The following is a 57,671-nucleotide window of genomic DNA, read 5'->3' as shown; positions in this document are numbered from 1 at the left end:
AGATCCTCGGACATCACCCCGGTGCGATTGAACACGTCCAGGTCAGCCTGATGGAAATCGGTCAGCAGATGCTCCATGTACAAGGTCTTGACCTTTTGTTTGCGCAGCACACTCATGTTCTCGACCAGAAACTGTTTGCTGCCCACGCTGGAGTGACTTTCACCGATGACCAGGCTCTGTGACCGCTTGAAAAGCGTCTTGATGATGTCCTTGATCTTTGCATTCGCGATGAACGATGGAAGGGTCGGTCTGGGTCGCAGCGGCGGTTGCGAATAGAAGGTCACGGCGTCGTCGTGCAGCGTTCGGCGCAGTCTCTTGAAGGCTTCCAGCTCATTGTCCGGATTGTTGGGACTGGCAAAGCCGTCCTTCAAATCCCACTTCGGGGCCATACCCTTGGCCGCCTGTTTGAGGGCTGGCTTGATGTCCTGCGGAACATCGTATGCGGTCGCCGGGGCATCGAAGTCCGGGAGTGACGGCTCGGCCCTGGCAAATAGATCGGAAAACCTGCCACCTCCCGCCAGGCCGGGACGCGTGAGGGCCGTCCATTCGCCCTGTTCATTCAGGCGCACCGGTATGTTGCGGTAAAAGGAGTAGGGGTTGACCGGGTCGACGATTGTCCAGGCCCTCATGTCATTGCTGTAGCGCACCTGGTAGAAACTGTCACCGATGGCAATGTAATTACCGCCTGTCTCAGGCTGATAGATACCTTGAAACTTGCCTTCGGCGTTGGTCGGGGAATCGCCATCGAGAATTTCATTGGTTTCAAAAGGCGCCAATATGTCGGAATCGCTTGGGCGGGGGGCAATGGCTTCGACGGGGGGATTTACTGCTACGCCCGACTCTCCTGGATCTTCCCCGGTCGTGAGTACCTCCTCGGCTTCTGTTTCTGCTTGCGCTGCTTCTGCGAGTTCGGCCGCCCCTCGTAAAAATGGCAAATTGAACAGCACGTCCACGCTACCGAGAATGGCACCAGTGACGGCTGCCTTGCGTTCCGCAGGGGTAGTCGCGTTGATGGCTTGATCGATGTGTAGGCCGACATTGGCAATGCCCGCGCCAACGACAACCAGCGCTGCCGGCCATGCAAGGGCGGCCATCGGCCCGAAGGTGTGGTTGAAGGCATTGAGATAGCCTATCCACAGTTTTTTTCTGATCTCGCCGTTGGAGTGCAGCAGGTAATTGGCGTCGCTGAGCATGCGCTCATGAGTGGACCGGTTCAGATGGGTGAACGCATCACCGGCAATTTTCTCGCCACGGTAGTGGAGCAAATGAACGTTCGCGGCTTCATTGTCACTCGGTAGAACGTCATAGGCGTGGGTGAGGCCGACATTTTCATATTCCGTGTTCTGCAGGAAATGAACGATCAGACCAATGCCGGTGAAGTTGGCCAGTTTGTGCCCCAGCGAAGCAGGCTTTTCCTGAAGGATATCCCGCTCTGCCTGTTTGAAGTGCATGAGCATGCGTTCGCGGCCTTCAGCGTCCTTGACCTCATTGACCAGCCATTCGTGCAGCTCCTCGACCTTGTTAAAACAGTGAAACCCTCTGGGTTCGCCCGGAACGTAGAGAATGTTCAGGTCACTGTCGTCAGTGATGCTGAGGATGTCCGTCGACACGAAGTGGTCAATGCAAAACGTGCGAATCGATAAACCGCTGCCCGTTGGCGCCTCGTCCAGCAGCATTTGCCAGGTGAGCGGCCTGCTGACATTACCGACGACAGCCCTGAGCACGGTGGTGAAGTGTTCTCGGGTCAAGTGACCCTTCTCGTAGTCTTCAATGGCTTTGGCAATGAACGTGCACTTGGCCAGCGCACGGAAGTTGTCGCTGTGCTTTTCCCAGAACGTCGCGATGGCCGTTTTGTAACGGTCAGCGAAATTGACATCCCAGAAGGTTTTCAACACATCCCTGGCATGCAGGCGAATCTCGTTGGTTTCATCGTAGTTTCCGGCATTGCCGTCGGCACGGTAGAAACCGCTGTCAACGTCCAGCAGGTCCCCGTTGTCCTGGTCGTGGACACTGAAACGCTGCATGACCAGTTGCGGGAAGGTCATCGACTGCCTGGGTGTTTCAAACACATGCTGCCAGCCGGTAAAGGTCTTCGAGCTGCTTTGAGCGGCATTAAACCGATGCCAGTAGACTTTGTCGGGTTCGATATCCGTGATGTTGTGCTGGACGAGAATGTCTTTGGCGACCTGATACGCCATGGCGTGCAGGTCGGGGCAATCGGTTACCAGATCAGGGATCAGGGCCTGGAGGGCCAGCGCATCGGTAGCGTCGGGCAGGGTTGTGTCTTGAGTATCGTCCATGATGCTCGCCTTGAGAGGTTGCTGAGAGGGCGCTCACTATCTCAAAGGGCATCGATTCCATCTGTAAGGCACTGGCTAGCTGTCGGTGGTCAGTTGCTGACGCAAGACGTAGGAGTTGGCGAGTACCAGAATCAGGCTTAGCGCCGTGCAATGTCAGAAAAGTAAAACTTGTCCAGGGTGTGCCGCGATTCGGTGTACTCGAACTGCCGTCCGTCCTGCAAAAACGTCTGGTTGCTGACCACGATCACATGGCTCTGGCCGTCGAGGTCCAGGTGTTGCTGGTCGTCCTTGCTCCGGGGCACCGCTTCAATGGTGCGCTGGGCGTAGGCGATTTGCAGTTGCAAGGTCTGCTCGATGAAGGCGTAGATCGAGTGCTCGGCGATGTCGCGGGACAGGCCGGGAATCACGTCGCTGACAAAATGGTTGATGTCGAGGATCACGCGTTTGCCGTCGATCCGCCGCACTCGTTTGATCCGTGTGATCAGGCTGCCTTCTTCGGCCTTGATGTGTTCAAGCAAGGGGCCTTCAAGGGGGATTTGAGTGAACTCGACCACGTCGGTGCTGACGTCGTTGCCCAGGCGCGGGTAGGTCTCCTGGAAGCTGACGATGCCGCCCAACTGGAATTCGATCGGGTTGGTCGACAGCACGAACGTGCCTTTGCCGTGGACTTTCTGGGCGAAACCGCGCTCCTGCAGTTGCTCGATGGCCTTGCGCACGGTGCCGCGGCTGGCCTGATAGCTGTCCATCAGTTCCGTTTCGGAAGGCAACCGGGCGCCGCGTTCCAGACGTTCGGTCGTGATGCTGGCAAGCAGATCGCTGTAGATCTGGTTGTATTTACTCATGGGAATGGCTCTGTACCGCGCTGTGCTCAAGGTTTCGAACCTTAAGGGCAGGGTAGGGGTTTGTCCATGCGGCGTTAGGTTTCTTTGACTTTTGAGGTAGGAAAGATCGCCGCCTGTCGGGTTCAGGATAAACAAAATCAAACTCGTCTGTACGAGTTGTTGCTTTAACTCGTACAGACGAGTACTTTTCGTTTCGGTGTGCTGCCAATAACAAAAAACTACAGCGGAAGAACAAGCATGAGCCACGACTATCCGAATATCGCCAGCGAGCTGCTGCAAAGCCTCGGTGGCAACGACAACATCGAGCAGGCCGCGCACTGCGTCACACGCCTGCGCCTGGCCCTCAAGGACCCAAGCCTGGTCAACAGCGCCACGCTGAACCAAATCGATCTGGTCAAAGGTTCGTTCTTCACCGGTGGCCTGTTTCAGGTGGTTATCGGTCCCGGTGAAGTGGAAAAGGTCTACGCCGAACTGCGCCGTCAAACCGGTCTCGCGGCCTCGACCATCGCCGACGTTAAACAAAAAAGCGCCGACAAGATCAACGCCATGCAACGGCTGGTGCGGGTTTTTTCCGACGTGTTCATGCCTATCCTGCCGGCGCTGATCATTGCCGGCCTGCTGATGGGCATCAACAACCTGATCGGCGCCAAGGGCATGTTCATCGAGGGCCAGACCCTGCTGGACGCCTATCCGAAGCTTGACGGGCTCTGGAGCCTGATCAACCTCATGGCCAACACCTCGTTTGTGTTCCTGCCGGCGCTGGTGGGCTGGTCGGCGGCCAAGCGGTTTGGCGGCAGCGAAATCCTCGGCATCGTGCTTGGCCTGATGCTCGTTCACCCCGATCTGCTCAATGCCTGGAACTACGGCAAAGCGGTGGCCGGGCTGGACGGGCAGAGCCTGCCGTACTTCGACATCCTGGGGTTGTTCCGGATCGAGAAGGTCGGTTACCAAGGGCAGATCCTGCCGATCCTGATGGCGGCCTATGTGATGAGCGTCATCGAGAAATGGCTGCGGGCGCGGGTGCCAAACGCGGTGCAATTGCTGGTGGTGCCAATCACCACCATCGTCGTGACCGGCGTACTGGCGCTGGCGGTGATCGGCCCGGTGACCCGGCATCTGGGGATTCTGATCACCGAAGGCGTGGTCATGTTGTTTGACCTGGCGCCAATGGTCGGCGGGGCGATTTTCGGTTTGCTCTACGCGCCGCTGGTGATCACCGGCATGCACCACATGTTTCTCGCAGTCGACTTGCAGCTGATCTCCACCCAGGGCGGCACCTTTATCTGGCCGATGATCGTCATGTCCAACCTCGCCCAAGGCAGTGCGGCACTGGCGGTGTTCTACATGACCCGTAACGTGCGGGACAAAAGCATGGCTTCGACCTCGGCGATTTCCGCTTACTTCGGCATCACCGAACCGGCCATGTTCGGGGTCAACCTGCGCTACAAATTTCCGTTCTACGCAGCCCTGATCGGTTCGGCCCTGGGTTGCATTTTCCTGTCGCTGAACAAGGTCCAGGCCTCGGCGATCGGCGTCGGCGGCTTGCCCGGTTTTATCTCGATCATTCCGCAGTTCATTCCGATGTTCGTGATCGGGATGGTCATTGCCATGGTCGTGCCGTTTGTTCTGACCTGCGGGTTGAGCATGAAGATTGTTCGGCCCGGGTATCGGGTCGCCTGACAGATCGCTATCGCGAGCAAGCTCGCTCCCACAGTTGATCGCATTCCATTGTGGGAGTGAGCCTGCTCGCGATGAGGCCCTCAAGGCCTGTACAAAACTTACTGAAGGAATAGCGCCATGCAAGACTGGCAACGTTCGGTGATCTACCAGATCTACCCGAAGAGTTTTCACAGCCACGCCGGCAACCCCACGGGTGATTTGCTGGGCGTTGTGGCCAAGCTCGATTACCTGCGCTGGCTGGGTGTCGATTGCCTGTGGATCACGCCGTTCCTGCGTTCGCCCCAGCGCGACAACGGCTACGACATCAGTGATTACTACGCCATCGATCCGAGTTACGGGACCATGGCCGATTGCGAATTGTTGATCGCCGAGGCCGGCAAGCGCGGGATCAAGTTGATGCTCGATATCGTGGTCAACCACACCTCCATCGAGCACACCTGGTTCCAGCAAGCCCGCAGCAGCCTCGACAACCCGTACCGGGATTTCTACATCTGGCGCGACCAGCCGAACAACTGGGAATCCAAGTTCGGTGGTTCGGCCTGGGAGTACGAAGCCCAGACCGGTCAGTATTACCTGCACCTGTTCGATCACACTCAGGCCGACCTGAACTGGGATAACCCCAAGGTGCGCGGCGAAGTCTTCAAGATGATGCGTTTCTGGCGCGACAAGGGCGTAGGCGGGTTCCGTCTGGACGTGATCAACCTGATCTCCAAACCGGCGGATTTTCCCGAGGACAATACCGACGGTCGACGCTTCTACACCGACGGCCCGAACGTCCACGAATACTTGCAGCAGATGCACCGCGAAGTCTTCGAAGGCCATGACCTGATCAACGTCGGTGAGATGTCTTCCACCAGCCTCGAACATTGCATCCGCTACTCGCGACCGGACTCGAAAGAGCTGTCGATGACCTTCAACTTCCATCACCTGAAAGTCGATTACCCGAACCTGCAGAAGTGGGTCCGTGCCGATTTCGATTTCCTCGAACTCAAGCGCATTCTCTCCGATTGGCAAACCGGCATGCAGGCCGGCGGTGGCTGGAATGCGCTGTTCTGGTGTAACCATGACCAGCCACGGGTGGTCTCGCGTTTTGGTCATGACGGCGAATATCGGGTGCTCTCGGCGAAGATGCTCGGCACGGCGCTGCATTTCCTCCAGGGCACGCCGTTCGTGTACCAGGGCGAGGAACTGGGCATGACCAATCCGGGCTTCGATCACATCGATCAGTACCGCGATGTCGAGACGCTGAACATCTTCCGGCTCAAGCGCGAGGCGGGTGCGAGCGACGCCGACAACATGGCGGCGATCATGCAGAAGTCCCGGGATAACGGCCGTACGCCAATGCACTGGAATGCCGAGCCCAACGCGGGTTTCAGCGCTGTCGAACCGTGGATCGGGGTGCCGGCGAACGCCGGGCAGATCAACGTTGCCGCTCAGCTCGATGACCCGGATTCGGTGCTGCATCACTACCGTCAGTTGATCGCCTTGCGTCGCACTGAGGCGCTGATGTCCGAGGGTGTCTATCGGCAGTTGTTGCCAGAGCACAGGCAAATCTGGGCTTACGTGCGTGAAGGCAATGGCGAACGGTTGCTGGTGCTGAACAACTTCTACGGCACGCCATGCGAAGTCGAACTGCCAGATGAAGTGATCAGTGAAGCGATGGCCCAGCGTCTGGTCATCAGTAATTACCCGGACAGTCCGGTGCGAAATAGTCAGGTCCACTTACGGCCTTATGAGTCGTTCGTGCTGCATATGACCGACTGACCGACCGCAAAAAAACACCGACTCAAAAAAATACGCAGAACGCTGCGCGGGGGAGTTTTGCGCGCCGATTTTGCCGCTGCACACAATAAAAATAATGGGGTAGCTCTTGAAAACAACAATAAATCGCAGCCTTGTCGTGGCGGGCGTGTGCCTGGCTTTGCCTCTTTCGGCCCAGGCGCTGGAGTTCGCCGGTTACTTGCGCAGCGGCGTCGGGACCTCGGTCAACAGCGGTAAACAGCAGTGTTTCCAGCTGCCGGGTGCGCAGACCAAATACCGCCTGGGCAACGAATGCGAGCAGTACGCTGAACTGGAATTGCGCCAGGATTTGTACACGCTGGATGACGGTTCGGTGCTGAGCGTCGACGGCATGGCTTCGTTGTACAACCAGTACGACAAGGACCTGACCTTCAACGGTGACAACGGCTCGGTGCGCCTGCCGCAGGCGTACGCGCAATGGTCGAACATGCCAAGCCTCAACGGCGGTTCGCTGTGGGCCGGCCGGCGTTACTACAAACGGAACGACATCCACATTTCCGATTTCTACTACTGGAACCAGAGCGCCACCGGCGGTGGTATCGAGGACGTGCTGATCGGCGATCTGAAATACAGCTACGCCTTTTCGCGCAAGGACAACCTGTACCAGAAGGCCTACATCAACCGTCACGACTTCAACGTTGCCGGCTTCAACACCAACCCCGGCGGTGCGTTGGAGTTCGGGCTGAGCTACATCGACAAACCCGACAGCCGCGACGCTCACCGTGGCTGGGCGATCACCACCCAGCATGTGCAGAAAGGTTTTCTGGGTGGCAAGAACAAACTGGCCTTCCAGTACGGCGAAGGCCCCGGCACAGGGTTGGGCTATACCGGCAACGTGAAGCTGGACGACAGCAACAAAAGTTACCGAGTGGTGGAGTTCTTCGACTGGCAGGTGACGCCACGATTTGGCGGGCAGATCGAGGCGGTCTATCAGAAAGACATTCGCCAGGACGGCAGTGATCAGAACTGGATTTCCCTGGGCGTTCGCCCGACCTATGCGATCACCGAGCAGTTCAAACTGGTGACCGAACTGGGTCACGATCAGGTTGAAGCTACAGGTGGCACGCGCAAGCTGAGCAAGTTCACCTTCGCCCCGACCTGGTCACCCAAAGGCCCGGAATTCTGGGCGCGCCCCGAGGTGCGTCTGTATTACACCTATGCGAGCTGGAACGAGGCGGCCAAACGGGCGGCCAATGAACTGGCGGCGGGTTCGGCATTGTCCGACACCGGCACCTTTGGCACGGCGCGACACGGTTCGAACGTCGGATTGCAAGTCGAGTACTGGTGGAAATAGCGCCACACACTGTAGGAGCTGCCGCAGGCTGCGATCTTTTGATCTTTTGATCTTTAGCGCACTTGAAGTCGCCAAAAGATCGCAGCCTTCGGCAGCTCCTACGGGTACCGCAACATCCCAGCGTCCTATATACAGAACAAAACAGCAGGTGACGTCATGGCCACACCCCAACAATTGCAACTGCACGCGCCCCTGTCCGGCGTATTGATGCCACTGGAGCTTGTGCCCGATCCGGTGTTTTCCAGCCGCGTGATCGGCGATGGTGTGTGCATCGATCCGACTTCAACGACGTTGTGCGCGCCGTTGGCAGGGGTTGTCAGCAATGTGCAGGCCAGCGGGCATGCGATCAGCATCACCGGCGAAAATGGTGTGCAGGTGTTGATGCACATCGGCCTCGACACGGTGAACCTGGCGGGGAAGGGGTTCACGCGGTTGGTGGAGGAGGGCCAGCAGGTTGACGTTGGGCAGGCGTTGATCGAATTCGATGCCGATTTTATTGCTTTGAATGCCCGCAGCCTGCTGACGTTGATGCTGGTGGTCAGCGGTGAGCCGTTCACTTGGCTGACACCGGAAACCGGTTTGGTAGACAGTGGCCAGCCGCTACTGAGCTTGAATTCCACCGAGCGGACAACCGATGAGCCGGTGGCGGAAGAGGGCGAAGCACTGTTTTCCAAACCGGTGACACTCGCCAACCCGAACGGTTTGCACGCCCGACCGGCAGCGGTATTCGCTCAGGCGGCGAAAGGTTTTTCGGCGAGCATCTACCTGCATAAACAGCAAGAGAGTGCGAACGCGAAATCCCTGGTGGCGATCATGGCGTTGCAGACGGCTCACGGTGACGTTGTGCAAGTCAGCGCGGCCGGCCCGGATGCTGAAGCGGCGATCAAGACGCTGGCCGAACTGCTGACCGCCGGGTGTGGCGAGACGGTCGCCGCGATGGCAGAAGTTGAGACGGTTGAAGCTTCATCGCTAAAGGTTTTGCGCGGAGTCTGTGCCTCGGCGGGTTCGGCGTTTGGCCAAGTTGTGCAGATCGCCGAGCAAACACTTGAAGTGAGCGAGTTCGGCGTCGGTCCGCAGCTTGAGCGAGCGCATCTGTCTCGGGCCTTGGCCCTAGCGGTGCTGGCCTTGCAGCAGCTGCGTGACAACGCCACCGGGGATGCCCAGGCAGAGATTTTCAAGGCGCATCAGGAACTGCTTGAAGACCCGAGTCTGCTGGATCAGGCCGATGCGCTGATCATCGAAGGCAAAAGTGCCGGGTTCGCCTGGCGCGCGGCCACCGAGTCGGTGGCAACCCTGTTCAAAAGCCTGGGCAACGTCTTGCTGGCGGAACGGGCGGCGGACCTGGCCGATGTCGGCCAGCGAGTACTCAAGCTGATCCTCGGCGTACAGGATCAGGCGATGGCGCTGCCTGAAGGGGCGATCCTGATCGCCGAACAACTGACGCCATCACAGACCGCCGGGCTCGATACCCGCAAGGTACTGGGGTTCGCCACGGTCGGTGGCGGCGCTACCAGCCACGTCGCGATCCTCGCGCGGGCGTCCGGTTTACCGGCGATCTGCGGGTTGCCCGTTCAGGTGCTGGGGCTGGCCAACGGCACCCAAGTATTGCTCGATGCCGACAAGGGCGAGCTGCATCTGGCCCCGGATCTGGCGGCCATCGAGCAGCTGCAAGCCAATCGTCAGCGCCAGCAGAAGCGCCATCAACATGAGTTGGCGCACGCGGCGTTGGCGGCTTGTACCCGCGATGGTCACCATTTTGAAGTGACGGCCAATATCGCCTCGCTGGCTGAAGCGGAGCAGGCCGTGGCACTGGGAGGCGAGGGCGTCGGCTTGTTGCGTTCGGAGTTTCTTTATCTGGATCGCAATCATGCGCCGAGCCATGACGAGCAAACATCAACCTACAGCGCCATCGCCAAAGTACTCGGGCCGACGCGCAATCTGGTGGTGCGCACACTGGATGTCGGCGGCGACAAACCGTTGGCCTACGTGCCGATGGACAGCGAAACCAACCCTTTCCTCGGCATGCGCGGGATTCGTTTGTGCCTGGAGCGCCCGCAGCTGTTGCGCGATCAGTTCAAGGCGATCCTGAGCTGCGCCGGGCTGGCCCGTCTGCACATCATGTTGCCCATGGTCACGCAGCTGTCGGAGTTGCGACAGGCCCGGCAGCTGCTTGAGGAAGAGGCGCTGGCCTTGGGACTTACCGAGCTGCCGAAACTGGGGATCATGATCGAAGTGCCGGCAGCGGCCCTGATGGCCGACCTGTTTGCGCCTGAAGTGGATTTCTTCTCGATCGGCACCAACGACCTGACCCAATACACCCTGGCCATGGACCGCGATCATCCGCGCCTGGCCAGTCAGGCCGACAGTTTTCATCCGTCGGTGCTGCGTTTGATCGCCAGCACCGTGAAGGCCGCCCACGCCCATGGCAAATGGGTCGGTGTGTGTGGCGCCATGGCGTCGGAAACGCTGGCGGTGCCGTTGTTGCTGGGACTTGGGGTGGATGAACTGTCGGTGAGCGTGCCGTTGATTCCGGCGATCAAGGCGGCGGTTCGCGAAGTGGATCTGGCGGACTGCCAGGCCATCGCCCAGCAAGTGCTGGGCCTGGAAAGCGCCGAGCAAGTGCGCGAGGCGTTGCGGCTGTATCACGAGGCGACGGTCGATACTTCACTGGTACTGGAGAACTGAGCATGTTCGAGAAAATGCAGCGGGCGTTCTGGAAAGCGTTGACCCCGGATCTGGTGGTGGATGAGCCGAAGGTGGTTGCTCAGCCTGTTTCTGGTCTGGCGCCAGATATCGTCGCCGCACTGGGCGGAGTGGATAACCTGAAGTCGCAGCAGCCTGTGGCGCTGACCCGGGTGCGGGTGGAGTTGCGGGATGTGGCAAGAATGGATCGGCAGGCTTTAAATAGGGCCGGTTTGCCGGGAGTCATGACGCTGGACGAAGGCGTTGTGCATTTGTTGATGGGGTCGGTGGTTGCCGGACGCTAGTTGATTAGATTCAAGATCCACCCCTCACCCCAGCCCTCTCCCCAGAGGGGAGAGGGGGAAAGGGAGCAGATCTTCAAGCTTTTCAAACCTGAGTTCGACTCGATTTTTCAGGTCGATGTAGCTCTAAGAACACCTCGGTCAGTCCCCTCTACCCCCTGGGGAGAGGGTTAGGGTGAGGGGTGGCCTCTGCGGCCATCCGCCACCCCACCCTTACTGTTTCTCATCCGCAGGTGTATCGTATTCGCCTTTTGCAGGCCCCCGCGCCTGTCGCTGATACGAGAGGTAGTTGAGTTCATGTCCTTTACCCGTCGCCAAATCCTCGGTGGCCTGGCCGGTCTTGTTGTCGTTGGTGTCGGAGCGGGGGGCGCGTCGCGGTACTGGTTGGGCAAGATGGCCGACGCCGACGCGGGCCACGACTACGAGCTGATCGCCGCACCGCTGGACGTCGAGCTGGTGGCCGGGCACAAGACCGAAGCCTGGGCGTTCGGCCCGTCGGCGCCGGGCACCGAGTTGCGCGTGCGTCAGGGCGAATGGTTGCGGGTGCGTTTCATCAACCACCTGCCGGTCGCCACCACCATTCACTGGCACGGCATCCGCCTGCCGCTGGAAATGGACGGCGTGCCCTACGTCTCGCAGCTTCCAGTGCTGCCGGGCGAATACTTCGACTACAAATTCCGCGTGCCCGACGCCGGCAGCTACTGGTATCACCCGCATGTGAACAGCAGCGAAGAGCTCGGTCGCGGGCTGGTCGGCCCGTTGATCATCGAAGAGCGCGAGCCTACCGGTTTCAAGTACGAAAAGACCTTGAGCCTCAAGAGCTGGCACGTCGATGAAGAGGGCGCTTTTGTCGCGTTCAGCGTTCCTCGCGAAGCGGCCCGTGGTGGCACGGCGGGGCGCCTGTCGACGATCAATGGCGTCTCGCAAGCGGTGATCGACTTGCCCGCCGGGCAGATCACCCGGGTGCGCCTGCTCAATCTCGATAACACCCTGACCTACCGACTCAACATTCCTGGCGTCGAAGCGCAGATCTATGCGCTGGACGGCAACCCCATCGAACCGCGCCCGTTGGGCAAGGAATACTGGCTCGGTCCGGGCATGCGTATTTGCCTGGCGATCAAGGCACCGCCGGCCGGTGAAGAGCTGTCCCTGCGCAACGGCCCGGTACGACTGGGCACATTCCGTTCGGTGGCGAACACCGATGCACCAACCGAATGGCCGCCCGCGCTGCCCGCCAACCCGGTGGCCGAGCCGGACCTGGCCAATGCCGAGAAACTCAACTTCAATTTCGAATGGGTAGGCTCGGTGTCGGTGAATGTCGACAATGGCAAGCCGCCGAGCCTGTGGCAGATCAACGGCAAGGCCTGGGACATCACCGACAAAACCTGCGCCGACCGCCCGATTGCCAAGCTCGAGAAGGGCAAGAGCTACATTTTCGAATTGAAGAACATGACTCAGTATCAACACCCGATTCACCTGCATGGCATGAGTTTCAAGGTCATCGCCTCGAACCGGCACAAGGTCATCCCGTACTTCACTGACACCTACTTGCTGGGCAAAAACGAGCGCGCGCAAGTGGCGCTGGTGGCGGATAACCCGGGGATCTGGATGTTCCACTGTCATGTGATCGATCACATGGAAACCGGCCTGATGGCCGCCATCGAGGTGGCGTAATGCGTCAGATACGCCCGACAGCAATCATCGACCGCAGCCGTGACCGTGACTTCATGCGCGAGGCCCTGGCCCTGGCTGCCCAAGGCGCGGCGCTGGGTGAAGTGCCGGTGGGCGCGGTGCTGGTGCAGGACGGTGAAATCATTGGCCGGGGTTTCAATTGCCCGATCAGCGGCAATGACCCGAGTGCTCACGCCGAGATGGTCGCGATCCGCGCGGCGGCGTTGGCGGCCAGCAACTATCGCCTGCCCGGCAGCACGCTGTACGTGACGCTTGAGCCGTGCAGCATGTGCGCCGGGTTGATCGTGCATTCGCGGATTGCGCGGGTGGTGTATGGGGCGCTGGAGCCGAAGGCTGGAATTGTGCAGAGTCAGGGGCAGTTTTTTACCCAGGGCTTTTTGAATCACCGGGTGCTGTACGAAGGCGGGGTGTTGGCGGAGGAGTGCGGGGCGGTGTTGAGCGAGTTCTTCAAGGCCAGGCGCGCGAAACCCACTGAATAAACACAAAGCCCAATGTAGGAGTGAGCCTGCTCGCGATAGCGGTCTGACAGTCAATATTGATGTGACTGTCAGACCGCTATCGCGAGCAGGCTCACTCCTACAGGGTTATGCGGTGTTTGATAGATTTACTTACGGGCGACGATCACGGCGCGCATCGGCGCCGGCAGCCCTTCAACCGTCTTGCTGTGATCTTCCGGGTCAAGGAAATCGCTCAACGACTGATACTTCATCCACTCGGTCCCGCGCTGTTCCTCGACCGTCGTCACGCTCACGTCCACACAACGAACATCAGTGAACCCTGCCCGGCGCAGCCACAATTCCAGCGCCGGCACCGACGGCAGGAACCACACGTTTCGCATCTGCGCGTAACGGTCTTCCGGCACCAATACTTGCTGCTGATCGCCCTCGATCACCAGGGTCTCCAGCACCAGTTCGCCGCCCTTGACCAGGCAATCCTTCAGCGCCAGCAAATGTTCGATCGGTGAACGACGGTGATAAAACACGCCCATGGAAAACACCGTGTCAAAGCCTTCCAGGTTCGGCGGCAGGTCTTCGAAAGGGAACGGCAGGTGCCAGGCATTGGGCTCGGACAAGTAACGCTGCACTGCCTGGAACTGGCAGAAGAACAGCCAGTTAGGATCGACGCCGATCACGCTGTCGGCCCCCGCGCCGAGCATGCGCCACATGTAGTAGCCATTGCCGCAGCCGACATCGAGGATGCGCTTGCCCTTCAGATCCAGATGCGGTGCAACCCGCGACCACTTCCAGTCCGAGCGCCATTCAGTGTCGACATGCACACCAAACAGATCGAACGGTCCTTTGCGCCATGGCGACAAACCCATCAGCGCAGTGCGCATTTGCACGCGGGTTTCGTCATCGCAATCGGTGTCTAGCGTCAGACCATTGAGCAAGTCGACTTCGCTCGGCTGAATTTTCGGCAAGGCATCCAGCGCACTCTGCCAGCGCTCCAGGTCGCCATGACCCTTTTCCATTTTCTTGTCGAGCTGAGCTTGCAGAGTGTTGGCCCAATCGGCCAGCGGGGTGCCAGCCAGACGGCGGGCGAGGGGGGACAGATCAATCATGGCAAGGCAATCAACGAGGCAAAGTTAAGACACTGGAACCACGGCACGACTTTCGAGAACCCGGCGGCCAACAGGCGCTCGCGGTGTTCTTCGAGGCTGTCGGGCTTCATGACGTTTTCAATGGCGCTGCGCTTCTGGGCGATTTCCAGTTCGCTGTAGCCGTTGGCGCGTTTGAACGCGACGTGCAGGTCGGTGAGCAGCGCGTGTTCGTCCGGATCATTGAAGCGCAGCTTCTCCGACAGAATCAGCGCGCCACCGGGCAACAGCGATTGGCGGATGCGCGAGAGCAACGCCGTGCGCTGCTCCGGGGCGATGAATTGCAGGGTGAAGTTCAGCGCCACCACCGAGGCTGGCTGGAATTCGAGTGCAAGGATGTCGCCTTCGATCACTTCCACCGGCAGCAACTCCTGGAACATCGAGTCCTGACCGTTGAGGTACTCGCGGCAACGTTCAACCATCGCCGCGGAGTTATCCACAGCGATCACCCGGCAGCCGTCGGTGCGTACGTGACGGCGCAGGGCCTGAGTCACGGCGCCGAGAGACGAACCCAGGTCGTAAAGCACGCTGTTGGGCTGGGCGAACTGCGCGGCGAGCACGCCAAGGTTTTCAACGATGGTCGGATAACCCGGTACCGAGCGCTTGATCATGTCCGGGAATACCCGCACCACGTCCTCGTTAAAGGCGAAGTCAGGCACCTGGGCCAAAGGCTGGGCGAAAAGGCGATCGGGTTCTTTGCTCACGGCGGTTCCAGCGGCATAGGTGGAAAAGGCTGGCATTTTAGCCAAATTGACGGGGGGATGCGCGGGTTGTCTGATAAACCGCGCGGACAGTGACAATCCATTGTGGCGAGGGAGCTTGCTCCCGCTGGGCTGCGCAGCAGCCCCAAATCTGGCGAGCGCTGCGCACTGGTGCGCCAGCCCGGTCGGGCGGGAGCAAGCTCCCTCGCCACAGGGGTCAGCGTTGTTCTTGAGAAAAGGCCGACGCCGTAATCCCCCATTGCCCCAACCAATAGCTGAGGATTATCACGTAAGGCGCGGCATGAAACGGCGCAACGAATCGATCGATGCCAATCACGCTGTCCGAAAACACAAACGCCACCGCACCTGCCGCCGCCAGCAGCGCCGAGCGTTTGGGCACGTCAGTGCCGAGCCGGGCCAGCGCGCGCCAAAGCATGGCGCTGATGGCCAGACCGTAGACGATCACCGGGATGAGCAACGGGCCCAGCCCATTGGAAATCAAGATCCCCAACAACACCGCGCCGACGCCTGAAGCGATGATCAGCGGTAACAGCGCCACCCGCCGGCAATCGCTCAAATAGGCCTTCAGATACGCCAAGTGAGCAACCAAAAACGCCCCGAGACCGAACACAAACAAATCCCCCGGCCACGCCAGCAGCACATCGCCGAGCAGGGAGAAAATCAATCCAAGGCTGATCCAGCGGCGATATTCGCTGGGCGGTGCGTCGTGTAACCAGCCGAGCAGTGCCAATACTGGCAGCGGTTTGACCAGCAGGCAGAGCAACGCCGCATGCACACTGACGCCGTAGAGGAACGTCACCGCGCCCATCAGCGCCAGAATCAGCCAGCCCACGATCAGTTAACCGAGATCGCGCAGTCGAAGGTATCCACTGCCGGTACTTCCGGTGCCCATGGTTGTGAATAGGTCAGGCGCAAACGGCCCGTGCCAGCGGCAAAGGACTGGAAGCGCCAGGTGGAGAGGCCGGCGCTGCCGACGATCCCCACGTCTTCCGGATTGCTGTAGACCTCGGGGCTGAGCGCGCGCAATACGCCACCGGCGGAATCCTGGATCGCCCAGCGGTAACCTGTGGTCGGGTTGCTTGGCAGGGTCAGGATCAGGTTTTGCCCGCTGTGCAGTTTTACCGGGCATTCGCTTTGTTTTTCCACGGTCACGTTCTGTTTCGGTTGCGTGGCGCACGCGGCCAGCAAGGAGAGGGCGAGGGGGACAAACAGGCGGGTGGGGGACATAAGGTCAGTGGCTCCGGCATTCACGACGAACGGCGAGCATAACTGAAGATGAGACAAATTGTGACGGGAACGGGGAGTTGGCGATGCGAGTGCCGACGCCATCGTCGGAACGCCGCCCGGAGCAAGCTCGCTCCCACAGGTTTAGCGCAATCCTTGTGGGAGCGAGCTTGNNGCTCCGGGCGGCGTTCCGACGATGACGGTAGTGCAGGCGCTACATGACTATCAGAACAATATCTTCGCCACATCCGCAAAGCGCTTGGCAAAGTGCACGGTAATCCCTTCCTTCAGATAATCCGGCAGTTCTTCAAAGCTACCGCGGTTAGGCTCCGGCAGAATCAATTCAAAAATCTTCTGCCGCCGCGCCGCAATCACCTTTTCGCGCACTCCGCCAATCGGCAGTACATGCCCGGTCAGCGTCAGTTCGCCGGTCATGGCGATGCCTTTTTTCGGCGCCTGGTTTCGGGCGAGCGAGAGCAGGGCACTGGCCATGGTCACGCCGGCGCTCGGGCCATCTTTCGGGGTCGCGCCCTCCGGGACGTGAAGGTGAACGAAGGCTTCATCGAAGAACTTCGGATCACCGCCAAACGACTTCAGGTTGGAGCTGACATAGCTGTAGGCAATTTCCGCCGACTCTTTCATCACGTCACCCAATTGCCCGGTGAGTTTGAAACCACGGTTCAAGGTGTGAATGCGCGTGGCTTCGATCGGCAAGGTCGCGCCGCCCATGCTGGTCCAGGCCAGCCCGGTGATGACGCCGGTACCGGACAGCACTTGCTCGTTACGGAACACCGGATGACCAAGTGAGGCTTCGAGGTCTTTCGGGCCGAGTTTGATCACCGCTTTTGGCTCGTCGATCAGCTTCACAACGGCTTTGCGCACCAGTTTGCCCAGTTGTTTTTCCAACTGCCGCACGCCGGCTTCACGGGCGTATCCGTCGATCAACGCTTTGAGGGCGCTGTCGCTGATGCTCAGGCTGCCTTTGGACACGCCGGCCTTTTCCAGTTGCTTCGGCCACAGGTGACGCTTGGCGATGGCGATTTTTTCTTCGGTGATGTAACCCGACAGGCGAATCACTTCCATCCGGTCGAGCAACGGGCCGGGGATCGAGTCCAGGGTGTTGGCGGTGCAGATGAACAGCACTTTCGACAGGTCCAGACGCAAGTCCAGGTAGTGGTCGAGGAATTCGACGTTCTGTTCCGGGTCGAGGGTTTCCAGCAGCGCCGAGGCCGGGTCGCCCTGGTAGCTCTGACCCATCTTGTCGATCTCGTCGAGCATGATCACCGGGTTCATCACTTCGACGTCTTTCAACGCATGGACGAGTTTGCCCGGCTGCGCGCCGATGTAGGTGCGGCGATGGCCCTTGATCTCGGCTTCGTCGCGCATGCCACCGAGGCTGAAACGGTAGAACGGCCGACCGAGGGATTCGGCGATGGATTTGCCGACGCTGGTTTTACCCACACCCGGCGGGCCGACCAGCAGCACGATGGAGCCGCTGATCTCGCCTTTGTAGGCACCGACGGCGAGGAACTCAAGGATGCGGTCCTTGATGTCATCGAGGCCGGCATGGTGTTTGTCCAGTACCTTGCGCGCGTGCTTGAGGTCGAGTTTGTCCTCGCCGTACACGCCCCACGGCACCGAGGTCGCCCAGTCGAGGTAGTTGCGGGTGACCGCGTATTCCGGCGAACCGGTCTCGAGGATCGACAGCTTGTTCATTTCCTCTTCGACGCGTTTTTGCGCCTGTGCGGGCAGAACCTTGCCTTCCAGACGCTGCTCGAACTGCTCAATGTCGGCGCTGCGGTCGTCCTTGGTCAGCCCCAACTCTTGCTGGATGACCTTGAGTTGTTCCTTGAGGAAGAACTCGCGCTGATGCTCGCCGATCTTGCGGTTAACTTCGGCGGAAATTTCTTTTTGCAGGCGCGCGACTTCGACTTCCTTGCGCAGCATCGGCAGGACTTTTTCCATGCGCTTGAGCATGGGGACGCAGTCGAGCACTTCTTGCAGCTCGCTGCCGGTGGCCGAAGTCAGGGCGGCGGCGAAGTCGGTCAGCGGCGATGGGTCGTTGGGGCTGAAGCGGTTGAGGTAGTTCTTCAGCTCTTCGCTGTACAGCGGGTTGAGCGGCAGCAGTTCCTTGATCGCGTTGATCAGCGCCATGCCGTAGGCCTTGACCTCGTCGGTCGGCTCGGTGGGCTGGTGCGGGTATTCGACTTCTACCAGGTACGGCGGGCGATGGTGCTTGAGCCAGGTGCGGATGCGCACGCGAGTCAGGCCTTGAGCGACGAATTGCAGTTTGCCGTTTTCGCGACTGGCGTGGTGCACCTTGACCAGCGTGCCGTAGAGCGGCAGGGCGGAGGTGTCGAAGTGACGCGGATCTTCCTGGGGCGTGTCCATGTAGAACAGGGCCAGGGAGTGGTGATCGGATTTGCTCACCAGATCGAGGGTTTCGGCCCATGGTTCTTCGTTGACGATGACCGGCAGCACTTGGGCCGGGAAGAACGGGCGGTTGTGGATCGGGATGATGTAGACCTTGTCCGGCAGGTTCTGGCCTGGCAGGGCGAGACCTTTGCCGGTGGAGTGGTGTTCGGCGTTCTCTGGGTCGGCGTATTCGCTCGGGTCTTCGGGGAATTCTTGCTGGTCGCTCATGGGGCACCTGCGCAATTGGGTATGGGTGTTAGATGGGGCAGGTGGGGGGTGGTTTCAATGGCTCGGGATATTTCTGGGTGTGTGTTCAGGGTTTTGACAGCGTTGTGTCTCGAAGGCTGGACGCGATCCCCTTCGGCAGCGCCTACGCCGTGCTCTTAAGCTTTCGGATTCAGGGTCGATAACCTGTACAGAAGCTGACCTGCCGCATAAGTTTCAGCCGGACGAGCGGTCATCTGTCATCTATCATTCAATGATGGCACTTGGCCTTAACTCAGGCATCATCGCTACGTGTCTCGCATTACATCGCCAAGGCAGGCCATTTCGACTCCCTGACTTTTTGGAAGCCCCATGGCCCGGTTCAGTTTTTCTTTATTCTTCGCTGCAATCGCTTGCATCAGTGCGCTGGCCAGCGCCGCGCCGCTGAAAATCCAGATGCACGATCAAAATGGCCAGCCACTGGCGGACGCGGTTGTCACACTGCAAGGTCCGGTCGGTTTGCCGGCCGGTGCGCTCAAGGCCGACATGGATCAACGCACTCAGCAGTTCGCGCCCCACGTGCTCGCGGTGCACACCGGCACCCCGATCAAATTCCCCAACAGCGACAACATCCGCCATCAGGTGTATTCCTTTTCCCCGGCCAAGCGCTTCGAACTGCGACTGTATGAAGGCACGCCATCCGATCCGGTGTTGTTCGACAAACCTGGCGTGGTGGTGCTCGGCTGCAATATTCATGACTGGATGCTCGGCTACGTCTATGTCACCGATGATCCGCGTTTCGGCGTGACTGATACTCAGGGCCAACTGACCCTCGACGCGCCAGCCGGGGTCTATCACGCCACGCTGTGGCATCCACAAGCCCTGAACATGCAACCGGTCGACGGCGGTGAAGTAAAGATTGCTGCTGCGGGTCTCACGCAACCCTTTGCCCTGACCATCGAGGCCCAAGCCTCGCAAACGCCAACAGCACCTGCACCGAGTGCCTTTGGCGATGCCTTCAAGCGAGCCGCCCATGAAACTACGCAGTAGCTTTCAGGCGCGGGTCGCCTGTGTCCTGATTCTGTTGTTGCTGGTGGTGGTCGGCGCGCTGTACTTCAGCGTGAAGGCGGCGACCAATTCCGCCGTGCGCGGCCAGGCCAATGCGCAACTGGAAGTCGGTACACGGGTGTTCGAACGTTTACTGGAAGTGCGCGGTCGGCGTCTGGCCGATGGCGCGCAGTTGCTCGCGGCGGATTTCGGCTTTCGCGATGCGGTGGCCAGCGGCGATGCGGCGACCATGGCTTCGGTGCTGCTCAACCACGGCAAACGCATCAATGCCAGCGACATGTTTTTGCTGGGCATGGATGGCAAGGTTTTGGCCAGCACCCTTGACGACGTGGTCGAAGGCACGCCGTTTCGCTACGACCAGGCCCTGCGCGAAGCCCGGCGCACGCAACAGACCATGATCATCGTGCCGTTGCAGGGCAAACCGCATCTGCTGGTGGAAGCCACAGTGCTGGCGCCGCTGCCGATCGCCCGCGTGGTGATGGGCTTCAGCATGGACGTCAGCTGGGCGGCGGAATTGCAGTCGTTGACCAACCTTCAAGTATCGCTTCTCACGGTCGACCGCCAGCATGTCGGCGAGTTGGTCAGCACCCAGCCTGCGTCCATGAACGACAGCCTGATGCGCTTGATGCTCGGCAGTCGGCAAGGCAGTGAGGTGCAACTGAGCGAGCTTCAGGATCAGAATTTCCTCGGCCAGTCGTTGATGCTGGCCAGTGCCCCGGAAGGTCGCGACAACCAGGTCATCGCGCTGCTGCAAAGTCCGCTGGATGTGGCGATGCAAGCGTTCGCGCCACTGGATGAGAAAATTCTCGGGATTGCCTTGGTCGCTTTGCTCGGTTCGCTGGCCGGCGCACTGTTGCTGGCCCGTGGCGTATCGCAACCGGTGCGAGCGCTGGCCGCGGCCGCCGAGCGCATTGGCCAGGGCGATTACCAGACTCCGGTCAGCCTCAGGCGCAGCGATGAACTGGGGCTGCTCGCCACGGCGTTCAACTCCATGCAAAGCGGCATCGCCGAGCGCGAACTGCAATTGGCCCACAACGCCCTGCACGACCCGTGCACCGGCCTGCCAAATCGCGCGCTGGCGATGGAGCGCCTGGGCAGTGCGATTTCGGCGCAACGGCCGATGGCGCTGGTGTATCTGGGCATCGACAACTTGCGGGCGATTAATGAATCCGCCGGCCCTGAGTCGGTCGATCAATTGCTGCGCCAGACCGGCGAGCGCCTGCAAGTCGCGTTGCGTCCCGGGGATACCGTGGCGCATTTGATTGCCGATGAACTTCTGCTGTTGCTCGACGGTATGGACAGTGACGCAGCGGTGGCGGTGGGCGATCAACTGCAGCAACTGCTGCTCAAGCCCCAGCGCATCAACGGTCATGACCTGACGCTGGATTGTCGTATGGGCATCGCGGCGTATCCGGTGGATGGCCTGAGCGCGCAAACCTTGCTGGAGCGTGCCGCCATCGCCATGAAAGACGCGGCGCAGCTGCCCGGTCGCCTGCAAATCTACGAGCAGGGCCGCGACCTCGCGCACCGTCGCCAGATCACCCTGATCCGCGACTTGCGCCACGCTGCGAGCAACGGCGAACTCCTGCTGCATTACCAGCCCAAACTCGACATCCGCCAAGGCCATGTGCGCCAGGCCGAAGCTTTGTTGCGCTGGCAGCATCCGCAATTCGGCATGGTTTCGCCGGCCGAATTCATTCCGTTGGCCGAGCGTACCGGCAGCATCCAGACCCTGACCAATTGGGTGATCGGCGAGGGCATGCGCCAACTCTCTGAATGGAATCGCCGAGGCCTGCGTTTGCAGCTGTCGTTGAACATTTCTGCCGATGACTTGCTCGGTGATGACCTGTCCGAGCGGGTCTCGGCGCTGTTGCGGGTTTACCGCTTGCCCGCCGAGCAACTGATTTTCGAAATCACCGAAAGCGCGATCATGCGCGAGCCGGAGCGTGCGCTGAAGGTCCTGCATCGGTTGCGCGAGTGCGGCATCAGTCTATCGGTGGATGACTTCGGCACGGGTTACTCGTCGTTGGCGCACCTCAAGCGTTTGCCGGTGCAGGAGTTGAAGATCGACCAATCCTTCGTCCGCGACCTGGACGAAACCAGCGAGGACGCGGTGATCGTGCGTTCGACCATCGAAATGAGCCACAACCTGGGGCTCAAGGTAGTGGCCGAAGGCGTCGAATATGCCCACAGCCTGCGCCTGCTCGAACGTTGGCAGTGCGACACGGCGCAGGGTTATCTCATCAGCCGACCGCTGAGCGCGGCGGCTTTCGAAGCCTGGGTGGCGTTGCCCCTCAGTGCTCAAACTTCCATGGTTCATTGATTCATGACGTCACGTTTCTCCCTGTTGCTCGGCTGCCTCGTCGGCCTGACCCTGCAAACGGCCATGGCCGATAACGGTCGCCTGATCGCCACCGGTGGCGCCAGCAGCCTCGAAGGCGCTGCGGGCGGCGGCATCACGCCGTGGGCGGTGCTCGCCGGTTATGGCGAGAAGAATGAGTGGGGCGCCACCGCGTTCGCGACAACGGTCAACCTGCCAGACTATCGGCTGGATGTGGCGGGGTTGGCCGTGACCTATGACAATCGCGTCGAGTTGTCTTTCGCCCGGCAGCGCTTTGACCTCGGCTCGTTGGTGCACACGTTGAACCTGCCTGAGGACAGCCTTGGCCAGGACGTGCTCGGCGTTAAGGTGCGCTTGTTTGGTGATGTGATTTACGACGAGCTGCCGCAGGTTTCCCTGGGCCTGGAATACAAACATCAACGCAATTTCCTGATCCCGAGCCTGGTCGGCGCCAAACGTGACAGTGATACCGAAGGTTATCTGGCTGCCAGTCGTTTGTTTATGGGCGCGGCGTTTGGTTACAACCTGTTGGTCAATGGCAGCCTGCGTTACAGCCGGGCGAACGAGTTGGGTTTGCTGGGGTTTGGCGGTGATCGACGTGATAGGCGCAGCCTGTTGAAAGAAGGTTCGGTGGCGCTGCTGTTCAATCCGCGCTGGGCGGTGGGCGTTGAGTATCGGGAGAAACCGGACAACCTGTCGTTCGCCGGGGAAAGTGATTGGGCGGACCTGTTTATCGGCTACTTCCCGAACAAGCATGTGTCGGTGGTTTTGGCTTACGCACGACTCGGCGAGATCGCCACGCTGGATAACCAGAACGGCACGTACCTGTCCGTGCAGGGGAGTTTCTGATGCGGATGTTGCCGCTGATTCTGGTGCTGCTGTTGAGCGCGTGCGCACAGCAACCTCCGAGGGATGACAGCCTCTACCATGACCTCGGGGAGCGGCCGGGGATCACCCGGATTGTCGAGGGCATGCTGCTGAACATTGCCCGGGACGAGCGAATCGTCGAACGCTTTCGCCGGATCGATATCCAGCGCCTGCGGGACAAACTGGTCGAGCAATTCTGCGTGGAAGCGGGCGGCCCCTGCGTGTACAGCGGCGATAGCATGGCCGAAAGTCACAAGGGCCAGAATGTCAGCCGCAGCGACTTCAATGCGCTGGTCGAAGACCTGATCGCCGCGATGGATGAGCAGGGCATCAGCGTCCCCGTACAAAACCGTTTGATCGCCCGACTGGCACCCATGCGCCCGGACGTGATCGAGAAATAACACCGAGGGATTACTCGCATGCTATCCCTGCAGGAGCGAAGCTTGCTCGCTCCCGCAGTGGGTTGCTTTCACACCCGGCGGCCATAAAAAAGGCGACCCCCTCACAGGAGTCGCCTTTCCTTTAACCGCCGCTAAAGCTTACTCGGACAGTTTGTACGCAATCACATAGTCACCTTGCTTGGTGCCCAGCGACCCATGACCGCCGGCAACGACCAGCACGTATTGCTTGCCGTCCTTGCCGGTGTAGGTCATCGGCGTGGTTTGCGCACCGGCTGGCAGGCGGCCTTCCCACAGTTGCTTGCCGTTTTTCACGTCATAGGCGCGCAGGTACTGGTCGAGGGTACCGCTCAGGAAACCAACGCCGCCAGCCGTGACGAAGGTACCGCCCAGGCTAGGCACGCCCATGCTCAACGGGATCGGAACCGGCGAACTGTCGCGCACGGTGCCGTTTTTGTGTTTCCAGATGATTTTGCTGGTGGTCAGGTCGACCGCTGTCACGTAACCCCAGGCCGGTGCCTGGCACGGCAGGCCCAGTGGCGAGAGCAGGGGTTCGAGGATGACGCCATATGGCGCGCCTTTGTTCGGCTGCACGCCTTCGGTTTCGCTTTTACGCGGGCCTTGGGCGGCGATTTCGGCGGCCGGGATCATTTTCGATTTGAACGCCATGTAGTCCGGGTTCATGAAAGCAAGCTGACGCACCGGGTCAACCGAGATGCCGCCCCAGTCGAACACGCCGAAGTTGCCTGGATAAACGATCGAACCTTGCAGCGATGGCGGCGTGAACGGGCCGTCGTAGCGCATGGATTTGAAGTCGATCCGGCAGATCAGTTGGTCGAACGGGGTGACGCCCCACATGTCGCGTTCTTTCAGCGGCGGCGGCATCAGGTTCAGGTCGGACTTCGGCTGGGTTGGCGAGGTGTGATCACCTTCGACAGCGCCTTGTGGCACGGGCACTTCGTTGATCGGTACGATCGCTTTACCGGTGCTGCGGTCCAGCACGTAGATGCTGCCTTGCTTGGTGGACGCGAGTACCGCTGGCTTCACGCCGTCAGCCGTTTTCAGGTCCATCAGGGTTGGCTGGCCGCCGACGTCCATGTCCCACAGGTCATGGTGGGTGAACTGGAAGTGCCAGCGCACTTTGCCGGTGGCGATGTCGAGGGCGGTCAGGCCGGCGGCGTGCAATTCCGATTCAGGGGTGCGTGCGCCACCGAACTGGTCCGGGGTCTGGTTGCCCATCGGCAGGTAAAGCATGCCGAGTTTTTCGTCGACGGCGAACATGGACCACATGTTCGGCGAGTTGCGGGTGTAGACCCTGCCTTCGGCAATCGGCGTGGTGTCGTCCGGGTTGCCGCTGTCCCAATTCCACACCAGTTTGCCGGTGTGCACGTCGAACGCACGGATCACGCCGCTTGGCTCGTCGGTGGAAACGTTGTCGGTGACGTGGCCGCCAATCACCACCAGGTCTTTAGTGACCGCTGGAGGTGAGGTGGAGTAGTAACCGCCCGCCGTGAAGCCGCCAATGTTGGCGCGCAGATCAACCTGGCCCTTGTCGCCAAAGTCTTCGCACATCTTGCCGGTGTCGGCGTCGAGGGCGATCAGACGGGTGTCGGCAGTCGGCAGGAAGATCCGGCGTGGGCAGACGTTGTTGACCGGCGCAGGGCTGGCGGTGCCCGTCGGGCTTTGCTCGGAGGCGTAGGCGGCGTCGTCGTGATACGTCACACCACGGCAGGTCATGTGCGCCCAACCCTTGAAGTTCGCCGCGTTTTGCGTGGAGAGCTTCGGATCGAAACGCCAGATTTCCTTGCCGGTGTCCGGGTCCAGCGCGATCACCTGGCTGTGCGGCGTGCAGACGTAGAGCATGCCGTTGACTTTCAGCGGGGTGTTTTCGGCAGTGGTTTCGCCCGGGTCGTTCGGCCCTGGCAGGTCGCCGGTGCGGAAGGTCCAGGCCGGAACGAGCTTGTTCGCGTTCTGCGGGGTGATCTGCGCCAGTGGCGAGTAACGATCGCCGTGAGCGCTGCGGCCGTAGGAATTCCAGTCACCGTCGGGCATGGCCGGGGCGGTGTTCGTCATGCCCGGCACGCTGTCGCGGTCCAGTTGGCCTTTGATTTCACCGGGGTTGGTGAACTGGCTGGCCAGCGCAGCAACGCCCGCCAGCACCACGGCCACGCTCAATGCGCCGGTGCCCATCGGCGCAGGGCCAGTGAGCAACAGCGGACGGCGGAACCACGGCAGCAACATGACGATGCCCAGCGCAAACAACATGGCCAGACGCGGCACCAGTTGCCACCAATCGAGGCCGACTTCCCACAGGGCCCATACGGTGCTGGCGAACAGCACCAGCGCGTAGAGGCCTAGTGCAGCGCGGCGAGCGGCAATCAGCAGCACGCCGGTCAGCACCAGGCCGATACCGGCCAGCAGGTAATACAGCGAGCCGCCGAGCATGCTCAGCTTGATCCCCCCGGCCAGCATGGCCAGGCCCATTAGCAGAAGCAGGATACCGAGCAGGCTCGGCAGCAGACGGCTTCGACTCAAAGCACCATCAGTGCTCATAGTGTGGTTCTCCGTGACGTTTTAAGTAGTCCCGCGCAAGTTCACTGTAGATGACGATCTGGCGCGGGCAGGGTTCATATAAAAATGGTTGGGTTGATGCGATCCCTGTAGGAGTGAGCCTGCTCGCGATAGCGGTGGGTCAGACAACATCAATATTGGCTGTGCTGGCCTTATCGCGAGCAGGCTCGCTCCTACAGGGTTTTCGGTGTTGGTTAGAACGAGGACTGGATCTTGATCCCCCCAATCAGCGCGTCATCGACCTGGTCCACGCCACCGGGGTGGCGGATGTATTGCAGGTTCGGGCGCACGGTCAGCCAGTTCGTGACGTGCACGCCGTAATAGAGTTCGGCGCTGTATTCGGTGTCCTGCGGCGGCAGGAAGGACGGGTCGTTGTAGTCGAAGACCGCGCGGGCCTGATTGGTCGCCTCGGCGTTCTTGCGAAAGGCCGGGTTGACGTGGACGCGGGCCAGGGCGAAACCGATGTCGTCCTTGGCGCGTGCATCGAACAAGCCTTTGTAGACGACACCTGCCTGGACATAGTTGTCGATGGCGTTGGTCTTCTTGTCGTGCATCGTGCCGTTGGCGAACACGTTCAGGCCGCGGGAGTTATCGCTGGCGCGGCTGGTCAATTGCTGCTGCACACCCAGCCATACACCGTGTTTGCTCGACGCGCTGCGGTAAGCCTCGCCGCTTAGGGCCGCCGGCTGACCGTTGCTGTCCTTGTAAACGTCGGTGGCGTTGGCACTGCTGTAGTAATAGCCGGCGCGGTATTCACCTGGCAGGCCGTTGAGCTTCGGCGACCACACCAGTTCCACCGGCAGGATCGCACCCTGGGTGCCACTGCCGCTGAGCTTGAAGCCATTGTCGCGATCGAGGTTCGACGGGTTCTGCTCATACGCTCCGATCTGCGCATACAGCTCTGGCGTCAGGTGATATTTGACCCGCATCGCCCACTGGCTGACCGGCCAGTTGTACCAGATGCCGCCGACCCAGTTGCCGACCTGAGAGCCGCAGAACGCCAGGTTCTGGAAGTCGCAAGGGAAGCTGTTGAAGTCTTCGCCTTCGCCAAAACGGCCGACCTTGATGTCGAGCTTTTGATCGAAGAATTTCTGCTGATACCACATCTGCGTCAGGCGCCAGGTCTGCCCGCGACCCCAGACTTCCTGAGCCGAGGTGAACCCGCCCACGCGCGGATCGTTGATGCGGTCGTTGCTGATGTTGTTGCCATTGCGCTCGGTGATGGTCAGCTGAAATTCGGCGTCGTCCCAGCCCAGAATCTTCTGCAAGTCCATGTGGGTGCCGAGGCCAAACTGGTCGCTGTAGCGAGCGGTGCGGTCATGATCGTAGCCGCCGTGCAGATTGCTGCCCATTTCGCCGGTGTAATCGACTTTGAAGTCGTAGCCTTTTTCCGAAAGTTCGGTGCGAGTGCCGTTCCAGTCGCCAAGCATCCACGGGGATTCGCTATCGAAGGCCGGAGCGGCCTGGGCGCAAGTGGCGAGGCCCAACGCGGTGAATCCGCCAATCAGGTTCAGGGCTTTTCGATGAGCAATAGCGTTGCAGACAGCGCTGTCTCGCGGAGTTTGAAAATAAGGCATAGGGGAAGTAATTCTGGGTCTTTTTCTGGGGGGATGAACTGAAGCGGCAGTATGTCGCGGGCAGCAGAAGCGTTTCAGCTTGACGGGCGCAAGGATAATGTCCTGTTACAAATAGAGAAAGCGCTTTTACTGACATGGAGCGTTTCGGATTTGGTAACAGTCAGTGGGAAAAGATCGCAGCCTCGTTTCACTCGACAGCTCCTACATTGGAATGCGTTCACCTGTAGGCGCTGTCGAGTGANNAGGCTGCGATCTTTTGCGTTTCACCTACATTTAACTGACCGCACACAGATCGCTTCCCCCCAACGAAGCCCTCGGCTAAGGTGCGCGGCTTCCTATTCTTTCACCGCTCGAAGGCCCGGCATGACCGAACAGAACAACAACCCGCTGCACGGCGTGACGCTGGAGCAAATCCTCAACGCGCTGGTTGAACACTACGAATGGTCGGGGCTGGCCGAGCGCATCGATATCCGCTGCTTCAAGAGTGATCCGAGTATCAAGTCGAGCCTGACCTTCCTGCGCAAAACCCCGTGGGCGCGGGAGAAGGTCGAGCGCTTGTACGTGAAGTTGATGCGCACCAAGCGACCGCTCTGAGCATGGTCAACCCACCGACGCCAGGTTCTGCCGCGAGGCGTCGTTTTGTCGCTGTGGCGACGGTGCTCGGCTGGGCGGGACTGAGCATTCAGCTGTACCTGATTTTCTACTCACGCTGGACGCTGGCGGCCAGTCTGCTCGGTGGGCTGATCAGCTTCTTCAGCTATTTCACCGTGCTGAGCAATACGCTGGTGGCGACCGTGCTGACGTGTGAGCTGACGTCCCGCGAGGCGGCGGCGCGACGCTGGTTTTTGCAGCCGTGGGTGAGTAGCGGCATTGCCGTGAGCATCGCCGTGGTCGGCCTGGGGTACAACGTGTTGTTGCGCCATTTATGGCATCCGCAAGGCTGGCAATGGCTGGCCGATGAGCTGATGCATGACGTCATGCCACTGCTGTTTCTGGCGTATTGGTGGTGCTGTGTGCCGAAAGGCACGTTGCGACTGCGGCATATCGCGGCGTGGGTGATCTATCCAGTGGTGTATTTCGCGTACTCGTTGTGGCGCGGGCATTTGCTGGCGGTTTATCCCTATCCGTTCATTGATGTCGCCAAGCTGGGTTATCCACAGGTGTTTGTGAATGCCGGGGGATTGTTGGCGGGGTTTGTGCTGATAGCGCTGCTGGTGATCGGGCTGGATCGCTGGCTTGGACACCGTGCCAGGGATCAGGAATTTTAGTGATTGAGCCATCGCCATCGCGAGCAAGCTCGCTCCCACACTGGATCGATTGTGAACAAATGACTTGTGAACAACCGGGACACCTGTGGGAGCGAGCTTGCTCGCGATGGGGGCCTGAAGCCGGTCACTCCTCGTCGCTGTTATCCGCCCGCCAGTAGCCGACGGCTTTGACGGACTGCTCGTTAAGCCCATGCTCATCCAGCAACACCCGGCGTATCTGCCGCGATACTTTGCTCTCGGTCGCCACCCATGCGTACAGATTGCCGTTGGGCACCTGCAGCTGCTTCACAGTCTTGAGCAGGTTGTCCTTGCCGCCCTCGCGCAATACCCAGATCACATTGACTTGCGCGGCGCTTTCCAGTCGTTGCTGTTCGGCGCCGTTCTCTATCTCCACGATCACCAATGCCCGGCGATTGGCCGCCAGGCCTTCCAGCCGCCGAGCGATCGCGGGCAGGGCGGTTTCGTCACCGATCAGCAGGTAACTGTCGAAGATGTCCGGCACGATCATCGAGCCTCGTGGGCCGCCGATGTGCAGGAATTGGCCGGGTTTGGCCTGCTCGGCCCAAGTCGCGGCAGGGCCGTCGCCGTGCAGCACGAAGTCGATGTCCAGTTCCAGCGTGTCGAGGTTGTAGCGGCGCGGCGTGTAGTCGCGCATCGCCGGCATCGGCCCGTTGTCTTTGCCGGCACCGAGCACCAGGGTTTCCAGGGCGGCTTGTTCCGCCGCGTTTTGAGGGAACAACAGTTTGACGTGGTCGTCCGTGCCGAGACTGACGAAGCCCGCCAACTCCGGTCCACCCAGCGTGATGCGGCGCATGCGCGGCGTCAGGTCGACCACCCGCAACACTTCCAGACGACGGCGTTTGATCTCGTGGCTGACACGGTGAATGGTTTGCACGATCACTTCAGTCATTCGGTTTTCTCCGCTGGGATTTGAACGGCAGGGCCATCGACGATGGCTTTGGCGGTGTTGTTGAGCAGGTCGCGTACCCGCAGGATTTCTTCCGGGCTCCAGCGGCCGTGATGCATCTGCAAGGCATGACGCAAGTTATGCACCGCTTCGTGGATCTCGGCGGGGCGGTCATGGCCGCGCAATGAGCGCTTGCTGACCTCGATGCGCATCCGTACGCCGTCCAGTGCGATCGCCTGGTCGCTTAACGACAGCCGTCCGGCGTCGGTGATGGCGTAGCGTTTTTTTCCGCCCTCGGCGTCGCCCAGGATCATTTCGCTTTCTTCAAGGAAGGTCAGGGTGGGGTAGATCACACCGGGGCTGGGGCTATAGGCGCCGTCGAACATGCTTTCGATCTGGCGGATCAGGTCATAGCCGTGGCAAGGCTGCTCGGCGATCAGCGCCAGCAGCAGCAGTTTCAGATCGCCTGGGGCGAACACCCGCGGGCCTCGGCCGCCCCGTTCGCGGCCGGGGCCCGGGCGTTTTTCGAAGCCGTCGCGGCCGTCGTTATGGTCACGGTGTTGGGAATGATGGTCTCTCATTTTTTCGCTGCTCTCGTCGTATTTAGATACAACTTAAGATATATCTTAAGTGGAGGGCAAGACGTTTTTTGCAAGGGGCTGATCGGTGCCGACGGACGGTTGGCGCGGTCAATGATGCAATTCACCAGGAAATATCACCGTACATCAGCTGATTTTTCCGCCGACACAGGAATTGTTTAATCGTTAAAGCTATTGCTCTAATAATGGTTGAGCTTATGTTCTAAAAATCCTGCAAGTCCATTGTTGTATAGGCGAAGGCGCTGTATGGTTTTTTTAGAAAAACTGTATGTAGTCTGTAACTTACAGTCGCTGTTTGGTATTTGAGTTTTTTGTTTATTTTTCCTTCTGGTCATGAGGTTGTTTAGCTACGTGTTCATGGGAAGTTGCCTGCTTACTTTCCAGAACAAGAAGTCGAAGATGTTTCGGCGTTGGAAGTTCAAATAAAGCGACCTGTTACGGGTCAGCGTTTTTTAACTTTCAATGAACCGATTCCATAAAGAAAACAGGTACTTAACAATGTTCAAGAAAATCGCAATCGCTGCCCCACTGGCTCTTTTGGCGCTGGGTTCCTCCGGGGCATTTGCCGCAGGTGAAGCGGCTCACTCCATCAACATCGTCGCCCACGTGCCGACTAACGGTTTCTACGTGGTGCCTACCAATCCTGAGCTCGTCAACAAGGATCAGGACATGAGCTTCCAGCCTGCCAGCGGCAAAATGGGAGAAGTGAACGGGTTCTTCGATGTGCGTAACAACAGCGGTTCGGTTCACGCCAGCCTGGACAGCGCGCCCAAACTGATTTCTGGTTCCCATTCCATTGCTTTGAAAGTGGAACTCAATAACAAGGAACTCAACTTGACCCCGCAAATGGTTGTAGGTGAAGCCGAGTCCGACGTGAACTTCCGCGCACCGCTGAAAATCAGTGCGGTCGGTACGACCTTCCAGCCGGGCGACTACACCGGTGTCGTGGCAATGACCTTCGACGCTGTCCCTCCCGTGGGCGGCTCGCGCTAACTTTCAAAGTCGCGCAAACCGACAGGGCAAACAGCATTGTTTGTCCCGTCGGACTTCAACTTGATTGTAATCAGAGTAAGAGTTCATGTTCCCGATGACCCCCATCGCGGCTGCGCTTGCGCTGTTGTTTTGCGCCAGTGCAGCGGCGGCTCCCGTTTCTTCCGCCGGTACGACACCGCGAAGTCTCCTGGCGCAGGCCAAAGGTCTTCCGGCTGATTTCGAGGAGCATTTCTTTGATGTGCCTCTGGCTGTCCGGGTAGAACTCGATCAACAGCCTCTGGGAGAGGCCATGGTGGTGTTGTCTCGCGATGATCGCGTCACTCTGCTCGAATTTACCGACACCAGCGAAAACCGTTTCAGCCCCGCTGAACGGGAAAAATGGGCAAGTTATCTCAAGCCGGGTGTGCCGCTGGGCAATTGCACGGGATCATGCCCGGATCAGGTGCTGGCCGTGCACTACAACCTGGAAAGCTCGTTGGTTTCGATCCTCACCGAAAACGCCGAGCGCGACATGGAGGCCAAGCGTTATTACGAGCAACCGGAGGGCGGCAGTAGCGGCCTGATGGTGCGCAACCAGCTCAACCTCAATGGCGGCCAGGATCAGGATCTGGGCGGGCGCTATGGCCTTGAAGCCAGCGCGAGCCTGGGCAACTGGAGCCAGACGTTCAACATGCAATTGGCCCGCCTCGGCGGTCCCGACGATAAGCTTTATCACGCGGTTCACGAGCTCTACACCCAGCGCGAACTGCAGGGCAGTTTCCTGCGTCTGGGCTATTTCACCCCAAGTTCCGAAGGGCTGACCCGCCAACCTCGTACGTTTGGCACCAGCCCCGATACCGCTGTCGGCGTCATGCTCGGCAGCTCTGACAGCCTGGCGATCAACAGTCCGATGCCCAGCGTCTACCCCATTTATGTCACGGCCAATCGCCAAGGGTCGGTGGAGATCTATCGCGACGGTCTGTTGATCAACACCCAGTCAGTGCCCGCAGGATTGCAGACCCTCGACACCCGGCCGCTGCCAGGCGGGATCTACGAAGTGGAAGTGCGCCTGGTCGAAGATGGCCAGATCACCTCGACTACCCAGGAGCTGGTCTACAAACCCAACAACTGGCGAAACCTCGACGAGCGCTGGCGCTACAACCTGTTTGCCGGTGAAGAAAGCAAACTGCTCAGTAACTGGGACCAGCAGTCCAGCGGCAGTCCGACGGTAGGGGCCTCGATCAATTACTTGATGCACCCACGAGTCATTCTCGGGCTATCGGCGCGGCAGATTCGTGAAAAACTGCAATACGGCAGTTCCATCGACTGGACCCTGGCCAATCACATCAGCCTGTATGCCAACGTGTATCAGACCCAGGATCATGGCACCGGTCTCGATCTGCAAAGTCTTTACAACTATGGCTCCGGTAGCCTGGTGATCAGCCACAACCGCAGCTGGCTGGACACCACCAACCTGTACGAAACCCTGCCAGACGGTACACGGGTGCGCCAACGCAATGTGTTCATTGGTGAAACCAGCAATTCATCACTGGCGATCAACCATCGGGTCAGCAGTAAAAGCTCGATCAGCGGACGGGTGTCCCACAGCGAGGGCAATGTCGATGGCATCGGTATGGATCTGGGTTGGACCCAGCGCGCTACGTTGTTCGGCAGCGATGCGAGTTGGCGTCTGTCGTTATTTGATCGCCCCGGCAGTGTCAGCAGTGGCGACGCACGCAACCGCGGGATCGACCTGAGCCTTAACCTGGCCTTGGGCGCGCCGGGCCAGCAGATCACCGGCAGCATCGGTTCGCGCACGGCCCGTGACGGCAGCCGCGACAACAATGCTTCCCTCGGCTGGCGCCAGGATTTCAAAGATCACGTGCTGCAAAACGTCTCGGTGACGGCACTCACTGACACCTACGGCGTGGGTGTGTCGAGCCTTGCCAACTTTCGTACCGACGCAGTCAATGGCGACGGTTTCGTCCAGCGTTCCTCCTACAACGGCAACTTCACCGGCGGTCTTAACCTGGACAGCACCCTGGTCGTCGGCGGCGAGCAAATGCTCATGACCAGCCATTACGAAATGCGTGGCGCGGGAATGATTGTCGACGTGGAATCAGACATCGACGACATCACCCTGCGCGCCGACGATTACAGCGGCGGCGGCGCGGCGTTGAAGCCGGGGCGCAATTTCATCCCGATTACCGCGTACCAGAACAGTTCGGTGAGCTTCGATTTTGAAGGCAATCACGTGCCGGCAGCGACCATCGAGCCGGCACGCACGCGCTATCACCTGAACAAGGGCGGGGTGGAGTACCGCAAGGTGCGGGTGATGAAAACCATGACGGTGCTCGGGAGACTGGTCGATGAACAGGGGCGGCCGCTCAAGGGCCACCACGTGATCAACCACGCCAGTCGCGGGGTGACGGAGGTCGACGGGTTCTTCTCGATGGAAATGAACGCCGGCTCGCCGACCCTGGAAGTACGCCAGGGCAATCAGCTGTTGTGCCAGTTCCGTCTCGATGCGAGCCGTCATCGCAGTGAAAACAATGTGTTGATGATCGGTGATCTGCGGTGCACGCCGGACACCCTGGCCGACGTCACGTCCACGGATCAGAAGGCGGGTTGAACGTATGAAAAGGTCAAAGTGTTGGCTGGGGTTATTGGCGGCGCTGAGTGTGCCTTCGGCGGGGGCGGTGAATCAGGAGATCAGGGCGTTGTTTCAGCCGGATTCGTCGCAGCCACAAAGAAATGTATTCATCAACAAGACGCCGAACAGTGGTTATTGCGCGACCTATCCGGGCGAGTGTGCCGACAACAACATGTTCAGTATCCAGCTACCGATTCGTTTTGAATCAATTCGAGCCATAGCGCCCGATGAAGGTATCTCGTTGAAGGTGCCGGCCAACTGGCGGCAGCTGACCATCACCAACATGCAAACCCAGGAGACGGAAACCGTCGAAGTACGCATTATCGGCATTGGCTCGCGGTACATCCTGAGTGATTCAGCCACCCATCTGACCGGAGAGACAGACACACTCGCAGGGCATCAAAAGCTCTGGACCAGCAACAGTTGGGTCTATGCCCCCATGCCCTGTCAGTACAGCGGTGTAGGGGCCTACACCCCCGCAACCTATCGATTTTTCTGGAAGGCGCCAGTGGAATCACCTTGCACCAAGGTGGCCACTTTCAGAATTCCATCCATGTCGTTCGACACCCTCGATTTTGCCTATGAGCTACGAACCCCCAATCCCTTGGGTATGTCATCCGGACTTTATACCGGGCCTTTGTCCTACACGATCGGCCCTGGCGGTGATTTCGACCTGGGGCCGTTGATGAATCCGGACGACGGCAACCTGATCCTGGACTTCGTGCTGGACGTGCAGCACACCTTGAAGGTGGATATTCCGCCCGGTGGCAATCGGGTTTTATTGGAACCCCAAGGCGGTTGGCAATCCTGGCTGGAGCAAGGACGCAAACCTGTGCGTCTTTATCGCGATCAAATTTTTAATATTTCCGCTTCGTCAAAGTTCACGATGAGATTCGAGTGTGAGCTGGATCTGGACACTGGTTGCGCGATTCTTGACCGCGAGTCGGGTTACGCGGGGGGTGTGAATGTCAGTGTCAGTTTGCCTAACGGGCTGACCGACAGTACCGGGCAACCGGTCAGACGGCTGCCTTTGAGTCGCACTGCTACGAGCCCGTTTCAGCCCCGCATCTATGTCGATCGAAAGCCGGGAACGCTGCATTTCGAAATGGGTGAGCGGGACACCAACTGGTTGATCATCAACTCTAAAGGTAGGCCCTATAAGGGCAACATCACCGTGATCTGGGATTCCGAAGTCTGACCTTTCGGTTGGTCATCTTTTATTTTTTATGAGGTTGAGGGGATGAAGCGTCTGTTATGGCTGTGTGTGCTCTGTGTGTATCCCTTGGCGGTTCACGCCGGGCCACAGATTAACGTTGGCACCGTGTATGACTATCTGGATGCCGATAAAAGTACCTACTTGAAACGAGTATTCAACAGCGGCGACAGCACCGCTTTCGTCAAGGTCAACGTACTGGAAATCGTCTACGAGGCCGACGGCACGCCGAAGGAAATACCGGTCGAAGCTGCCGCCGACGGCGCCTCGCGCAATGGCGTCATGGCAAGCCCTGCTCGACTGATCGTGCCGGCCCAGGGCATGCAAGGTACACGCCTGTTGTACATGGGCGAGCGGGACCGAGAGCGCTATTTTCGCGTGCGTTTTGTCCCAGTGGTGCCGGAAAAGGAAGATGAGTTTCTGGTCAGCAGCGAAGAACGCGAGGACTACAAAAAAAACCTGTCGGCGGGGGTCAATGTGATGACCGGGTTCGGCACGGTCTTCTTCGTACGGCCCAAAAACTCCCGTTTCGAGAGCGTTATCAGTGACACCGACAATCACTACGAGTTGCGCAATAACGGCAACACCGTGGTCATCGTCGACGAGTTCAAAAGCTGCGCAATAAGTGATGAAAACGAATGTGGAGCGACCACCAAACACCACGTCATGGCCGGCAAGGCATTTGGCTTCGACAAGGAAAAGGGGCGTGAATACCGTTTCATCCTGATCGAAGGCGACAGTAAAAAAGTCCTGAAGATTGCCAGCCGATAGGCCGGTTTTCCATTGATGCAACGGGTATCGAACATGATCAAGCTATGCGCCGCCGTCGCGCTGACGGCAATGACCGCACTGATGGGCTCTTTGGCATGGGCTGCCCGGGAAGAGCACACCTTCGAAGTGTCCGTGAGCATCCCGACACGCTCGTTCTACCTGATCCCGGCCGAACCGGACTGGATTCACCGGCCTCAGCGGTTGAACTGGAACCCCTCGACATCGACCCTGAGCAGTGTCCGCAAGAACTTCGATGTACGGCATGACACCAGCGCCATTGAAGCGCGCCTGGAGGCGGCTCCCTATTTGTCGAACGGCAGGCCGGCTGACGACATTGTGTTGCGGGTCAGTTTCAACGGTGTGGAGTTGAGTCCGGATCTTTCTCCACGGCTGGTGGTGTCGGCGGCTGACGCGGCGGCAGGCAAGCGGGTGTTGCTGGAAGTCGCTCCGGTGATGCCGTCCGGGGGATACCGCCCGGGGGATTACAGCGGAAACGTATTGTTGTTGTTCAGCGCCAGGGCGCCGGGTGAGTGAGTGTCGAGAGTGACCGCAAGATATGATCTGAATGAGGCAAACCTTGTGGGAGCGAGCCTGCTCGCGAAGAGGCCAGTGCATTCAACAGGTCTGTTGACTGATACTCCGTCTTCGCGAGCAGGCTCGTTCCTACCTTGGATTTACGCTTGACCGACTACTGACGGCACACGGGTTTACAGTTCGTGCTTTTTCATCAAGGTACGGGTCAGTCGCCGACCCAGATCCAGCCTTTTGTAGCCCAGATCGCTTACCTTTGCCGAGTAAGCCTGCTCGGTCATCGCTTCGCCGTCAGAGCCGGCAAGCGAGTCTTCGAGCAGTCCCATCTGGCGATTGAAGTATCGATCGTTGGCGGCAAGTGCATTGGGATAGGTGTCACGCAGGTACTTGTCCCAGAACGCATTCTCAAGCATGCCATTGACCAGCCCATCGCCTTCTTCCCTTGAAAGCACGGTTTCACAGGCCCGGTCGATGGCGCTGTCGCTTACGCCTGCAATGTTCCTGTGAAGCATGGTCTCTGACTGCCAGGGCAAACCGAGGCGTTGCGCCAGATGGGTCTGATAGGCCAGATAAACCTCGACTTCTTCTTCTCTGCTCGGGCGTGTCATTACGTCCGCCCGGGCTATTTCGTTGACTCGGTCCAGGCGCGTGGCCCCTTTGGCGAGTTTCACCAGCTTCACTTCAAGTTCGGCATTGGACGTTGAATAGGCGTACGCCTGGGAGGCAAGTGCCTCGATACCCATGGTATTGAATATCTCGGAGCTGGCATCGGTGCAGTCCTCGGGGTGTTCGGCGATACCAAACAGTTTTTCGCGTAACTGTGTATCCAGATCCATGGCATCGATCAGGTCCCAGACGCGACGGGACAACTGCTCGCGCGTAGGGCCCCCTGCCCGGTAGTCGGCGGAGGTCGTCAGATGATCGATGATTCTGAAAAAATCTGTGGCGTTCGGTTCAGTCATCAAGTTGTCCCAGGCTTCGACCCTGTACGTGCCCAATCCCATTGAGCGACGGCCCCAAAGCAACGAATCGTCACTCAGTGGCCATTTGGCCCGTGCATTGTTGGCGAGGGGGTCGTAAAGATTCTGGCGGTGCAATCCCACCGATTGTCGGTAGTCGAACAACGCCTCGCGATGGGGGGCCAGTAGCTTGTCAGGGGAAAGCCGCGCTCGGGCGAGAATCCATGCCTCATGTGAGCCCGGTGCCGCATCGGGGACTGTCCTGATCGGGTTACCTTGCAGCTCGAGGAAAAAGCCGCGGGGCCGATGTTTGTTGAACAGTCCGTCCGGCCAGGCCTCGATGCCGGTGTGGGCCAGGCTCAGCACCTTCAGGCGCGGCATGCGCTCGACATTCGGCACACGGCCCAGTGGGTTGTGATCAAGCCTGAGGGTTTGCATCCGCGTCAAGTTGCGCAACTGCTCTACCGACGTGGGTGTCAGTTCGATGCGGTTGTCGTCCAGGCGCAGGGTTTCAAGGAAGTGCATCCGGTGCACGCCCTCGGGCAGACGGGTCAGGTTGCAGCGACGGGCGCTGAACTGGCGCAGCAGGGTGAAGTCTTTCAACAACCCGCCTGAACCTTGCGAGAACCGCATGCTATCGAGACTCAGCGTGGTGATCTGATCGAGGTATTTCTTGATATCCGGCAGTTTTTTCCACCAGCGCTCAAGGTCGTGGCTGAGGAACTCGGTGGACAGGTCCAGTGTGTAACCCCCCTCCAGACGGGTACTGCGTTCATTGAAAACACGGGATTTTCTCTGGAAACATTCCAGCAGGCGCTCCGAGATGAACTTGACCGCATCGGGCGCAACGGCAGCCTCGTCGGGCAGGACTGGAGCCATTTGCTGCTTCCACGCATCGAACGTGTTGCGAAGTTCGTTCAGCTCGACGTCAAGCTTTGTCAGCACCTCGACAGGGTCTTTGTCGGCGGGCAGCGAACTGACGAAAGTGGCCACTTCCCGTTTGCTCAGGTGTGGGTAGAGATCCTCCACGCGTTGCTCGATGGTCAAGGGGGGCCTGGACAGTAGCGGGCCGCGCAACAACAGATCGGTGTCCAGTTCCGGCACCGGGCGAATCGCAGGCTCCAGCAGTGCCGTCCGACGGTCTGCCGGCAACCGGGCGTTGCTCTTCAGCCATTGCTTGAAAGCATTCCCCTGACCCGGTGCGTAGCCCAGTTCACGACGGGACCGATCGGGCATGGCGCGCAGGATCGACTCATACAGATCATCGGCCTCGAAGAGTTTGCGTTGGTTGCCATCGTGAACTTCGTAGCGGCCCTGTTCGTCACGCAGCAGCAACCTGACATTGGTGGCGTCATCCAGACCAACGCTGCAACGCATGGGCCCATCTTGTGCTCCGCCGCGAACTTCGATGCGCAGGTCGCTGTAGGTATCGCTGTACAAACGCAGCACATTGAGGGCTAGCCGTTCGGTGTCGGGGGTCAACAGGTCGTTTTGATACAAACCCTCAATGGCCCGTGTAGAGCGGGTTTCAAAAGCGCACTCCCGGGCGCGCCCCTTGAGGCTCAAGGGGATGCGTCGCTGCCCGGTCAAGGTATCGAGTTCGCTTTTTGTTGCATGGGCCACCAATCGATCGGCGATGGCGGTGGGCAGGTCGGGATACTGGTGCTGCAGTTGCCTAACCCGCGGGTCGTTGCTGGCTTCGCGAAAGCGGTACACATCGTCAGAAATGCCGGCCTTGCGCCCATCGACCAGATCGGCCAGGCAATCGCGCAAGGCCTGGGTCCGCTCCTGTTTCGGTAATCTTGAACCCAGCAGCTGCGCGAGCTGCGCCTCATCCAGAAAGTCCACCACGTTATCCGGCAGCTTGCCCTCCATGACATCCGCCAGGCCAAGGCTCAAGGTCCGCGTTGGCTGCGCACTGCCGTAGGTGCGGGCCATGCCGCTCAAGTCCGAGCGTTCATACACCTTCAAGGCGCAGTCGGACGGCCAGCCCGGCAGTTCGGTGACCAGTTGTTCGAACCAGTTGGATGGCGGGTCCATCGGGCGCCCCGAGCGGACTTGCTGGCTGGTCACACCGACATCTTCGAAGGCCCTGAAGCGTTTCAATGTATCGTCCAGCAGCAGCGGTGGTGGAGCGTTGTCGACGTGCATACGGCGCAGCGCGTCTTCGTGGGTGCCGCTGATCAGGCGGATGTTTTCCAGTTGCGCCAGGCTCAAGCCCTCGGTGCTGTGGCCCAGACGCTTCATCAAGGCCGGGCTGTCCCAGGTCTGCGGGTTTTCACCCTCATGGGTCCAGGCACCGCGTCCGTTATGCGCCATTTTGGGTGCATAGGCCTCGGGGCGGGCAGGGTGTTGCAGGCGATCCAGACCGGACTCTTTTTGTACCACGTAAAGCCGATCATCCAGTGGCAGGACGTCCTTGCCTTCATGGCGATGCAGGCCGAGTGCGTCGGGTCTGGAGTGTTCTGGCAGCCTCAGGTTTTTGTGCTCGTAAGCTGTTATGTCCGGATTCCACAAACGGCGTTCACCGTTGGGCAACCGAACCGGTTTCATACGCTCGATAAACGCCGAGGCTGCGAGCTGGAACTCGCCGGCGATTTTCGCACCCGCGGCAAAGGCAATCAGTTGCACCACGTCGGACGCCACGCTAACGATATGCTTGGCCCCTTCCTCCCACAGGCCTTCCGCCAGATCAACCACCCCCTCGATCACATCATGGGTCAACTGATAGGCGGTGTAGACGAGCATGAGTTCGCCCAGTCCCGGCACGAACGGCATGAGTACCATCAAGGCTGCATTGAAAATGTCTGAAACGATTCTCTTGAAGTTCTCCCACCAGGCCCAACGCGCATTGCTGTCCGCGTCGGCAGTCGGCACCGCGATCCCACGTGCATCATTGAGAATTTTGTTCAGCTGTCGCTGGTAGATCCAGGTCCACAGGGGCTGGGTGATCGGCAATGCGCTGTATTGCAGGTTCGGACGGTCCACCGGGGTTTCCCGCCATGAGGGGCGCGAATCCGTCGGTTCTTTTGCATGCCATTTGACGATGGTGAGACGTTGTTCGAGCCCGGCGAAAAAATGACCGCGCTGTTCATGATCGACAAACTGGCTGAAGTACTGACGGTAGCTTTGCTTCGTCGACGCGGACACGCGGTTGTCCCGCAATTGGCGCGTCAGCTCTTTCATGAAATCAATCGAGCTTTCGTATTCCTTGAGCGGGTGATCGGGGTCGTGGGGCAGGTAGGCAATCACTTTCTTCGAGCGCTGAATCTGTTCTGGGTCGGGACGGATCAGCAGGATGCCGGTCAGGGTAAGGTCCATCATGCCCAGCTCGCAGGCCTGCATGACCTGACCGTCGAGGACCAGGTTATGCGAGCCGTTGAGTAACTCGATGATCAGGGCATGGGCGCTGCGACTGATGTCCTTGCGCATCCACGCCATGTGCGCTGCGGCCTTGAGCGCGGTCTGCTGGCTTCTCTGGACGTTGAGTTGCAACATCGCCTCAGACACTGGCTCTTTGCTGAGCAGAATGATTTCCAGGTGCTTCTTGTATTGCGAGCCGATGTCCAGTTCCCGGCACAGCGCCTGAAACTGGCCGACGGTTATTTTTTCCTTGAGCGGCAAAATGTCGAATAAACCGCGATTGTCGGGTTGGGTGATGAACCCGGAATCCGCTTCATAGGTTTCATTGGATGAAAAGTTATGCAGGGCTGCGTCGAGTAAGGAAACCGTGCGTGCGGTGTAACCTTTTGAAGTGTCGATCACATACCACGGTGTTTTTTTTGTTGCGTAAAGTATTAAGTAAGTGTTTTTGACGTCCACTTCCACATTGTACTTTTCGCGCAGTCTTGCCTTGAGCAAGGGTTCGGCGAAGGAGTAGACGTCTTTCAGATTGGCCAAAAGCCTGTCGACCGAGGTCTGCGCGCTCCAGGCATTCTTGTTGGCGCTGGCGAGGCGTTCGTGATCGCTGTTCGACGCAGTCGTCATCCAGGGGGCACGGCGTAAAACGGTGTTTCTCAAGGCATCATTTCGCAGCACTGTCATGTTGGTGAAAACAGGGTCGATGCGTAGTTTTATTAATTCGTAATGTTGCCCTTTATGGGTGCTTGTAACTGTCATTATTCATAGCCTTGAATGCTGTTAGGTGTATTAAGCCTAACAATCGAGACTAAAAATAATAGGTTAAAAGCCTGTTGTTGAATGGTCGCGCATATAAGGGACTCATTTAATATTGCAATGCATAAAATAAGTAATTACCACCACCCATTATTCAACCCTGTTTATTCGCTGCGGCTACTTTCGGCGTTTCAACCGGGAGGCATCGTGACGCGCTACCCGGTTGCAAATAGGGCGTGAGGATCGGCGCCATCCCCTTGAGTACTTGCACGGGCAAGGCCGAGGTGAACTTGAACGTTTCGGCCGATTGCCCGGGCACGAACGCCGTCATCGTGCCGAAGTGACGATCGCCGATGTAGAACACGAAGGTCGCGGTGCGGTTAATGGATTTCGAACTCAGAATTCGCCCACCCGAACCGAAGGCTTCGATGCGGTTATCGCCCGTACCGGTTTTGCCGCCCATGGCCAACGGTTTGCCGTCAGGGGTTACGAAACTGCCGGAGATGCGTTTGGCTGTGCCGGCATCCACCACCTGCGACAACGCTTCGCGCATGGCGGCGGCGACCTCGGAAGGCATCACCCGTTTACCGACATCCGGGTCATTGATCAGTTTGGTTTCGTACGGCGTGTTCGCAGCGAAGTGCAGGCTGTCGATGCGCAAAGTCGGCATGCGCACGCCGTCATTGAGGATGGTACCGATCAATTCCGCCAAGGCTGCGGGGCGATCGCCGGAACTGCCGATGGCGGTGGCCAGCGACGGCACCAGGTGATCGAACGGATAGCCGACTTTCTGCCAGCGCTGGTGAATGTCGAGGAACGCCTCGATCTCCAGAATGGTGCGAATGCGGCTGTCGCGGGCACCCTTGTGACGGCTTTTGAACAGCCAGCTGTAGACTTCCTGGCGTTCGAACTGGCTGGCTTTGACGATCTGGCTGAACTTGGCGTCGGGGTTGTTCAACAAGTAGCCGATCAACCATAGATCCAGCGGGTGAACCTTGGCGATGAAGCCCTGGTCCGGCAGGTCGTAGGCGCCAGGGCCGTAGCTTTCGTAGAGCCGTTGAAGGCGTTCGTCGGTCAGTTTTTCGGTGAGCTTGGCGCCGGTGAGGTGCGAGCGCACGAACATGTTGAAGCTTTCCTGACTGGCCTGTGGCAACAGATAACGATGCACCGCGGCCATGCGGATCGGGGTCGGGCGCATGCCGTCGAGAAAGGTCTCGAGCCGCGCCTGGGTGTCCTTGTTTTTGTACCTCTTCCAGAACTTCAGCAGGAACGACGTGCCTTCGCGGTCGGCGAACGAGGCCAGGTATTCCTGACGCCGAGGGTCGCGGTCGTCCTTGAGCAATTCGGCGCTGCTGCTGGGGCCGGAATACGTGGTGTAGCGCACCAGGTCACGCATCAACCGAATGAACGGCAGGTTGATCGACTCACGCAGGGCATCACGCAGGGTAGGGAGGCGGCCGTTGTCTTCTTTGCGAAAGTTAACGAATGTGTGCAGCCCACCACCGGTGAAAAAAGCTTCGCCGGGGCTGGCCGAGTATTTGCGATCCAGCGCCGCGCCGAGCATGCCTGGCAAGTTGCGGTCTTTGTTCTGGATCAGGTAATCGACGGCCCAGCGACTCAGGCGGTCCTGTTCAGGGACGTCGACCTTCTTCAGTTCCGGGACGGTCATCGTTGCGTATTTATCGTGCAACTCGGCCATGATCTGCAAATAGGTGGTCAGCACACGCATCTTGGCGGTGGAGCCCAGTTCCAGCTTGCTGCCTTCATTGATATCGAACGGCTGGTCTGTGCTGTCGGTCTGCACCCGCACCCGCGAGCCGTCGGGGGTCAGTTCGAACAACGTGAAGCTGTAGCGCACTTGGGAGGTACTGGTGGGGGTCAGCAGGCGTTCGCCCATCAAACCGATCTGCGCCGCAAACACAGGGTCGGCCAGATGCTTCAGGTACTCGGTAGCCTGAGATTGCAACTCGCCTTGCAGGGTGCTGGTGGCGGAAAGATCAAGGCGATCGAGGTCGTACAGCGGACGGTTGAGCAACCCGCCCAGACGACTGCGTGCCACGCTGATGCCCTTGTTGGTTTCGATCGGCTGAATGGTTGGCTGTGTCTGCCAGTCGCGATAGATCACTTTGCTGGCCAATGCCGATGCTGCGAGTGGCGCATCGATCACGCCATTCAGTGCCAGCAGGCGAATGTGGCTGTCGGTGAGTTCGGCCAGTTCATCGTGTCCCTTGGTCAGGTAGTGGGAAGGACGGCGCTGGGCAATCATCAAAGACAGCATCTCACGCAGGGCGAGACCTTTTTCCGACATGCTTTTCGGATCTGTCTCCTTGCTGGCCAGCTGCTCGTTGGCCTGGTTGAAATCGGCGCCGTACCAGACGCGCAATCCTTCGGCCATGCCATGCACTTCACCGTGGCCCGGTACTGCCGACAGGGGCACGCTGTTGAGGTAATCGCGGATCACGTTCTGCCGGGCTTCGAGGGTCTCCGGTCCGGCCTGATAGGCGCGCACACTGGCAGAAATCATCTGACGGATTTTTTCTGCGCCTGACACGGTCAGGCCATCGGGCGAATGCCGGTACTTCTCAAGTTGCGTTGCCAGGGTACTGCCGCCCGCCGACTGGCCCGGCAAGTGCATTAACTTGGCGACCTGGGACCACGCCGCCATGCCGAACCGAGGCCAATCCACGGCAGGGTTAGCCCGCGGCTGACGGGGGTCGAGCAGAAAGCGGTTTTCGATGAACAGCAAACTGTTGACCACCACGGGGGGGATCGCCTCAAAGCTTGAATACAGTTGTTGTGGGTATTTGTACTGGTAAAGCGGTGCCGCACGGCAATCGGTGATCGACAAGCCAGCCTGGATTTTCTCCGAGTAGGGCACGAAAAAGCCATTGCCGGTGTAGTCCATCAACTTTTGGGAAAACCGGGTCTGTGACGCCACAACGTAGTCACGCTTGATCAGACGCGGCAGGAATTCACCCAGAGAGCTGTAGCCCAGACGCAGGTCGAAAGGACCGGCACCGGGATAGCGAATGGCATCGCTGGGACCGGGTTTCAGCTCGTAGCTCAGGGTGGCGGCGAATTGGCTGAGTTCCCGGGATTGAAACTTTGACGTGCGCATTTCCTTGGCCGCGGCCAGCCCCAGGACAATCAGTATTATCAGCAACAACAACCAAAACGCCCCCCACCCGTGCTTTGTGCGGCTGCGAGGGGGTTTTTCAGGTATAGGCGCTTCATCCACACGTTCAGTCGGAACCACATTTTTTCTCGGATCGGTTTGCCATAAAACGCCCATAGTCGACTGATCCATTCACGCAGATTGAGAGGACTTGTCTGAAGCTTAGACGGTGGTTGGCCTTGGTGAAAAAATTGTGAATACACAAATATCGAATTCCCATCATTCCCTGTGGCGAGGGAGCTTTTGTGGTGAGGGGGTTTATGTGGTGAAGGGGGGGTATGTGGTGAGGGGATTTTTGTGGCGAGGGGATTTATCCCCGTTCGGTTGCGCAGCAGCCGTAAACCTGTGGGCGCGATGTGACTAAAAGGACACAGGGGGAGCGCTTCGCACTCCAACGGGGATAAATCCCCTCACCACATAAATCCCCTCACCAATCCCTTCACCACATAAATCCCTTCACCACAGGGAGTTCGGTAGCCATAGAGGGGGGGACGTTACAACCAGCAGACATCCCAGAGGGGGTAATCGCCGATTTTGTCTACGAGCCCTGCTCTCAAGGGATTGGCGACAATGTAACGAGCGAACGGCAGAAGCTCTTCGCCATCACGAATGGTTCGGTCGTGATAACCGGTTTGCCACAAAGCGCCACTTTGGCCGGTCGTTTTGTTCACTGCCTGGGCGCATCGGGCTTTGGTTGCACCAATGACATTCCCTAAATTGTTGTCTTGCAGTTGCATCAGCCAATGAAAGTGATCAGGCATAACCACCCAAGCGATTGAATTCACCAGCCCGGAGTCGTGAGCCCGGCGCAGTTCTGCGACAAGCAGGCGGCCCAAGCGCCAATCAGAAAATATGGGTTTTCGATCGTGAAGAACTGCGGTGATGAGGTAGGCACGACCGTTTTCGGAATTTCTGCCTAAACGCAGGCGATGGGAGTTTGGTTGAGTAGGCAATCCATTGCTTCCTTTCGTGAAAGTCAGGTGACGCTTTCAGGCTAGTGCTCAGTGGTCTGCATTGGCGCTGCGATTGTTGAGTGAAATTTCTGTTTCCTACGAAGGATCCGGTGAGGGGCTCTTGTGGCGAGGGGGCTTGCCCCCGTTGGACTGCGAAGCAGTCCCGTTACTGGCGAACCAAATTTCCATAAGGAACATCGCGTATACAATTTTACGACTGCTGCGCAGCCAAACGGGGGCAAGCCCCCTCGCCACAAGAGCCCCTCGCCATACGCGGAGGTGAGTCTGAAATGCTCGAACTAGAGCCATCTGACGGTAAATTCGGCGCAAGTAGGGACATGACGATGCACCATTACCGTGCAATACTCCGCGCCGTTTCAGTTACGAATAATCCCGCTTTAGGCAGGTAATGCCCCTCCGTAAACCGCGCTTTTACCGAGAGTTCTCGCTGAATGTTGTGGTTTATAGAGTGAAAAACCCTGTAGGAAGCTTTTTATACTGCACGCCCCGCTGATCTTGCAGGTTTTGTCCTACAAGACGGGTTTGCCCACGAAGCAGGCCCGGTTTCAGAAAAGCATTGGCTTACCGGTCAGCGCTTTGACACTCGGTGGTCATATCCAATAACAAGACGAGGTTGTACCCCATGCCAGGCAATCACCTGCCCAATGGCGAGACCGCTCAAGGCGGCCCGCTCAAACGCGAACTCGGCGAACGGCATATTCGCTTGATGGCGCTCGGTGCCTGTATCGGCGTCGGTCTGTTCCTCGGTTCGGCCAAGGCCATCGAGATGGCTGGCCCGGCAATCATGCTGTCCTACATCATCGGCGGTCTGGCGATCCTGGTGATCATGCGCGCCCTCGGCGAAATGGCGGTGCACAACCCGGTCGCCGGCTCCTTCAGCCGTTATGCTCAAGACTACCTCGGCCCGTTGGCGGGCTTCCTGACCGGCTGGAATTACTGGTTCCTGTGGCTGGTGACCTGCGTTGCGGAAATCACCGCAGTGGCGGTGTACATGGGCGTCTGGTTCCCCGATGTGCCGCGCTGGATCTGGGCACTCGCCGCGTTGATCAGCATGGGCTCGATCAATCTGATCGCGGTGAAAGCCTTCGGTGAGTTCGAGTTCTGGTTCGCCCTGATCAAGATCGTCACCATCATTGCGATGGTGGTCGGCGGTATCGGCGTGATCGCGTTCGGTTTCGGCAACGACGGCGTGGCACTGGGGATTTCCAATCTCTGGGCACATGGCGGCTTCATGCCCAACGGCGTGCAAGGCGTGTTGATGTCCCTGCAAATGGTGATGTTCGCCTACCTCGGCGTCGAGATGATCGGCCTGACCGCCGGTGAAGCGAAGAACCCGCAGAAGACCATTCCCAATGCGATCGGCTCGGTGTTCTGGCGGATTCTGCTGTTCTACGTCGGCGCGCTGTTCGTGATCCTGTCGATCTACCCGTGGAACGAAATCGGCACTCAGGGCAGCCCGTTCGTGATGACCTTCGAGCGTCTGGGCATCAAGACCGCCGCCGGCATCATCAACTTCGTGGTGATCACCGCGGCACTGTCGTCCTGCAACGGCGGTATCTTCAGCACCGGGCGCATGCTGTACAGCCTGGCGCAGAACGGCCAGGCCCCGGCCGGCTTCGCCAAGACTTCGAACAACGGCGTGCCGCGTCGCGCGTTGCTGCTGTCGATCGGTGCCTTGTTGCTGGGCGTGCTGCTCAACTACCTGGTGCCTGAAAAAGTCTTTGTCTGGGTGACGGCGATTGCCACCTTCGGCGCGATCTGGACCTGGGTGATGATCCTGCTGGCCCAGCTCAAGTTCCGCCAAGGCCTGAGCGCCAGCGAACGTGCCGGCCTGAAATACAAGATGTGGCTGTACCCGGTCAGCTCGTACCTGGCGCTGGCATTTTTGGTGCTGGTGGTCGGCTTGATGGCGTACTTCCCGGACACCCGCGTGGCGCTCTATGTGGGCCCGGCGTTCCTGGTCCTGCTGACGGTGTTGTTCTACGTGTTCAAGCTGCAGCCGACCAACGTGTCGCAAGGTGCGGTGCGTTCGGCTTCGTAAGACGTAACGCCTGAAATGAAAAAGCCCCGGTCCATTGGCCGGGGCTTTTTATCATGTGTCGAGCGAGCTTTTGTGGCGAGGGGATTTATCCCCGTTCGGCTGCGAAGCAGTCGTAAAACCATAGCACTCGGTATACCTGACACATCGCGACTGCTGGTTTTGGGGCGGCTGCGCCACCCAACGGGGATAAATCCCCTCGCCACAAAATCCCCCTTGCCACTAGGGTAACTATGTCGATATCAAGCGGCTGCGACCTGGACCGACCGATTCAGGCGTTTATTGAAATCCAGCCACGCCCCCAGCAACGCCATCACCCCGGCCCCCACCAACGCTGTGAAAACCTGCATCGCAAACGCATCGTCGGTCAGGGCGTTGAGCATGTCCGCCAAGGGCGCCAACAGCACGCCGAGGCAGAAAACTTCCAGTGAGTAGCGCCCCATGCGGCAGCATTGCTGCGCCAGCCAGTTTTGCGTCCAGCCGTTGCCGGGCAAGAGCCTGGCGGTGACATAAGCCAGCGCCAGGAAGTGCAGCAGACGAACCGGCGACAGATCGGTCTTGCTGATCGGGTACAGCAAGTTGCTCAGGCTGGCTGGCATCACGGCATCATGTATTTCCGGCCAGCGCCAGGACACAGTAATCACACCGGTCACCACCACGTACACCGCCGCGCTGACAAACAAGGGCTGGCGCAGCAGCGGGCGAGTGTCGGGCAACCGTGGCCGCAGCCCTTGAATCGCCGCAAAGCCGCCGAGGATAAACAGCAGTTGCCAGGTGACGGGGTTGAAGTACCACACACCGTCCTTGATGGCCGCAAGGTTCCAGCCAAACCGCGGTGCCAGCAAGTACACCGCCAATGACACCGCTACGACCGCCCACGGCTTGCGCACCAGCAACGGCAGGACCAGTGGCAATCCCGCCAGCAGCACGATGTATAGCGGCAGCGGGTCCATCAGGTTCGGCTTGAAGCGCAGCAGTAACTCATCCGTCAACGCTTGCTGAGGATTGGTGATGAAGTGATGCAGGCCCATTTCCTCCACCAGATCGCGGGTTTCCACATGACTGTTGGCGAAGAACACGATGCCCATCAGCATGGCCAGCAGGAAAATATGGACCACGTAGAGCACCCAGGCGCGCCGCAGAATCTTCACGCAGGCGATCAGGTAACCATCGCGCGCAAGGATTTTGCCGTAGGCCAGAACGGCCGCGTAGCCGGCGAGAAACACGAATATTTCTGCGGCATCGCTGAAACCGACATTGCGCAGGGTGATTTGGCCAAGGGGGTTGTGAGGCACGTGATCCCAAAAAATGAAGATCAGTGCCAGGCCGCGAAAAAAGTCGATTCGGTGATCGCGCTCAAACGTCATGACGGCGGGCTCGTGAACGGGTGTTGAGATAAGGGGTAGCCGAAGGCGCCAAAGGTTGTGCGCCGCACATCGGCGGCGCGCAGGGTGGCGTGATTCGCAGGTAATTGCAAAACCGGGATATTACGGGATGTCTCCTGGCGTTGAGGCAAGCCCTGACCGCTGGTCTGAAAGGCTGCCCAACCTGTGATTTCTGACAGTAGACAGGTTCAAAGTTTTATGACGTGAAACAGGAGGCTCACCATGAAACTTTTGTGGAAAGGATTTTCCAGCTACACGGTGGTCGGGGTCGCCAACACGCTGATCCACTGGCAAATCTTCTTCCTGCTGAGCGTGGGGGCCGGCTTCAGTCAGGCTGTCAGCAACCTGGCAGCCTTCTGCGTTGCCGCCTCGTTTTCCTTCTATATGAACGCGCTGTATACCTTCGATGCCAAGGCGTCGGTCGGCGGTTATCTTCTATTCTTGGGAGCCATGGGGGCGCTGAGTCTGGGCGTCGGCCATGCAGGTGACGTGTGGAGACTTCACGGCCTGCTGACGGTGGCTATCTTTTCAGCATTGAGCCTGGTGCTCGGCTTTCTGTTTTCAAAGTACGTGGTCTTTCGCGAGCGTAACGCATGAAAGTCTCGTTGATCGTTCCGGTATTCAATGAAGAGCAGGCGATCAGCCTGTTCTATCAGGCCGTGCGTCGCGAGTTGAGGCTTGACCAGGCAGAGGTCGAGATCGTGTTCATCAACGATGGCAGTTCCGACCGCACGGCTGAGGAGGTCAAGGCCTTGGCGAAGGCCGATGAACAGGTATTGCTGATCAACTTCTCGCGCAACTTCGGCAAGGAACCGGCGTTGTTCGCCGGCCTGGAATATGCCACCGGCGATGCGGTGATTCCCATGGATGTCGATTTGCAGGACCCGATCAGCGTCATCCCTCGGTTGATTGGCGAATGGCAAAAAGGCGCGGATGTGGTGCTCGCCAAACGCCGGAACCGCACCGCCGATAGTTACCTGAAACGCCACAGCGCGTCGCTGTTCTACCGTGTGCTGAACCGGATCGCTTACACCCGCATCGAAGAAAATGTCGGGGACTTTCGACTGATGGACCGCAAGGTGGTCGACGTGATTCGCGCGCTTCCCGAGCACCAGTTGTTCATGAAAGGCGTGCTGTCATGGGCCGGGTTCAACACCGTGGTGGTGGAGTACGAGCGAGCCGAGCGAGTGGCGGGCACCAGCAAGTTCAACGGCTGGAAGCTCTGGAACCTGGCGCTGGAAGGCGTGACCTCGTTCAGTACGGTGCCGTTGCGCTTATGGACTTACGTCGGTGGCGGTATTTCGATCTTCGCGGTGCTCTACGCGGTGTACATGGTGCTGGACAAGATTTTCTTCGGCAACAGCGTCCCCGGTTACCCGTCGTTGATGACCGCGATTCTGTTTCTCGGCGGCGTGCAACTGATCGGCATCGGCATCCTCGGTGAGTACGTCGGCCGCATCTACATCGAAGCCAAACATCGGCCGCGCTATGTGGTGAAAGACATCGTCGGCGGCAAAGACCGGCTCGGGATTTAGCATGGGCAGGTTCAGCGACTTTTTCAGCAAGGAACTCGGGCGTCGGCAAGTCTGGCTGTTTTTTCTGTTGGCGACCTTAGTGTATGTGGTGCCGCTGATCCTTGCGGACTATCCGTATATCGATGATAACTGGCGCTCGTTGTCGGCCGCGGCCGGTTCGGCCTGGGCGGAGCAGGGACGGTTATTCACCGAACTGTTCTACAACCTGCTGACCTTCAGCAATGCCGCGCCGAACATCTTTCCGCTGCCGCTGTTGATCGCCACGCTGGGCATGGCCGCGGCGCTGACCAGCCTGACGTTTCATTACTACCCGCAACCGACGATTGCTTGCTGCCTGGTGCCGTTGCCGCTCTGGTACAACCCGTTCTTTCTGCAAAACCTGTCCTATCAATACGACGGGCCCGCCATGGCGTTGAGCGTGGTGGCGGTCATCTATGCAATCACCTTCCGTCATCCCTCGCGCATCGTTCATTGGCTGGTGCCTTCGTTCCTGATCGCGCTGGCGTTGGGGCTCTATCAGGTGAGCTTCAATGTGTTTCTGGGCCTGTGTTGCCTGGAACTGCTCAGGAGCGCGAATGACAAGCTGGTCTGGCCGCGGTGGTGCGAGTTGATCGGCTGGAAAATATCGCAGGCCATCCTGGGCTGGTTGATTTACAGCGTCAGTGCTTATCCGTTCATGAGTGGAAATCGCACCTTGTTGTTGAACTGGACGGCGCAGCCCCTGCTGCAACTTCAAATCAACATCGGCCGGGTGCTGGAAAAAGTCGTGCTGCTGTTTCACGGCGGATTTGCCTGGGTGTTCGCCGCACTGCTGCTGTGTGCCATTGCCGGTAGTGTCCGGCTGGGGCTGAACGTGTTGGAACGTCAGGACACAGGGCTGAAGAAAATCCTGATCGGCCTGGTGTGTTTACTGACATTGCCGGTCGTGACGCTACTGGTGTCAGGTGTCGCGCTGTTTTTTCGGGACTTCAATGAAGGCGCCAGGACGCTGATGGGCTTCGCGGTTCTGTTGGTGCTGTTGTTCTATTTGAGCCATCTGTCGCTGGCACGAATCCACCAGCGGTTGCCGCTGTTGTTGATGGTTCCACTGCTGGCGATGCTTTCAATTTCGTATGCCTATGGACGGGTGCTGACCGTCCAGAAAGCCTTCGCGTCCAGCGCATTATTAAGTCTTGAACACGACATCGCGTCGAATCGACAGCTGCTGGAGGCCAAGCGCATTTACATGTCAGTGACCTATTCCGATCACTGGTTGCTGGGGGCGGCGGGCTCGTTCAAGCAGATGCCAGTGTTGCACTATCTGCTGAACATCGACTTCTACATGCTGGCCGAGAACCTGCCGAAAGTGGGGATCACCAACGTCGTTGCGGAGAAGGAACGACGTAACGCGACCCGGGTGGGTTATCAGGGTTATCCACCGGTGCTGGAGCGCCAGTACTACCGGATTTATCTGCTCGGCGATTACGGTTTTATTGTCATGAAAGAGCCGGCCCCGATTAAGGCGCTTCACTGGTGATGGCGGGCGTCAGAACGCATCCATCAGCACGATAATGCAATCCCTGGCCTGGTAAGCATTGATCTGCGGTACCAGTCGCCGAAAGTGTTCAGACTGGCAATGAGCATCCAGCGCCGCCTGATTTGGCCATTGTTCGACGAAGATAAAGTGCCCGGGGTCTTTTTGATCGACGAACAGGTCGTAAGCGATGCAATCAGGTTCCAGTCGAGTCTTCTCGACCAGTTCGGCGTACCAGGGGCGAACGGTTTCAATGTGTTCGGGTTTGATGAAATCCTGAGCGATGACTTTCAGCATGGTGTCCATTCTTGGTGTAAGGCGTTCAATCGTTGTTTACGCGGCAGCCAACTCATTCGGTTCAAAACTGTCCGCCCGCGCCATCTGCCACATCCGCGAGTAAAACTCGCCATTCACTTCACCGGTCAGCAACTCTCCCGGTTTCAAGAACACATGCAGTTGCGAAAACAATTTGATCTCGGTCGCCGACATGCGCCGTACCAAATGTTTAGCTGATAGCTGCGAAGGATGTTCCAGTCCAGCAGCGGCGAGCATTTCGGCCAGGGCCTTGAGCGTGTTGCGGTGGAAGTTGAAGACGCGTTGGGCCTTGTCCGGAACCACCAGTGCGCGTTGGCGCAGGGTGTCCTGGGTGGCGACGCCGGTCGGGCATTTGTTGGTGTGACAGCTTTGCGACTGGATGCAACCGATGGCGAACATGAAGCCGCGCGCCGAGTTGGCCCAGTCGGCGCCGATGGCCAGGACGCTGGCAATGTCGAAGGCGCTGACGATCTTGCCGCTGGCGCCGAGTTTGATTTTGTCCCGCAGGTTCAGGCCGACCAGCGTGTTGTGCACGAACAGCAGGCCTTCGCGCATCGGCACACCAATGTGGTCGGTGAACTCCACGGGCGCGGCGCCGGTGCCGCCTTCCTTGCCATCGACCACGATGAAGTCGGGGAGGATGCCGGTTTCCAGCATGGCTTTGGCGATGCCCATGAATTCCCACGGGTGGCCCAGGCAGAACTTGAAGCCCACCGGTTTGCCGCCGGACAGTTCGCGCAATTGTTGGATGAAGTGCATCAGTTCAATCGGCGTGGAAAACGCGCTGTGCCGCGACGGCGAGATGCAATCTTCGCCCATCAGGATGCCGCGTGTTTCGGCGATTTCCCTGGTGACTTTGTGCTTGGGCAGAATCCCGCCATGACCGGGCTTGGCGCCTTGGCTCATCTTGATTTCGATCATCCGCACTTGGGGTGTCTGCGCTTGTGCCGCGAAGCGTTCAGGGTCGAAGCGCCCGTCAGCGGTGCGGCAGCCGAAGTAGCCGCTGCCGAGTTCCCAGGTCAGGTCCCCGCCGTTTTCCCGGTGATAGGCGCTGATGCTGCCTTCGCCGGTGTCGTGGGCGAAGTTGCCGAGTTTCGCCCCTTGGTTCAACGCGCGAATGGCATTGGCGCTGAGGGAGCCGAAGCTCATGGCCGAGATGTTGAACACCGACGCCGAGTACGGCTGCGTGCACTGCGGGCCACCGACCGTTACCCGGAAACTGCTCGGATCGCTCAACGGCGCCGGGCGCATGGAGTGGCCGATGAATTCGAAACCCGACTGATACACATCGATCAACGTGCCGAAGGGTTTGTCGGCGCTTTCGTTCTTGGCCCGTGAATAGACCAGCGAACGCTGGGCCCGGGAGAAGGGCAGGGCGTCGCTGTCGGATTCAAGCAGGTACTGGCGGATTTCCGGGCGGATACCCTCCACCAGATAGCGGATGTTGCCGAGGATCGGGTAATTACGGCGCACGGCGTGAGGGCTTTGCAGCAGATCGAAAATGCCGATCAAGCTGAGCACACCGGTGACGGCGGTGATTGGCCAGAGCCAGTCGTGCTCCAGGAAGGGCAGGCTGGCGAGGGTAAACATCACACAGACGGCAAAGAAGGCGTAGCGGCTCAGGAGTGACAGGCTCATACGGTTTCCTTGGGTTCGGACTTGTTCATAGATGACATGGAGATCCCTGTGGGAGCGAGCTTGCTCGCGATGGCGGTGGTTCAGTCGACATCAATGCTGAATGAAAGACCGCTATCGCGAGCAAGCTCGCTCCCACAGAAAAGCGCTCCACTGCGCAATCAGGCGTTCTGTGCCTGGAGAAAAATCGAAAACAGCTCTGACTGGGATTTGATCCCCAGTTTGCTGTACATGTGTTTCTTATGGACTTTCACGGTTTCGACAGAGATTTCCAGCTTGCGGGCGATTTCCTTACTGGAGCAACCGCTGAGCATCAAGCGCCCGACATCCAGCTCCCGGGCGGTCAATTGCGCGCCTTTGAGTTGCTGCACCGACGCTTCCAGCTGCACCCGCCAGTCAACTTGCGGCGGTGCGGGTGCGAGGGCCACGACTTCGTTTATTTCGTAGGGCAGGCGCTGGCGCAACAGGCCGAGCACCCAGGGCTGGATCAGCGACAGCAAGGCGATCTGCTGGCCGCTGAAACGTTGCTTGCTGCCCAGTGACAGGCACAGCGTGCGGTCGCCTTCGAGCTGGCAATTGAACTGGATTTCATCGGCCACCACATTCAGACGAAAGTAGCGCTGGTAATACTCGGTCAGCTCGAAATGCTCCGGCGCCACTTCCGACAGGCGATAAAGCCCGGTGCGCGACTGCTCGCGACAGGCGATGTAGAACGGATCGAGCAGGTACAAACCGCGCAGGTAATCCTGGAACAACTGATCGGGACTGCCGTCCGCGCCCGGGCATTCGGCGAACACTTGCGGGTGCTGGTCGGCGCTGAAAAGCAGCGCCACCCAGCTGTCGGAGGTCACGTACTGATCCAGCAACCGTACCAGCTGCGTCCAGAAATTGGGCTTGTCCAAAGCGTCGATCAGTTGCCCGACCGAGCGGTGCCACGCGATGTCGTCTAACGAAAGTGTCATGCCTCTACCCCTATCGGGTTACCCCAGCGGCGTGATTTCCCGGCCGGTGGCTTGCTGCGCATACTGGCGCACAGACACCGACCGGGCAATCTTTCTGCCAGCCCGAGGTTAAGAACAAGGAATACCCATGAAAGTCGAACTCGCCCAGTTGGCGGGCCGTGACAACGACACGGCTTACAACCTCGAACGCGCTCTGAAGGCGATTGCCGCCTGTGCTGCCGCTACGCAGCTGATCGTGTTTCCCGAAACCCACCTGATGGGCTTCCCGTCCCTCGAGGCGTTGGCCGAAACCGCCGAACCGCTGGACGGTCCGACCGTCAGCGCGGTCTTGGCTGCTGCCCGTGAACACGACATCGCCGTAGTGATCGGCATGGCCGAGAACGACAACGGCCGCTTCTACAACACCACGCTGCTGATCACCCCCGAAGGTATCGCGCTGAAATATCGCAAGACGCACCTGTGGGCGTCGGATCGCGGTGTGTTCGAGGCCGGCGACCGTTACGCCACGTGTGAGTGGAACGGTGTGCGGGTCGGCCTGCTGATTTGCTACGACATCGAATTCCCGGAAACCGCCCGGGCCCTGGCGCAATTGGGGGCAGAACTGGTGATTGTCACCAACGGCAACATGGACCCGTACGGCCCGACTCACCGCACCGCGATCATGGCCCGCGCCCAGGAAAACCAGGCGTTTGCGCTGATGGTCAACCGGGTGGAAGAGGGCGATGGTGGGTTGGTGTTTGCGGGCGGCAGTGCGCTGGTGGATCCGCTGGGGGCTTTGTTGTTCGAGGCCGGAAGGGAGGAGGGGCAGTTTGCGGTGGAGCTGGACCTGAATCAGCTGACGGCGGCGCGGCAGGATTATCGGTATCTGGATGATCAGCGGCTGAAGTTGCCGGGGGAGATTGTTGAACAGGCTTCAGGCGTGCGGGAGCTAATGATTCCTAAAAACTGATCCGGACACTTTGTGGATTGTGCTGACCTCATCGCGAGCAAGCTCGCTGCCACAGTTGTTCTCTGTCGTTCACGAGTTTTGTATCCGCTGAAGATCCTCTGTGGGAGCGAGCTTGCTCGCGATGAGGCCATGGCAGGCGCCACACCTGTTTGACCTTGCACCCAATTACAACAACGAAACACCCGAAATTTAGCGCCGAACTCGGCTCTGCCATAAATCTAATAAATTCGGAGTAGTCGCTCATGGCTCGTTTGCAACGCACCCTGTCATTGGGTTCGGTGGTGCTGTTCGGCATCGCCTACATGACGCCGATCATCGTGCTCGGCACCTTTGGCATTCTTGCTCAATCCACCGCCGGCATGGTCCCGGCCGCTTACCTGGCGGCGCTGGTGGCGATGTTTTTCACCGCCATGAGTTATGGCCGAATGGCCTCGGCGTTTCCCGTCGCTGGCTCGGCCTATAGCTATGTCCGCAAGGCGATCAGCCCGAAACTCGGTTTCATCGCCGGTTGGGCCGTGCTGCTCGACTACCTGTTCCTGCCGATGGCGATCTGGCTGATCGGCGCGGCCTACCTCAACTCCGCGTTCCCGGCCGTGCCGCAGTGGATCTGGGTGCTGGCGTTCATCGGCATCACCAGTGCGATCAACATCGTCGGTCTGAAACTGGCCAACGGCATCAACGCGTTACTGATGCTGGTGCAGTTCCTGGTACTGATCGCCTTCGTTGCGCTGTGCGTTCATTACGTTGGTGGCGATGCAAGCACGCCGTTGTGGTCGGTCAAACCGTTCTTCAACGGTGACATGCAGATGCCGCTGATCATGAGCGGTGCAGCCATCGCCTGTTATTCATTCCTCGGGTTTGACGCGGTCAGCACCCTGACCGAAGAAACCCGCGACCCGCGTCGCACTATCCCGCGAGCGATCATGCTGATCACCCTGATCGGCGGGCTGATCTTCGTTGGTGTGTCGTACTTCGTGCAGATCGCGCATCCGTCGTTCCAGTTCGACAGCGTCGACTCGGCGGCCTATGAAATTGCCCGCAACATCGGTGGTGACCTGTTCGTGTCGATCTTCCTGATCGGCCTGATCGTCGGCCAGTTTGCGTCGGGCCTGTCGGCTCAGGCCAGCGGCTCGCGGCTGTTGTTCGCGATGGGTCGTGACGGTGTGCTGCCAAAATCGTTCTTCGGCACTTTGCATGAACGCTTTGGCACGCCGGTCAACAGCATCCTGTTGTGCGCCGTGGTCGCGTTGCTGGCACTGAAACTGGACGTCACCACCTCAACCTCGTTCATCAACTTCGGCGCGTTCCTGGCGTTCAGCCTGGTGAACCTGTCGGTGATCTTTCACTACTGGATTGGCGGTGAGCACAAAGGGCTGCGTGAATTCGTGTTGTTCCTGCTGTTCCCGTTTATCGGTCTGGCGGCAGATTTGTGGCTGATGGTCAGCCTCGATCACCTGGCGATCTATCTGGGCCTGAGCTGGCTGGCGATTGGCGTGGTGTACTTGGCGGTGCTGACCAGTGGCTTCCGTCGCCAGCCACCGGAAATGGATTTCCAGGAGGCCACATAATTGCCTGACTGCTAAAGAACCTGTGGGAGCGAGCTCGCTCGCGATGGGGCTGTGTCA

42 protein-coding genes (1 of these 42 only partly in view) are annotated in these 57,671 nt (G+C 59.1%); 24 read left to right on the top strand and 18 right to left on the bottom strand.

Features of this window, described 5'->3' with window-relative positions:
- Together VD17_RS16320 and treR are read right to left on the bottom strand one after the other, a co-directional pair.
- Window positions 1-2,300 carry the 5' portion of a membrane-targeted effector domain-containing toxin gene (locus VD17_RS16320; RefSeq protein ID WP_046054680.1) on the bottom strand. The gene continues 763 nt to the left of window position 1, outside the view, so 2,300 of the gene's 3,063 nt are visible here — the first part of the coding sequence; the start codon lies at window positions 2,298-2,300; its stop codon lies off the left edge, out of view.
- Window positions 2,301-2,437: 137 nt separating this feature from the next.
- The gene (treR, locus tag VD17_RS16315; protein WP_033061491.1) at window positions 2,438-3,142 is read right to left on the bottom strand and encodes a trehalose operon repressor; all 705 of its coding nucleotides are present in this window, start codon (window positions 3,140-3,142) and stop codon (window positions 2,438-2,440) included.
- A 237-nt stretch (window positions 3,143-3,379) separates the two neighbouring features.
- Between treR and treP the strand changes: the two genes are divergently transcribed.
- The 7 genes from treP (at window position 3,380) to tadA (ending at window position 13,071) form a co-directional block, all read left to right on the top strand.
- Window positions 3,380-4,822 carry a PTS system trehalose-specific EIIBC component gene (treP, locus tag VD17_RS16310; protein WP_046054679.1) on the top strand — a complete coding sequence of 481 codons (1,443 nt, stop codon included), beginning with the start codon at window positions 3,380-3,382 and terminating at the stop codon, window positions 4,820-4,822.
- Between the two features lie 117 nt (window positions 4,823-4,939).
- The gene (gene treC, locus VD17_RS16305; RefSeq protein ID WP_046054678.1) at window positions 4,940-6,586 is read left to right on the top strand and encodes an alpha,alpha-phosphotrehalase; all 1,647 of its coding nucleotides are present in this window, start codon (window positions 4,940-4,942) and stop codon (window positions 6,584-6,586) included.
- Between the two features lie 106 nt (window positions 6,587-6,692).
- Entirely contained in the window at window positions 6,693-7,916 is a 1,224-nt protein-coding gene (locus VD17_RS16300) for a maltoporin (protein ID WP_046054677.1), read from the top strand.
- Between the two features lie 156 nt (window positions 7,917-8,072).
- On the top strand, window positions 8,073-10,601 hold the full coding sequence (gene ptsP / locus VD17_RS16295) for a phosphoenolpyruvate--protein phosphotransferase (RefSeq protein ID WP_046054676.1): 2,529 nt from the start codon (window positions 8,073-8,075) through the stop codon (window positions 10,599-10,601).
- Between the two features lie 2 nt (window positions 10,602-10,603).
- On the top strand, window positions 10,604-10,903 hold the full coding sequence (locus VD17_RS16290) for a PTS transporter subunit EIIB (protein WP_046054675.1): 300 nt from the start codon (window positions 10,604-10,606) through the stop codon (window positions 10,901-10,903).
- A 294-nt stretch (window positions 10,904-11,197) separates the two neighbouring features.
- Window positions 11,198-12,574, top strand: coding sequence for a multicopper oxidase family protein (locus tag VD17_RS16285; protein ID WP_046054674.1), 1,377 nt, complete (start codon window positions 11,198-11,200; stop codon window positions 12,572-12,574).
- Complete coding sequence (gene tadA, locus VD17_RS16280; protein ID WP_046054673.1) at window positions 12,574-13,071, top strand: tRNA adenosine(34) deaminase TadA; 498 nt, start codon at window positions 12,574-12,576, stop codon at window positions 13,069-13,071. The genes VD17_RS16285 and tadA overlap by 1 nt, the downstream gene beginning before the upstream one ends.
- A 125-nt stretch (window positions 13,072-13,196) precedes the next feature.
- Here tadA and cmoB read toward each other — a convergent pair whose 3' ends face one another.
- From cmoB to lon, 5 genes are all read right to left on the bottom strand, one after another.
- Window positions 13,197-14,153 carry a tRNA 5-methoxyuridine(34)/uridine 5-oxyacetic acid(34) synthase CmoB gene (gene cmoB / locus VD17_RS16275; protein WP_033061506.1) on the bottom strand — a complete coding sequence of 319 codons (957 nt, stop codon included), beginning with the start codon at window positions 14,151-14,153 and terminating at the stop codon, window positions 13,197-13,199.
- The gene (cmoA, locus tag VD17_RS16270) at window positions 14,150-14,929 is read right to left on the bottom strand and encodes a carboxy-S-adenosyl-L-methionine synthase CmoA (protein ID WP_177338866.1); all 780 of its coding nucleotides are present in this window, start codon (window positions 14,927-14,929) and stop codon (window positions 14,150-14,152) included. Before cmoA ends, cmoB begins: the two co-directional genes overlap by 4 nt.
- A 178-nt stretch (window positions 14,930-15,107) precedes the next feature.
- Window positions 15,108-15,743 carry a lysoplasmalogenase gene (locus VD17_RS16265; protein ID WP_046054671.1) on the bottom strand — a complete coding sequence of 212 codons (636 nt, stop codon included), beginning with the start codon at window positions 15,741-15,743 and terminating at the stop codon, window positions 15,108-15,110.
- Window positions 15,744-15,745: 2 nt separating this feature from the next.
- Window positions 15,746-16,138, bottom strand: a complete 393-nt coding sequence (locus VD17_RS16260; protein ID WP_046054670.1) for a protease inhibitor I42 family protein — start codon at window positions 16,136-16,138, stop codon at window positions 15,746-15,748.
- Between the two features lie 222 nt (window positions 16,139-16,360).
- The gene (gene lon, locus VD17_RS16255; RefSeq protein WP_046054669.1) at window positions 16,361-18,778 is read right to left on the bottom strand and encodes an endopeptidase La; all 2,418 of its coding nucleotides are present in this window, start codon (window positions 18,776-18,778) and stop codon (window positions 16,361-16,363) included.
- Between the two features lie 348 nt (window positions 18,779-19,126).
- On the opposite strand from lon, the gene VD17_RS16250 reads away from it, so the two are divergent.
- From VD17_RS16250 to VD17_RS16235, 4 genes are read left to right on the top strand one after another with little or no spacing between them, the layout of a single operon-like run.
- Window positions 19,127-19,804, top strand: coding sequence for a methylamine utilization protein (locus tag VD17_RS16250; protein WP_046054668.1), 678 nt, complete (start codon window positions 19,127-19,129; stop codon window positions 19,802-19,804).
- Window positions 19,788-22,145: a putative bifunctional diguanylate cyclase/phosphodiesterase gene (locus VD17_RS16245; protein WP_046054667.1), complete on the top strand. Its 2,358-nt coding sequence runs from the start codon at window positions 19,788-19,790 to the stop codon at window positions 22,143-22,145. Before VD17_RS16250 ends, VD17_RS16245 begins: the two co-directional genes overlap by 17 nt.
- Window positions 22,146-22,148: 3 nt before the next feature.
- Window positions 22,149-23,012 carry a DUF3034 family protein gene (locus tag VD17_RS16240; protein WP_046054666.1) on the top strand — a complete coding sequence of 288 codons (864 nt, stop codon included), beginning with the start codon at window positions 22,149-22,151 and terminating at the stop codon, window positions 23,010-23,012.
- Window positions 23,012-23,431 (top strand): group I truncated hemoglobin, encoded by a 420-nt coding sequence (locus tag VD17_RS16235; protein WP_046054665.1) that lies wholly within the window; start codon window positions 23,012-23,014, stop codon window positions 23,429-23,431. The genes VD17_RS16240 and VD17_RS16235 overlap by 1 nt, the downstream gene beginning before the upstream one ends.
- Window positions 23,432-23,569: 138 nt before the next feature.
- Here VD17_RS16235 and VD17_RS16230 read toward each other — a convergent pair whose 3' ends face one another.
- On the bottom strand, window positions 23,570-25,981 hold the full coding sequence (locus VD17_RS16230; protein WP_046054664.1) for a glucose/quinate/shikimate family membrane-bound PQQ-dependent dehydrogenase: 2,412 nt from the start codon (window positions 25,979-25,981) through the stop codon (window positions 23,570-23,572).
- A gap of 212 nt (window positions 25,982-26,193) precedes the next feature.
- Entirely contained in the window at window positions 26,194-27,576 is a 1,383-nt protein-coding gene (locus VD17_RS16225; RefSeq protein ID WP_046054663.1) for a carbohydrate porin, read from the bottom strand.
- 363 nt (window positions 27,577-27,939) lie between these two features.
- On the opposite strand from VD17_RS16225, the gene VD17_RS16220 reads away from it, so the two are divergent.
- Complete coding sequence (locus VD17_RS16220) at window positions 27,940-28,170, top strand: VF530 family DNA-binding protein (RefSeq protein WP_007903672.1); 231 nt, start codon at window positions 27,940-27,942, stop codon at window positions 28,168-28,170.
- Between the two features lie 2 nt (window positions 28,171-28,172).
- On the top strand, window positions 28,173-28,844 hold the full coding sequence (locus tag VD17_RS16215; protein ID WP_046054662.1) for a Pr6Pr family membrane protein: 672 nt from the start codon (window positions 28,173-28,175) through the stop codon (window positions 28,842-28,844).
- Between the two features lie 124 nt (window positions 28,845-28,968).
- Here VD17_RS16215 and VD17_RS16210 read toward each other — a convergent pair whose 3' ends face one another.
- Window positions 28,969-29,754 carry a siderophore-interacting protein gene (locus tag VD17_RS16210; RefSeq protein WP_046054661.1) on the bottom strand — a complete coding sequence of 262 codons (786 nt, stop codon included), beginning with the start codon at window positions 29,752-29,754 and terminating at the stop codon, window positions 28,969-28,971.
- Entirely contained in the window at window positions 29,751-30,332 is a 582-nt protein-coding gene (locus tag VD17_RS16205; RefSeq protein ID WP_046054660.1) for a PadR family transcriptional regulator, read from the bottom strand. The genes VD17_RS16210 and VD17_RS16205 overlap by 4 nt, the downstream gene beginning before the upstream one ends.
- Before the next feature lie 516 nt (window positions 30,333-30,848).
- On the opposite strand from VD17_RS16205, the gene VD17_RS16200 reads away from it, so the two are divergent.
- The 5 genes from VD17_RS16200 to VD17_RS16180 all read left to right on the top strand — a co-directional run bounded on the left by VD17_RS16200 (window position 30,849) and on the right by VD17_RS16180 (window position 36,493).
- Window positions 30,849-31,343: a CS1 type fimbrial major subunit gene (locus VD17_RS16200; RefSeq protein WP_046054659.1), complete on the top strand. Its 495-nt coding sequence runs from the start codon at window positions 30,849-30,851 to the stop codon at window positions 31,341-31,343.
- Window positions 31,344-31,428: 85 nt separating this feature from the next.
- Window positions 31,429-33,954, top strand: a complete 2,526-nt coding sequence (locus VD17_RS16195) for a CS1-pili formation C-terminal domain-containing protein (protein ID WP_046054658.1) — start codon at window positions 31,429-31,431, stop codon at window positions 33,952-33,954.
- Window positions 33,955-33,958: 4 nt separating this feature from the next.
- Window positions 33,959-35,173, top strand: a complete 1,215-nt coding sequence (locus tag VD17_RS16190; RefSeq protein ID WP_046054657.1) for a hypothetical protein — start codon at window positions 33,959-33,961, stop codon at window positions 35,171-35,173.
- 42 nt (window positions 35,174-35,215) lie between these two features.
- Window positions 35,216-35,959, top strand: coding sequence for a pilus assembly protein (locus VD17_RS16185; RefSeq protein ID WP_046054656.1), 744 nt, complete (start codon window positions 35,216-35,218; stop codon window positions 35,957-35,959).
- Between the two features lie 33 nt (window positions 35,960-35,992).
- Window positions 35,993-36,493 carry a CS1 type fimbrial major subunit gene (locus tag VD17_RS16180; protein ID WP_046054655.1) on the top strand — a complete coding sequence of 167 codons (501 nt, stop codon included), beginning with the start codon at window positions 35,993-35,995 and terminating at the stop codon, window positions 36,491-36,493.
- 173 nt (window positions 36,494-36,666) lie between these two features.
- On the opposite strand, the gene VD17_RS16175 is transcribed toward VD17_RS16180, so the two are convergent.
- The 3 genes from VD17_RS16175 to VD17_RS16165 form a co-directional block, all read right to left on the bottom strand.
- Window positions 36,667-41,436: an NEL-type E3 ubiquitin ligase domain-containing protein gene (locus VD17_RS16175; RefSeq protein WP_259674560.1), complete on the bottom strand. Its 4,770-nt coding sequence runs from the start codon at window positions 41,434-41,436 to the stop codon at window positions 36,667-36,669.
- 283 nt (window positions 41,437-41,719) lie between these two features.
- Entirely contained in the window at window positions 41,720-44,857 is a 3,138-nt protein-coding gene (locus tag VD17_RS16170) for a transglycosylase domain-containing protein (protein ID WP_046054653.1), read from the bottom strand.
- Window positions 44,858-45,234: 377 nt separating this feature from the next.
- Window positions 45,235-45,693 carry an REP-associated tyrosine transposase gene (locus tag VD17_RS16165; protein WP_046054652.1) on the bottom strand — a complete coding sequence of 153 codons (459 nt, stop codon included), beginning with the start codon at window positions 45,691-45,693 and terminating at the stop codon, window positions 45,235-45,237.
- 643 nt (window positions 45,694-46,336) lie between these two features.
- Between VD17_RS16165 and VD17_RS16160 the strand changes: the two genes are divergently transcribed.
- On the top strand, window positions 46,337-47,755 hold the full coding sequence (locus tag VD17_RS16160; protein ID WP_046054651.1) for an amino acid permease: 1,419 nt from the start codon (window positions 46,337-46,339) through the stop codon (window positions 47,753-47,755).
- A 239-nt stretch (window positions 47,756-47,994) separates the two neighbouring features.
- Here the strand turns inward: VD17_RS16160 and VD17_RS16155 are convergent, their stop codons facing one another.
- Window positions 47,995-49,119 carry an OpgC family protein gene (locus VD17_RS16155; protein WP_046054650.1) on the bottom strand — a complete coding sequence of 375 codons (1,125 nt, stop codon included), beginning with the start codon at window positions 49,117-49,119 and terminating at the stop codon, window positions 47,995-47,997.
- Window positions 49,120-49,359: 240 nt separating this feature from the next.
- Here VD17_RS16155 and VD17_RS16150 point away from each other — a divergent pair, with 240 nt between their 5' ends.
- From VD17_RS16150 to VD17_RS16140, 3 genes are read left to right on the top strand one after another with little or no spacing between them, the layout of a single operon-like run.
- Window positions 49,360-49,734 (top strand): GtrA family protein, encoded by a 375-nt coding sequence (locus VD17_RS16150; protein WP_033057427.1) that lies wholly within the window; start codon window positions 49,360-49,362, stop codon window positions 49,732-49,734.
- Entirely contained in the window at window positions 49,731-50,672 is a 942-nt protein-coding gene (locus tag VD17_RS16145) for a glycosyltransferase family 2 protein (RefSeq protein WP_046054649.1), read from the top strand. Before VD17_RS16150 ends, VD17_RS16145 begins: the two co-directional genes overlap by 4 nt.
- A gap of 1 nt (window position 50,673) precedes the next feature.
- Window positions 50,674-52,188, top strand: a complete 1,515-nt coding sequence (locus VD17_RS16140) for a glucosyltransferase domain-containing protein (RefSeq protein WP_046054648.1) — start codon at window positions 50,674-50,676, stop codon at window positions 52,186-52,188.
- 9 nt (window positions 52,189-52,197) lie between these two features.
- On the opposite strand, the gene VD17_RS16135 is transcribed toward VD17_RS16140, so the two are convergent.
- The 3 genes from VD17_RS16135 to VD17_RS16125 form a co-directional block, all read right to left on the bottom strand.
- Window positions 52,198-52,482, bottom strand: a complete 285-nt coding sequence (locus VD17_RS16135) for a putative quinol monooxygenase (RefSeq protein ID WP_046054699.1) — start codon at window positions 52,480-52,482, stop codon at window positions 52,198-52,200.
- Window positions 52,483-52,518: 36 nt separating this feature from the next.
- Window positions 52,519-54,138: an FMN-binding glutamate synthase family protein gene (locus VD17_RS16130; RefSeq protein WP_046054647.1), complete on the bottom strand. Its 1,620-nt coding sequence runs from the start codon at window positions 54,136-54,138 to the stop codon at window positions 52,519-52,521.
- A gap of 158 nt (window positions 54,139-54,296) precedes the next feature.
- Window positions 54,297-55,097, bottom strand: a complete 801-nt coding sequence (locus VD17_RS16125) for a helix-turn-helix transcriptional regulator (protein ID WP_046054646.1) — start codon at window positions 55,095-55,097, stop codon at window positions 54,297-54,299.
- 127 nt (window positions 55,098-55,224) lie between these two features.
- Between VD17_RS16125 and VD17_RS16120 the strand changes: the two genes are divergently transcribed.
- Entirely contained in the window at window positions 55,225-56,046 is an 822-nt protein-coding gene (locus VD17_RS16120; protein ID WP_046054645.1) for a carbon-nitrogen hydrolase family protein, read from the top strand.
- Between the two features lie 242 nt (window positions 56,047-56,288).
- Window positions 56,289-57,614 carry an APC family permease gene (locus VD17_RS16115; RefSeq protein ID WP_046054644.1) on the top strand — a complete coding sequence of 442 codons (1,326 nt, stop codon included), beginning with the start codon at window positions 56,289-56,291 and terminating at the stop codon, window positions 57,612-57,614.
- The last annotated feature ends 57 nt before the right edge of the window (window positions 57,615-57,671 follow it).

The sequence above is a fragment of the Pseudomonas fluorescens genome (assembly GCF_000968015.1).
In the GTDB taxonomy this organism is placed as follows: domain Bacteria; phylum Pseudomonadota; class Gammaproteobacteria; order Pseudomonadales; family Pseudomonadaceae; genus Aquipseudomonas; species Aquipseudomonas fluorescens_W.
This window is presented reverse-complemented; position numbering and strand designations above follow the sequence as displayed.

Bases quoted from the DNA above. Each gene is read 5' to 3' on its own strand.
- treR (WP_033061491.1), bottom strand. From the start codon at position 3,142: ATGAGTAAATACAACCAGATCTACAGCGATCTGCTTGCCAGCATCACG.
- treP (WP_046054679.1), top strand. From the start codon at position 3,380: ATGAGCCACGACTATCCGAATATCGCCAGCGAGCTGCTGCAAAGCCTC.
- treC (WP_046054678.1), top strand. From the start codon at position 4,940: ATGCAAGACTGGCAACGTTCGGTGATCTACCAGATCTACCCGAAGAGT.
- ptsP (WP_046054676.1), top strand. From the start codon at position 8,073: ATGGCCACACCCCAACAATTGCAACTGCACGCGCCCCTGTCCGGCGTA.
- VD17_RS16290 (WP_046054675.1), top strand. From the start codon at position 10,604: ATGTTCGAGAAAATGCAGCGGGCGTTCTGGAAAGCGTTGACCCCGGAT.
- VD17_RS16285 (WP_046054674.1), top strand. From the start codon at position 11,198: ATGTCCTTTACCCGTCGCCAAATCCTCGGTGGCCTGGCCGGTCTTGTT.
- tadA (WP_046054673.1), top strand. From the start codon at position 12,574: ATGCGTCAGATACGCCCGACAGCAATCATCGACCGCAGCCGTGACCGT.
- cmoB (WP_033061506.1), bottom strand. From the start codon at position 14,153: ATGATTGATCTGTCCCCCCTCGCCCGCCGTCTGGCTGGCACCCCGCTG.
- cmoA (WP_177338866.1), bottom strand. From the start codon at position 14,929: ATGCCAGCCTTTTCCACCTATGCCGCTGGAACCGCCGTGAGCAAAGAA.
- VD17_RS16260 (WP_046054670.1), bottom strand. From the start codon at position 16,138: ATGTCCCCCACCCGCCTGTTTGTCCCCCTCGCCCTCTCCTTGCTGGCC.
- lon (WP_046054669.1), bottom strand. From the start codon at position 18,778: ATGAGCGACCAGCAAGAATTCCCCGAAGACCCGAGCGAATACGCCGAC.
- VD17_RS16250 (WP_046054668.1), top strand. From the start codon at position 19,127: ATGGCCCGGTTCAGTTTTTCTTTATTCTTCGCTGCAATCGCTTGCATC.
- VD17_RS16245 (WP_046054667.1), top strand. From the start codon at position 19,788: ATGAAACTACGCAGTAGCTTTCAGGCGCGGGTCGCCTGTGTCCTGATT.
- VD17_RS16240 (WP_046054666.1), top strand. From the start codon at position 22,149: ATGACGTCACGTTTCTCCCTGTTGCTCGGCTGCCTCGTCGGCCTGACC.
- VD17_RS16235 (WP_046054665.1), top strand. From the start codon at position 23,012: ATGCGGATGTTGCCGCTGATTCTGGTGCTGCTGTTGAGCGCGTGCGCA.
- VD17_RS16230 (WP_046054664.1), bottom strand. From the start codon at position 25,981: ATGAGCACTGATGGTGCTTTGAGTCGAAGCCGTCTGCTGCCGAGCCTG.
- VD17_RS16225 (WP_046054663.1), bottom strand. From the start codon at position 27,576: ATGCCTTATTTTCAAACTCCGCGAGACAGCGCTGTCTGCAACGCTATT.
- VD17_RS16220 (WP_007903672.1), top strand. From the start codon at position 27,940: ATGACCGAACAGAACAACAACCCGCTGCACGGCGTGACGCTGGAGCAA.
- VD17_RS16215 (WP_046054662.1), top strand. From the start codon at position 28,173: ATGGTCAACCCACCGACGCCAGGTTCTGCCGCGAGGCGTCGTTTTGTC.
- VD17_RS16210 (WP_046054661.1), bottom strand. From the start codon at position 29,754: ATGACTGAAGTGATCGTGCAAACCATTCACCGTGTCAGCCACGAGATC.
- VD17_RS16205 (WP_046054660.1), bottom strand. From the start codon at position 30,332: ATGAGAGACCATCATTCCCAACACCGTGACCATAACGACGGCCGCGAC.
- VD17_RS16200 (WP_046054659.1), top strand. From the start codon at position 30,849: ATGTTCAAGAAAATCGCAATCGCTGCCCCACTGGCTCTTTTGGCGCTG.
- VD17_RS16195 (WP_046054658.1), top strand. From the start codon at position 31,429: ATGTTCCCGATGACCCCCATCGCGGCTGCGCTTGCGCTGTTGTTTTGC.
- VD17_RS16190 (WP_046054657.1), top strand. From the start codon at position 33,959: ATGAAAAGGTCAAAGTGTTGGCTGGGGTTATTGGCGGCGCTGAGTGTG.
- VD17_RS16185 (WP_046054656.1), top strand. From the start codon at position 35,216: ATGAAGCGTCTGTTATGGCTGTGTGTGCTCTGTGTGTATCCCTTGGCG.
- VD17_RS16180 (WP_046054655.1), top strand. From the start codon at position 35,993: ATGATCAAGCTATGCGCCGCCGTCGCGCTGACGGCAATGACCGCACTG.
- VD17_RS16175 (WP_259674560.1), bottom strand. From the start codon at position 41,436: ATGACGACTGCGTCGAACAGCGATCACGAACGCCTCGCCAGCGCCAAC.
- VD17_RS16170 (WP_046054653.1), bottom strand. From the start codon at position 44,857: ATGGGCGTTTTATGGCAAACCGATCCGAGAAAAAATGTGGTTCCGACT.
- VD17_RS16160 (WP_046054651.1), top strand. From the start codon at position 46,337: ATGCCAGGCAATCACCTGCCCAATGGCGAGACCGCTCAAGGCGGCCCG.
- VD17_RS16155 (WP_046054650.1), bottom strand. From the start codon at position 49,119: ATGACGTTTGAGCGCGATCACCGAATCGACTTTTTTCGCGGCCTGGCA.
- VD17_RS16150 (WP_033057427.1), top strand. From the start codon at position 49,360: ATGAAACTTTTGTGGAAAGGATTTTCCAGCTACACGGTGGTCGGGGTC.
- VD17_RS16145 (WP_046054649.1), top strand. From the start codon at position 49,731: ATGAAAGTCTCGTTGATCGTTCCGGTATTCAATGAAGAGCAGGCGATC.
- VD17_RS16140 (WP_046054648.1), top strand. From the start codon at position 50,674: ATGGGCAGGTTCAGCGACTTTTTCAGCAAGGAACTCGGGCGTCGGCAA.
- VD17_RS16135 (WP_046054699.1), bottom strand. From the start codon at position 52,482: ATGCTGAAAGTCATCGCTCAGGATTTCATCAAACCCGAACACATTGAA.
- VD17_RS16130 (WP_046054647.1), bottom strand. From the start codon at position 54,138: ATGAGCCTGTCACTCCTGAGCCGCTACGCCTTCTTTGCCGTCTGTGTG.
- VD17_RS16125 (WP_046054646.1), bottom strand. From the start codon at position 55,097: ATGACACTTTCGTTAGACGACATCGCGTGGCACCGCTCGGTCGGGCAA.
- VD17_RS16120 (WP_046054645.1), top strand. From the start codon at position 55,225: ATGAAAGTCGAACTCGCCCAGTTGGCGGGCCGTGACAACGACACGGCT.
- VD17_RS16115 (WP_046054644.1), top strand. From the start codon at position 56,289: ATGGCTCGTTTGCAACGCACCCTGTCATTGGGTTCGGTGGTGCTGTTC.